The organism is Pseudarthrobacter sp. NPDC092419, assembly GCF_044755045.1.
Classification (GTDB): domain Bacteria; phylum Actinomycetota; class Actinomycetes; order Actinomycetales; family Micrococcaceae; genus Arthrobacter.
Window position 1 is genome coordinate 1 of sequence record NZ_JBIVQF010000006.1, and the last position, 57,671, is coordinate 57,671.

Annotated in this window: 48 protein-coding genes, 3 tRNA genes and 1 pseudogene (1 of these 52 running past the window's edge); 25 read left to right on the forward strand and 27 right to left on the reverse strand. The window is 64.0% G+C overall.

Features of this window, described 5'->3' with window-relative positions; all coding sequences use genetic code 11:
• Nucleotides 1-97: 97 nt before the first annotated feature.
• Nucleotides 98-180, reverse strand: a tRNA-Leu gene (locus ACIQC0_RS10745).
• A 320-nt stretch (nucleotides 181-500) separates the two neighbouring features.
• Between ACIQC0_RS10745 and ACIQC0_RS10750 the strand changes: the two genes are divergently transcribed.
• From ACIQC0_RS10750 to pknB, 7 genes are all read left to right on the forward strand, one after another.
• Nucleotides 501-1,238: an FhaA domain-containing protein gene (locus ACIQC0_RS10750; protein WP_377216398.1), complete on the forward strand. Its 738-nt coding sequence runs from the start codon at nucleotides 501-503 to the stop codon at nucleotides 1,236-1,238.
• Nucleotides 1,235-1,717 carry an FHA domain-containing protein gene (locus tag ACIQC0_RS10755; RefSeq protein WP_377216397.1) on the forward strand — a complete coding sequence of 161 codons (483 nt, stop codon included), beginning with the start codon at nucleotides 1,235-1,237 and terminating at the stop codon, nucleotides 1,715-1,717. The genes ACIQC0_RS10750 and ACIQC0_RS10755 overlap by 4 nt, the downstream gene beginning before the upstream one ends.
• Before the next feature lie 2 nt (nucleotides 1,718-1,719).
• Nucleotides 1,720-3,429, forward strand: a complete 1,710-nt coding sequence (locus ACIQC0_RS10760) for a protein phosphatase 2C domain-containing protein (RefSeq protein ID WP_377216396.1) — start codon at nucleotides 1,720-1,722, stop codon at nucleotides 3,427-3,429.
• Complete coding sequence (locus ACIQC0_RS10765; RefSeq protein ID WP_377216395.1) at nucleotides 3,426-4,823, forward strand: FtsW/RodA/SpoVE family cell cycle protein; 1,398 nt, start codon at nucleotides 3,426-3,428, stop codon at nucleotides 4,821-4,823. The genes ACIQC0_RS10760 and ACIQC0_RS10765 overlap by 4 nt, the downstream gene beginning before the upstream one ends.
• Nucleotides 4,820-6,277, forward strand: coding sequence for a peptidoglycan D,D-transpeptidase FtsI family protein (locus ACIQC0_RS10770; protein ID WP_377216394.1), 1,458 nt, complete (start codon nucleotides 4,820-4,822; stop codon nucleotides 6,275-6,277). The genes ACIQC0_RS10765 and ACIQC0_RS10770 overlap by 4 nt, the downstream gene beginning before the upstream one ends.
• Nucleotides 6,274-7,980 (forward strand): protein kinase, encoded by a 1,707-nt coding sequence (locus ACIQC0_RS10775; protein ID WP_400534849.1) that lies wholly within the window; start codon nucleotides 6,274-6,276, stop codon nucleotides 7,978-7,980. Before ACIQC0_RS10770 ends, ACIQC0_RS10775 begins: the two co-directional genes overlap by 4 nt.
• Nucleotides 7,981-8,057: 77 nt before the next feature.
• The gene (gene pknB / locus ACIQC0_RS10780) at nucleotides 8,058-9,950 is read left to right on the forward strand and encodes a Stk1 family PASTA domain-containing Ser/Thr kinase (protein WP_400535111.1); all 1,893 of its coding nucleotides are present in this window, start codon (nucleotides 8,058-8,060) and stop codon (nucleotides 9,948-9,950) included.
• A 37-nt stretch (nucleotides 9,951-9,987) separates the two neighbouring features.
• Here the strand turns inward: pknB and ACIQC0_RS10785 are convergent, their stop codons facing one another.
• From ACIQC0_RS10785 to ACIQC0_RS10795, 3 genes are read right to left on the reverse strand one after another with little or no spacing between them, the layout of a single operon-like run.
• Nucleotides 9,988-10,629, reverse strand: coding sequence for an anthranilate synthase component II (locus tag ACIQC0_RS10785; protein ID WP_377216392.1), 642 nt, complete (start codon nucleotides 10,627-10,629; stop codon nucleotides 9,988-9,990).
• Nucleotides 10,626-10,796 (reverse strand): hypothetical protein, encoded by a 171-nt coding sequence (locus ACIQC0_RS10790; RefSeq protein WP_377216391.1) that lies wholly within the window; start codon nucleotides 10,794-10,796, stop codon nucleotides 10,626-10,628. The genes ACIQC0_RS10785 and ACIQC0_RS10790 overlap by 4 nt, the downstream gene beginning before the upstream one ends.
• Nucleotides 10,797-10,798: 2 nt before the next feature.
• Nucleotides 10,799-11,593: a class E sortase gene (locus ACIQC0_RS10795; RefSeq protein ID WP_400534852.1), complete on the reverse strand. Its 795-nt coding sequence runs from the start codon at nucleotides 11,591-11,593 to the stop codon at nucleotides 10,799-10,801.
• 188 nt (nucleotides 11,594-11,781) lie between these two features.
• Between ACIQC0_RS10795 and ACIQC0_RS10800 the strand changes: the two genes are divergently transcribed.
• Nucleotides 11,782-12,036: a cell division protein CrgA gene (locus ACIQC0_RS10800; protein ID WP_377216389.1), complete on the forward strand. Its 255-nt coding sequence runs from the start codon at nucleotides 11,782-11,784 to the stop codon at nucleotides 12,034-12,036.
• Nucleotides 12,037-12,060: 24 nt separating this feature from the next.
• Complete coding sequence (locus ACIQC0_RS10805) at nucleotides 12,061-12,705, forward strand: DNA-3-methyladenine glycosylase I (protein ID WP_377216388.1); 645 nt, start codon at nucleotides 12,061-12,063, stop codon at nucleotides 12,703-12,705.
• Between the two features lie 184 nt (nucleotides 12,706-12,889).
• Here ACIQC0_RS10805 and ACIQC0_RS10810 read toward each other — a convergent pair whose 3' ends face one another.
• The 3 genes from ACIQC0_RS10810 to ACIQC0_RS10820 form a co-directional block, all read right to left on the reverse strand.
• Nucleotides 12,890-13,360, reverse strand: a complete 471-nt coding sequence (locus ACIQC0_RS10810; RefSeq protein ID WP_400534855.1) for a carboxymuconolactone decarboxylase family protein — start codon at nucleotides 13,358-13,360, stop codon at nucleotides 12,890-12,892.
• Between the two features lie 549 nt (nucleotides 13,361-13,909).
• Nucleotides 13,910-14,785 (reverse strand): rhomboid family intramembrane serine protease, encoded by an 876-nt coding sequence (locus ACIQC0_RS10815; protein WP_400534857.1) that lies wholly within the window; start codon nucleotides 14,783-14,785, stop codon nucleotides 13,910-13,912.
• A 9-nt stretch (nucleotides 14,786-14,794) separates the two neighbouring features.
• The gene (locus ACIQC0_RS10820) at nucleotides 14,795-15,340 is read right to left on the reverse strand and encodes a peptidylprolyl isomerase (protein ID WP_400534859.1); all 546 of its coding nucleotides are present in this window, start codon (nucleotides 15,338-15,340) and stop codon (nucleotides 14,795-14,797) included.
• 155 nt (nucleotides 15,341-15,495) lie between these two features.
• On the opposite strand from ACIQC0_RS10820, the gene ACIQC0_RS10825 reads away from it, so the two are divergent.
• Nucleotides 15,496-16,506 carry a hypothetical protein gene (locus tag ACIQC0_RS10825; RefSeq protein WP_400534861.1) on the forward strand — a complete coding sequence of 337 codons (1,011 nt, stop codon included), beginning with the start codon at nucleotides 15,496-15,498 and terminating at the stop codon, nucleotides 16,504-16,506.
• Nucleotides 16,507-16,633: 127 nt separating this feature from the next.
• Nucleotides 16,634-17,509, forward strand: coding sequence for a glycosyltransferase (locus ACIQC0_RS10830; RefSeq protein ID WP_400534863.1), 876 nt, complete (start codon nucleotides 16,634-16,636; stop codon nucleotides 17,507-17,509).
• On the opposite strand, the gene ACIQC0_RS10835 is transcribed toward ACIQC0_RS10830, so the two are convergent.
• The 13 genes from ACIQC0_RS10835 to dnaA all read right to left on the reverse strand — a co-directional run bounded on the left by ACIQC0_RS10835 (nucleotide 17,402) and on the right by dnaA (nucleotide 32,781).
• Nucleotides 17,402-18,403, reverse strand: coding sequence for a DMT family transporter (locus ACIQC0_RS10835; protein ID WP_400534865.1), 1,002 nt, complete (start codon nucleotides 18,401-18,403; stop codon nucleotides 17,402-17,404). The genes ACIQC0_RS10830 and ACIQC0_RS10835 overlap by 108 nt on opposite strands.
• A 63-nt stretch (nucleotides 18,404-18,466) precedes the next feature.
• The gene (locus ACIQC0_RS10840; RefSeq protein ID WP_400534867.1) at nucleotides 18,467-20,419 is read right to left on the reverse strand and encodes an FG-GAP-like repeat-containing protein; all 1,953 of its coding nucleotides are present in this window, start codon (nucleotides 20,417-20,419) and stop codon (nucleotides 18,467-18,469) included.
• Between the two features lie 233 nt (nucleotides 20,420-20,652).
• Nucleotides 20,653-20,728, reverse strand: a tRNA-Ala gene (locus tag ACIQC0_RS10845).
• A 71-nt stretch (nucleotides 20,729-20,799) separates the two neighbouring features.
• Entirely contained in the window at nucleotides 20,800-20,916 is a 117-nt protein-coding gene (locus ACIQC0_RS10850) for a DLW-39 family protein (protein ID WP_377216380.1), read from the reverse strand.
• A 69-nt stretch (nucleotides 20,917-20,985) separates the two neighbouring features.
• Nucleotides 20,986-21,059, reverse strand: a tRNA-Ile gene (locus tag ACIQC0_RS10855).
• 98 nt (nucleotides 21,060-21,157) lie between these two features.
• Entirely contained in the window at nucleotides 21,158-21,766 is a 609-nt protein-coding gene (locus ACIQC0_RS10860; RefSeq protein WP_400534869.1) for a DUF3566 domain-containing protein, read from the reverse strand.
• Entirely contained in the window at nucleotides 21,759-24,437 is a 2,679-nt protein-coding gene (gene gyrA / locus ACIQC0_RS10865) for a DNA gyrase subunit A (RefSeq protein WP_377216378.1), read from the reverse strand. Before gyrA ends, ACIQC0_RS10860 begins: the two co-directional genes overlap by 8 nt.
• Nucleotides 24,438-24,491: 54 nt before the next feature.
• Nucleotides 24,492-26,576, reverse strand: a complete 2,085-nt coding sequence (gyrB, locus tag ACIQC0_RS10870) for a DNA topoisomerase (ATP-hydrolyzing) subunit B (RefSeq protein ID WP_400534872.1) — start codon at nucleotides 26,574-26,576, stop codon at nucleotides 24,492-24,494.
• 392 nt (nucleotides 26,577-26,968) lie between these two features.
• Entirely contained in the window at nucleotides 26,969-27,529 is a 561-nt protein-coding gene (locus ACIQC0_RS10875) for a DUF721 domain-containing protein (protein WP_377216376.1), read from the reverse strand.
• Nucleotides 27,513-28,724, reverse strand: a complete 1,212-nt coding sequence (gene recF, locus ACIQC0_RS10880) for a DNA replication/repair protein RecF (RefSeq protein ID WP_377216375.1) — start codon at nucleotides 28,722-28,724, stop codon at nucleotides 27,513-27,515. The genes ACIQC0_RS10875 and recF overlap by 17 nt, the downstream gene beginning before the upstream one ends.
• Before the next feature lie 45 nt (nucleotides 28,725-28,769).
• Nucleotides 28,770-29,654: a phosphogluconate dehydrogenase (NAD(+)-dependent, decarboxylating) gene (gene gnd / locus ACIQC0_RS10885; protein WP_377216374.1), complete on the reverse strand. Its 885-nt coding sequence runs from the start codon at nucleotides 29,652-29,654 to the stop codon at nucleotides 28,770-28,772.
• A gap of 42 nt (nucleotides 29,655-29,696) precedes the next feature.
• Nucleotides 29,697-30,821 carry a DNA polymerase III subunit beta gene (gene dnaN, locus ACIQC0_RS10890; protein WP_377216373.1) on the reverse strand — a complete coding sequence of 375 codons (1,125 nt, stop codon included), beginning with the start codon at nucleotides 30,819-30,821 and terminating at the stop codon, nucleotides 29,697-29,699.
• 538 nt (nucleotides 30,822-31,359) lie between these two features.
• On the reverse strand, nucleotides 31,360-32,781 hold the full coding sequence (dnaA, locus tag ACIQC0_RS10895) for a chromosomal replication initiator protein DnaA (RefSeq protein ID WP_377216372.1): 1,422 nt from the start codon (nucleotides 32,779-32,781) through the stop codon (nucleotides 31,360-31,362).
• Nucleotides 32,782-33,250: 469 nt separating this feature from the next.
• Here dnaA and rpmH point away from each other — a divergent pair, with 469 nt between their 5' ends.
• From rpmH to ACIQC0_RS10940, 9 genes and pseudogenes are all read left to right on the forward strand, one after another.
• The gene (gene rpmH, locus ACIQC0_RS10900) at nucleotides 33,251-33,388 is read left to right on the forward strand and encodes a 50S ribosomal protein L34 (protein WP_003800212.1); all 138 of its coding nucleotides are present in this window, start codon (nucleotides 33,251-33,253) and stop codon (nucleotides 33,386-33,388) included.
• Nucleotides 33,389-33,428: 40 nt separating this feature from the next.
• Nucleotides 33,429-33,836, forward strand: a complete 408-nt coding sequence (rnpA, locus tag ACIQC0_RS10905; protein ID WP_377216371.1) for a ribonuclease P protein component — start codon at nucleotides 33,429-33,431, stop codon at nucleotides 33,834-33,836.
• Nucleotides 33,829-34,224: a membrane protein insertion efficiency factor YidD gene (gene yidD, locus ACIQC0_RS10910; RefSeq protein ID WP_400534876.1), complete on the forward strand. Its 396-nt coding sequence runs from the start codon at nucleotides 33,829-33,831 to the stop codon at nucleotides 34,222-34,224. The genes rnpA and yidD overlap by 8 nt, the downstream gene beginning before the upstream one ends.
• Nucleotides 34,225-34,239: 15 nt before the next feature.
• Nucleotides 34,240-35,211 carry a membrane protein insertase YidC gene (gene yidC / locus ACIQC0_RS10915; RefSeq protein ID WP_377216369.1) on the forward strand — a complete coding sequence of 324 codons (972 nt, stop codon included), beginning with the start codon at nucleotides 34,240-34,242 and terminating at the stop codon, nucleotides 35,209-35,211.
• Nucleotides 35,211-35,780 (forward strand): protein jag, encoded by a 570-nt coding sequence (locus ACIQC0_RS10920; protein ID WP_377216368.1) that lies wholly within the window; start codon nucleotides 35,211-35,213, stop codon nucleotides 35,778-35,780. The genes yidC and ACIQC0_RS10920 overlap by 1 nt, the downstream gene beginning before the upstream one ends.
• Before the next feature lie 21 nt (nucleotides 35,781-35,801).
• Nucleotides 35,802-36,452 carry a 16S rRNA (guanine(527)-N(7))-methyltransferase RsmG gene (gene rsmG, locus ACIQC0_RS10925; protein ID WP_377216367.1) on the forward strand — a complete coding sequence of 217 codons (651 nt, stop codon included), beginning with the start codon at nucleotides 35,802-35,804 and terminating at the stop codon, nucleotides 36,450-36,452.
• A gap of 90 nt (nucleotides 36,453-36,542) precedes the next feature.
• The gene (locus tag ACIQC0_RS10930; RefSeq protein WP_400534879.1) at nucleotides 36,543-37,610 is read left to right on the forward strand and encodes a ParA family protein; all 1,068 of its coding nucleotides are present in this window, start codon (nucleotides 36,543-36,545) and stop codon (nucleotides 37,608-37,610) included.
• Between the two features lie 65 nt (nucleotides 37,611-37,675).
• On the forward strand, nucleotides 37,676-38,974 hold the full coding sequence (locus ACIQC0_RS10935) for a ParB/RepB/Spo0J family partition protein (protein ID WP_377216365.1): 1,299 nt from the start codon (nucleotides 37,676-37,678) through the stop codon (nucleotides 38,972-38,974).
• 909 nt (nucleotides 38,975-39,883) lie between these two features.
• Nucleotides 39,884-40,519: pseudogene (locus ACIQC0_RS10940) on the forward strand (helix-turn-helix domain-containing protein); the annotation flags it as partial.
• 2,482 nt (nucleotides 40,520-43,001) lie between these two features.
• On the opposite strand, the gene trxA reads toward ACIQC0_RS10940, so the two are convergent.
• The 5 genes from trxA to ACIQC0_RS10965 form a co-directional block, all read right to left on the reverse strand.
• Nucleotides 43,002-43,328, reverse strand: a complete 327-nt coding sequence (gene trxA / locus ACIQC0_RS10945) for a thioredoxin (protein WP_377216364.1) — start codon at nucleotides 43,326-43,328, stop codon at nucleotides 43,002-43,004.
• A gap of 36 nt (nucleotides 43,329-43,364) precedes the next feature.
• Nucleotides 43,365-44,321, reverse strand: a complete 957-nt coding sequence (trxB, locus tag ACIQC0_RS10950) for a thioredoxin-disulfide reductase (protein WP_400534881.1) — start codon at nucleotides 44,319-44,321, stop codon at nucleotides 43,365-43,367.
• 154 nt (nucleotides 44,322-44,475) lie between these two features.
• Entirely contained in the window at nucleotides 44,476-46,011 is a 1,536-nt protein-coding gene (locus ACIQC0_RS10955) for an ABC transporter substrate-binding protein (protein ID WP_400534883.1), read from the reverse strand.
• Between the two features lie 155 nt (nucleotides 46,012-46,166).
• Nucleotides 46,167-48,338 (reverse strand): murein biosynthesis integral membrane protein MurJ, encoded by a 2,172-nt coding sequence (gene murJ, locus ACIQC0_RS10960; protein ID WP_400534885.1) that lies wholly within the window; start codon nucleotides 48,336-48,338, stop codon nucleotides 46,167-46,169.
• Between the two features lie 60 nt (nucleotides 48,339-48,398).
• Nucleotides 48,399-48,899, reverse strand: a complete 501-nt coding sequence (locus tag ACIQC0_RS10965) for an NUDIX hydrolase (protein WP_377216402.1) — start codon at nucleotides 48,897-48,899, stop codon at nucleotides 48,399-48,401.
• Between the two features lie 207 nt (nucleotides 48,900-49,106).
• Here ACIQC0_RS10965 and ACIQC0_RS10970 point away from each other — a divergent pair, with 207 nt between their 5' ends.
• Genes ACIQC0_RS10970 through ACIQC0_RS10990 form a run of 5 tightly spaced genes read left to right on the forward strand, consistent with a single transcriptional unit; the run spans nucleotide 49,107 to nucleotide 56,096 of the window.
• Entirely contained in the window at nucleotides 49,107-50,615 is a 1,509-nt protein-coding gene (locus tag ACIQC0_RS10970; RefSeq protein ID WP_400534887.1) for a CCA tRNA nucleotidyltransferase, read from the forward strand.
• Complete coding sequence (locus ACIQC0_RS10975) at nucleotides 50,612-51,196, forward strand: histidine phosphatase family protein (protein WP_377216359.1); 585 nt, start codon at nucleotides 50,612-50,614, stop codon at nucleotides 51,194-51,196. Before ACIQC0_RS10970 ends, ACIQC0_RS10975 begins: the two co-directional genes overlap by 4 nt.
• Before the next feature lie 34 nt (nucleotides 51,197-51,230).
• Entirely contained in the window at nucleotides 51,231-52,676 is a 1,446-nt protein-coding gene (locus ACIQC0_RS10980; RefSeq protein WP_400534889.1) for a glycosyltransferase family 87 protein, read from the forward strand.
• Nucleotides 52,669-54,114 (forward strand): phytoene desaturase family protein, encoded by a 1,446-nt coding sequence (locus ACIQC0_RS10985; RefSeq protein WP_400534891.1) that lies wholly within the window; start codon nucleotides 52,669-52,671, stop codon nucleotides 54,112-54,114. Before ACIQC0_RS10980 ends, ACIQC0_RS10985 begins: the two co-directional genes overlap by 8 nt.
• Before the next feature lie 41 nt (nucleotides 54,115-54,155).
• Nucleotides 54,156-56,096 (forward strand): penicillin-binding transpeptidase domain-containing protein, encoded by a 1,941-nt coding sequence (locus tag ACIQC0_RS10990; RefSeq protein ID WP_400534893.1) that lies wholly within the window; start codon nucleotides 54,156-54,158, stop codon nucleotides 56,094-56,096.
• Between the two features lie 36 nt (nucleotides 56,097-56,132).
• On the opposite strand, the gene ACIQC0_RS10995 is transcribed toward ACIQC0_RS10990, so the two are convergent.
• Together ACIQC0_RS10995 and ACIQC0_RS11000 are read right to left on the reverse strand one after the other, a co-directional pair.
• Nucleotides 56,133-57,503 carry an aspartate aminotransferase family protein gene (locus tag ACIQC0_RS10995; protein WP_400534895.1) on the reverse strand — a complete coding sequence of 457 codons (1,371 nt, stop codon included), beginning with the start codon at nucleotides 57,501-57,503 and terminating at the stop codon, nucleotides 56,133-56,135.
• Between the two features lie 26 nt (nucleotides 57,504-57,529).
• On the reverse strand, nucleotides 57,530-57,671 hold the 3' end of the coding sequence (locus ACIQC0_RS11000) for a CoA-acylating methylmalonate-semialdehyde dehydrogenase (protein WP_400534897.1). It continues 1,346 nt past the right edge of the window; only the last 142 of its 1,488 coding nucleotides appear in the window; the start codon falls outside the window, past its right edge; its stop codon occupies nucleotides 57,530-57,532.

The following is a 57,671-nucleotide window of genomic DNA, read 5'->3' on the forward strand; positions in this document are numbered from 1 at the left end:
AGAACATCCGGACAAAGAAAAACACCCCGGTCCGAAGACCGGGGTGTAACCGATGACCCGACTCATCCGTGAAGGATGTCTCGACTCATCACATGCGTGCGCGAGGGGGGATTTGAACCCCCACGCCCTTTCGGACACTGGCACCTGAAGCCAGCGCGTCTGCCGTTCCGCCACTCGCGCGCAACTTCTTTCACTTGTTGGCGGGCCGGTTTCCCGTTCCGCGTCCCTGTAAAAGCAGCGAGATCAAGCATAACGGACACCTGCGGCAAAACACCAATCGGGCTCCGGAGCGGCCTTGACCGGCAGGTCAGCAGGGTGGAGGCGTGAACCTTTTGGCGGCGCCCGGCCGTTGCGGATTAAGGTCATTCACAGGCCCGCCCAGTAGTATCGGGTGTAGGAGTGCCTGCCATCGTGCTGGCTCCCCGCAGAGTCACGGGCTGCACCACGTGTGGAGTTCCACCGCCAAGAATGCCCCGCTGCCGGGGGGAAAGGAGAAGACCATGGGTCTGCTGGACAAAGTTGAACGCGGCATCGAAAAGGCAGTCCGGGGCGTCTTCTCCACCGGATCCAAAGCGCAGGTCGAGCCGGTGGAAATCGCCAGCCGACTCCGGAGGGAAGTGGACAACAAAGCGCTGACTGTTGCGGCCGGCAGGACCCTCGCGCCCAACGTCTTTGACGTACAACTGAGCGGGGAGGACTTCGCTCGTGCACAGGAGTGGGGCACGCCCCTGGCCGAGGAACTCTGCGACGTCGTTATCAACCACGTCCGGAGCCAGGGATACACGCTTCAGGGACCCGTCCGGATTTCGTTTCGCCGCCAGGAGGAGCTGCGCGCCGGCGACTTTGAAATCGTCTCCCGCACCGAGAAGGCCACGGGTGCTCCTGCCCCCGCGCGGCCCATGGTTCCCGCGGCGCCCAGCCGCCAGCCGGTGCGGCTCCAGCCCGTGCTGGACATCGACGGCCAGCGTTATTCGCTGAACGCGCCGTCGATCGTCCTGGGCCGGTCCTCCGAGGCCGACATCCTGATCGAAGACACCGGGGTATCGCGCCGCCACTTGGAAATCCGCACCGAGAACGGCGTGACGCACGCGGTGGACATGGGTTCCACCAACGGCAGCTATGTCAATGGCCAGCGGGTTTCCGGAAGCACCGAACTCACTGACGGCTCCACCATCACGATGGGACGGACAAAAATCATCTTCCGCCTGCTTCCCGCCAGTCCCGGGGGCCGCGCATGAGCGACCTCACCATCACGGCACTGCGGTTCGGTTTCCTGCTGCTGCTCTGGGTCCTCGTTTTCAGCATCGTTTCGGCCATGCGCCGGGACCTGATGGTGGGCCGTAAGGCAGCGTCGGGGGCGCCGACCGCGCGGCAGGTCCGCAAGCATCCGGAGCTCGCCGAAGCACCTCCCCAGCCCGTGAAGCAGCAGGCCCACCAGCTTGTGGTGGTGGAGGGCCCACTCAAGGGCACCACGATTCCCCTGGCGGCCAGCCCCATCCTCCTCGGCCGCGCCCAGGAAGCCACGCTGGTCCTTGAGGACGACTACGCATCCGGCCGCCACGCCAGGCTTTTCCCCCAGGGCAGCCGCTGGTTCATCGAGGACCTGGGCTCCACGAACGGAACCTACCTGGCAGACCAGCAGCTCACCCGCGCCCTCCCTGTGGAGCCCGGCGTTCCCGTGAGGATCGGCAAGACGGTCATTGAATTGAGGCCATAGCCGTGGCTGTCCCCGAGACCCCTGCCACCGGGCCAGCACCCGCGGGGCGGCCCCTCATCATGCGTTATGCGGCCCGCTCGGACGTGGGCCGCATCCGGTCCAAGAACGACGATTCCGCCTATGTGGGCCGCCACCTTGCCGTCGTGGCGGACGGAATGGGCGGCCACGCCGGCGGCGACGTCGCATCGGCCGCAACCGTCCTGGACATGATCCACATCGACCGCGCCGACTATGCAGGGGAGGCTTCCACCACCCTGGCCGACGAGATCCAGACCGCGAACTCGCTGCTGTCCGAGCTGGTCCACGTCAATCCGAAGCTTGCTGGCATGGGCACCACCGTCACCGCGCTGCTGCTTGCCGAGGGAAAGCTGCACTTCGCCCACATCGGCGACTCCCGCGCCTACCGGCTGCGCAACGGCGAGTTCGAGCAGATCAGCGTTGACCACACATTCGTCCAGCGTCTCATCGATGAGGGGCGGCTGCGCCCCGAAGAAGCCGAGTCCCATCCGCACAAGAACGTCCTCATGCGCGTCCTCGGCGATGTGGATGCGAGCCCCGAGCTGGACCTGGACACCCTTGACGTCGAACCTGGAGAACGCTGGCTGCTCTGCTCCGATGGGCTAAATTACGTTGCAGCACACGCGGTGGAGCGCACGGTCCGCGAGACCAAGGACCTGCGCGAATGCGTTGAGACATTGGTGGACCTGACCCTCGAGGCCGGCTCACCGGACAACGTCACCGTGGTGATGGTGGAGATTGTGGAGGAAACGCACGACGACGTCCGCACTGCCGCCGTCGACGTCGTGCCTTCCCAGCCGGACAGTGCAGCCGCGGCGGCTGCGGTGGCACAGGCGGCCGCCGGTGAGGGCAAACCCGCAGATGCAAAAGGCAGCCCGGCAACTGCATCAAGGGACAGCGCGCCAGAGACCGCCGCCGGCAAGAACAGCGCAGCTGACAAGACCGCGAAGGGAAGCAGTCCCACCGCCACCTCGGGCGATGTCGGTGCCACCGACCCGAACCTGGGCGAACACCTCTCAGCCGAAGTGCTGCGCGAGGAACTCGCCTCCCGGCCGCATGAGCTGGTGGGGGCGGCTGCGGCCGCTGCCGAATCTGGATCCATCCCCAGCATTGCCGGACGCACCGTCGCCCGCCGCGCGGCCACGGTGCTCACCCACAAGGCCGAGCCCAACGGCGAAGCTGACGAAGTCCTTGTGCCCGCCAAGCCCCGCCGCTGGGTCACGTGGTCGGTCGCCGCTGCGCTCCTGTTTGCCCTGACCGCTGGCCTGTGGCTGGGCTACGCGTGGACCCAAACCCGCTACTACATCGGCGAGTTTGATTCCCGCGTCGCCATCTTCAACGGTGTCTCCCAGCGCCTCGGTCCGTTTCCGCTGTCCACGCTGGAGGCAGTGACGGACATCCGGGTCGACTCTTTGCCCCCGTTCTCCCAGCAGAGGGTCCGGCAGACGGTGCCTGCCAGCGACCTGTATGACGCGCAACGGATCGTGAAGAACCTCGAGCTCACCGGCACCACGTCTCCGGAAGAAGGCTGCCCCACCCCGGCGGCTTCCCCAAGCGCTTCGGCCACCCCGACGGCCATTCCGACGACGAGTGCCACGAAGCCTGCTCCCCCGGCCACCGCGAAGCCCACTGCGGGGGCCACCGCGCCCGTGCCCTCCCCCAGCCCTGCCGTGACCTGTGAGGTGGGCCAGTGAGCCAGATCAGTACCGCCATCAAACCGCGCCGCAATGTGGAACTGGCCCTGCTGCTGCTGGCGCTGGCCGTCGGCATCGGCGCAAACATGCTGGTGGGTGTGGACCAGAAGAAGGCTTTCGACTCCGACTTCTGGTTCCAGTCGAGCCTCCTTGCTGTGGCAGCGATCGTCTTCCATGTTGCCCTGCGCCTCCGCGCAAAGTATGCCGACCCGGTAATGCTTCCCTTGGTCGTGGCCTTGAACGGCCTCGGACTCGCAATGATCCACCGTCTCGATGAGCCCGGCGGGGACACCGGGAACAACCAGCTGCGCTGGACCCTCATCGCCATGGCCGTCTCCATTGCCGTGGTCTGGTTCCTTAAGGATCACCGCATCCTGCGCCGGTTTACCTTCATTTCGCTGGCCGCTAGTGCCCTGCTGCTGATCCTTCCGCTGATCCCCGGCATCAGCGCCGGCGAAATCCTGGGCGCCCGGGTTTGGATCCGGCTGGGGCCCATGACCTTCCAGCCCGGTGAAGTCGCAAAGATCACCCTCGCTATATTCTTTGCCGGGTATCTTTCGTCCAACCGGGACCTCATCCTCCTTGCCGGACGCAAGATCGGTCCGCTGCAGTTCCCGCGCTTCAAGGACATGGGGCCCATGATCACCGCCTGGCTGGTCAGCATCGGGGTGCTGATCTTCCAGCGCGACCTGGGATCATCGGTCCTGTTCTTCGGCCTGTTCATCGTCATGATCTATGTGGCCACCAGCCGGATCAGCTGGGTTGTCATCGGTGTGGCCCTCATTTTGGGCGGCGGTTTCGTGGCGTCCCGGGTGTTCTCCCACGTTGGTCTGCGGATCGATGGCTGGCTGAACGCCTTCACCGAAGAGGTCTACGGCCGTTCGCCGGGCGGCAGCCACCAGATCGTCCAAGGGCTCTTCGGCATGGCCAACGGCGGCCTCGTAGGCACCGGTCTGGGCCAGGGCCGCCCCAACCTTGTCCCGTTCGCGAACAGCGACATGATTATTGCCTCCCTGGGCGAGGAGCTCGGCCTGATCGGCCTCTTTGCCGTGGTCCTGATGTACCTGCTCCTCTTCACGCGGGGCTTCCGGGCTGCGCTGGGGACCCGCGACGCCTTCGGGAAACTCCTGGCCTGCGGCCTGTCCTTTGCGGTTGCCCTGCAATGCTTCGTAGTGATCGGCGGCGTCACGCGCCTGATCCCGCTTACCGGCCTCACCACACCATTCCTCGCCGCCGGCGGTTCTTCGCTGCTCGCCAACTGGATCATCGTGGGACTGCTGCTGATGATTTCCAATACGGCCCGGGGTCCCGTGGACACCACCCCCCTGCCGCCGGCCAAGGGCGGCGAACCCCTGGGCATCGATACCCCCACCGAGACGGTGAAGAGCGCATGAACCAGGCCATCCGGAATTCGTGGGTCGCAGCGGTGGCCATGTTTGCCCTGCTGTTCGGGGCCATCAGCTACGTCCAGGTTGTGGGGGCGGACGAGCTCCAGGCCAACCCCTGGAACCAGCGCGCCATCCTGCAGAACTACTGCAACGACCGGGGTGCCATCGTGGTAGACGGAACGCCGGTGGCGGAATCCGTGGAGGGCTCAGAGTCCTGCAAATTCCAGCGCACCTATCCGGAGCCTGAACTCTATGCCGGCATCACGGGGTACTTCTCGCAGAACTTCGGCGCCACCGGGCTGGAGCGCACCATGGGCGAGCAGCTCGCCGGGAGTTCGGATCAGCTCTTCCTGGACCGGGTGGGCCAACTCTTCCTGGGAAACCAGCCCAAGGGCGCCTCCGTGGAACTGACCATTGACTCCGAGATCCAGAAGCTGGCGTACAGCCTCATTCCGGACGGACAGCGGGGATCCATCGTGGTTACCGATCCCAAGACGGGAAACATCCTGGCCCTGGTGTCCAAGCCGTCCTACGACCCCAATCTGGTAGCCACCCAGGATCCGGCAGCGGAAGCGGCCAACATGGCAGAACTGGTCAAGGTCCCGGGGATCAACCTGAACCAGAACGTCAGCGGCCCCACCGGCGCCCTGCTGGCCCCGGGCTCGGTCTTCAAGCTCGTGGACACGGCGGCCGCGCTGGAGTCCGGCAAGTACGACGCGGACAGCGAATTGCCCAACCCGGCGGAAATGTCGTTCCCCGGCATCGATTACAAGCTCCCCAACTACGCCGGCGGCAACTGCTACACCCGGAACAAGGCCAGCTTCGCTTTCGCCCTGCAGCAGTCCTGCAACACGCCCTTCGCCAGCATCGCCCAGGACTTGGGCCGCGACGCCATCGCAGAACAGGCCGCCAAGTTCGGCTTCGGCCAGGACCTCGGGGGCCAGCTGAAGCTCGGATATGCCCGCGGCAACGGGTTCCCTGAAGATCTGGACGGGCCCGGCCTGGCCCAGTCCGCTATTGGCCAGAAGGACGTCCGGGCCACGCCGCTGCAAGTTGCCCTCATGACGGCAGCCATCGCCAACGATGGGGTGCAGATGCAGCCAAACCTCGTCAAGGCACTCCGCGCCCCGGACCTGCGCATCATCGAAGAGCCCAAGCCCGAACAGCTGCGCACCTCCACCACCCCGGCAATCGCCAACCAGATCACCGAGTGGATGGCCAGCGCCGTCTCTGAAGGAATCGCCCGGGGCGCAGCAGTACCAGGCGTCCAGGTGGCAGGCAAGACCGGCACCGCCGAACTCGGCAACGGAACCAACAACTCATGGTTCACGGGGTTCGCACCCGCCAATGACCCGCAGGTGGTGGTCACCATCGTCATGGAGGGCGTGGACATCACCACCGGCGCACAGCTAACCAGTCCCAACGCGAAGAAAATTTTTGAGGCGGTGTTGAATAAGTGAGGCCTACAACCGGAATCACCCTCGGCGGAAGGTTCCAGCTGACCACGCGGATCGCGATCGGCGGCATGGGTGAAGTCTGGAAAGCCAAAGACCTCGTCCTGGGCCGAATCGTTGCGATCAAGGTGCTGAAGGAGGAGTACACGGGTGATCCCGGCTTCCTTCAGCGGTTCCGCGCCGAGGCCCGGCACACCGCCCTGCTGAACCACGTGGGCATCGCCAACGTCTTCGATTACGGCGAAGAAGAAGGCTCGGCCTACCTGGTCATGGAACTTGTCCCGGGACAGCCGCTGAGCAGCATCATCGAACACGAACAAGTCCTCTCACCGGACCGCACGCTGTCCATGATCGCGCAGACCGCCCGCGCCCTCTCGGTAGCCCACGAACAGGGCCTGGTGCACCGCGACATCAAGCCCGGCAACCTCCTCATCACACCAGACGGCCGCGTCAAGGTCACCGACTTCGGCATCGCCCGGCTGGCGGACCAGGTGCCGCTCACCCAGACGGGCCAGGTGATGGGAACCGCCCAATACCTGGCGCCGGAACAGGCCACAGGACAGACCGCCACCGGGTCATCGGACATCTATTCGCTTGGCGTTATCGGCTACGAATGCCTCACCGGGCACCGGCCGTTCTCCGGGGAGTCCCAGATCGCGATCGCACTGGCCCAGGTCAACGATGCCCCGCCGCCGCTGCCGGACACCCTGCCCGCACCGGTGCGCGCGCTGCTGATGTCCATGCTTGCCAAGGATCCTAAGAACCGGCCCGCAAACGCCATCAAGCTGGCCGAGGCCGCCGAGGCAATCCGTAACGGCGACATCGGAGCCGCCCGCGCCGCCGTCCCGGGCATGCTTCTCATCGACGCGGACACCGGGCCCATCACCGCACCCGTGGATACAGCAACTGCGCCCACCGGCGTCATTGGCGCGCACCGCGACTCTTCCCCCACGCCGACGTCGGCCCTTCCCGTCCTGGGTGCCGGTGCCGCCGGCGCCGCAGCAGGAGCAGCCGCCGCCTCAGCCGCGGACGGGCAGGGACCGCAGGGGGCCTTGGCCCGCGCCAACGCCCTCGCCGCAGAACGCCAATGGGACCAGGAAGACGACACCTACGACGACGAACCCGCCGACGAGCCGGAACGCAAGGGCCGCAGCCCCTGGACATGGCCGCTGATTGCCCTGATCGTCCTGCTGCTGTTCGCCCTCGTCGGGTTCTTCCTCAACCAGGCCGGCGTCCTGTTCCCGGCGAACAGTCCCACAGGTGCCGTCACCAGCAGCCCGGCCAGCAAGAGTGCCACGCCCACTCCCACGTCGGAGTCCCCGACGCCCACACCCACCGAGGACTCGCCGACGCCCACCGAAGAGCCTGATGAGACGGTCAATGTGATCCCCGCGGCCTACCTGGGCAAGGATTACAGGCAGGTGCAGGCCGAGCTGGCTGCCCTCGGGCTGCAGGTTACGGTGGTCCCCCAGGAGACCTCCGCCGCAGCGCCGGGCGAAGTGCTGGAACTCAACCCCACCGGGGAACTGCCCAAGGGGACGCCCATCACCATCATCTACGCCGTGGCCCCGCCGGAACCCGAGCCAGCCCCTACGCCCACGCCCGAACCCACCACGTCCTCCGTAGCCGTACCCACCGCCGGCTCCGCACTCCCCGCATGCGGGACCGGTGAAGAACCCGGGACGCCGCCTACCTGCGCCGCCCCGTAACCGCCGGACATGCCGTGAACGAAGCACCCCGAAGCCACAGCCCGCGCACGCCGCTCCACCGGGAGGACAGCCTCCCGGTGGACAACCAGCGTGTCCTGAACGGACGGTACGAACTGGGCGCCTTGATCGGCCGCGGTGGCATGGCGGATGTCTACAAGGGAACCGACACCCGGCTGGGGCGGACGGTGGCCATCAAGCTGCTCCGCCCCGACCTGGCACGGGATCCCCAGTTCCAGGCGAGGTTCAAGCGTGAAGCCCAGTCCGTGGCTGCCCTGAACCACTCTTCCATCGTGGCTATCTTCGATACCGGCGAACATACAATCCACGACGGTTCGGAGGACACAGTTCGGGTTCCCTACATCGTCATGGAATTCGTGGACGGAAAGACCATCCGCGATCTCATAAGGGCCAAAGACGTCAGCATTGCCCAGGCCATCGACTACTGCCTGGGCGTCCTCTCGGCGCTCGAATACAGCCACAAGGCCGGCATCGTGCACCGCGACATCAAGCCCGCCAACGTGATGCACTGCCCGCGGGACAACTCCATCAAGGTCATGGACTTCGGCATTGCCCGGGCCATGGCCGACTCTTCCGCCACGATGACCCAGACCCAGGCAGTGGTGGGCACTGCGCAGTATCTTTCGCCTGAGCAGGCGCGCGGGGAAACGGTGGACGCCCGGAGCGACCTCTATTCCGCGGCGTGCCTTCTCTATGAAATGCTCACCTGCCGGCCTCCCTTCGTGGGCGACAGCCCCGTGTCCGTGGCCTACCAGCACGTCCGCGAAATCCCCGAGCCGCCCAGCAGCCTGAACCCGGAGGTTACCCCCGCCCTGGACACGGTGCTCGCCAAAGCCCTGCAGAAGAACCGGGCAGACAGGTTCCAGGACGCCGCCGCCTTCCGCCGCGCCCTCCGCGCCGCGCGCGCCGGTATCCCCGTGCCGCCTGTACCCGCCTCCGAGGCCCAGACCGACCCGAACGACCACGTACCTGCCCCGGAAACGCCGCCCACTGAGGCGTTCGCCATGTCCGGCCCCGCATTCCTGGACGGGCCGCCCACCGGCCGACTGGCAGCCTCCCGGGACTACGTGGACGACGCCGGAACGTCAGTTTCCGGGCCACCCCCGGTAAGGCACGAAGCAGCGGAGGCCATGCCCCTGGGGCTCCCTCCGGAACGTGCGCGGACCGCACGGCAGGACTCCCGCCGTCGTACCTGGATCGCCACACTGGTGGTGTTCACCCTGCTGGTCCTGGCCGGAGGCGGCCTGTGGGTCTACAACATCGTCAACCGCCCGGAACCCGTGGTAGCCATGGTCAAGATTCCCGCGGTGGCCGCCATGACGGAGTCCGAGGCGCTGCAGGAACTGTATAACGCCGAACTGCGGCCAAGAATCGCCCGGACCCAAAGCGACACGGTAAGGAAGGGTGTGGCGATCGGCACCGATCCGGCCTCCGGAACGTCCCTGGAGCCGGGATCGGAGGTGGTTCTGAACATCTCCGAGGGCCCCAGCGCCGTGAAGATTCCGGCGAACCTGCCCGGCATGACCGAGGCGGCGGCCCGTGACCTGCTGCGCGAAGTGGGCCTGTCCGGTGCGCCGTCCACCACGACTGCCAACAGCGCCACTGTGCCTGCCGGCATCGTCATCACCACCAACCCTGCGCCCGGCCAGAGCGTCGGTGTGGGAACCACTGTGGAAATCGTGGTGTCCACCGGGAAGGTGGCCCTGCCGGAGCTTCGGGGCCGGACCAAGGCCGAGGCGGAAGCCGCCCTAAAAGAGCTCGGCCTCGTAGCCAAAGTCGTCGAGGCAGCAAACGCCCAAGTGGAACCTGGCCGGGTCACGGACCAGAGCGCTCCGGTGAATACGCTCGTTGAGCAGGGGAGCACGGTGACGATCATCGTAGCCAAGGCGCCCCCGCCGCCGTCACCGGCGCCAACATCCAGCCCGAGCCCTACGGCCAGCAAGAAGGGCTAAAGTATTCCTTTACTGGAATATTGGCTTCGTCTTAGCCTCAGTGCTGGATGAGCGGGCTAAGGGTGGCCGCTTTGGCTGCCGCGCCCTTCATGCCCAGGGACTCAAGCCAGTTGCCGAGCATCTGGTAACCGCCTTCGGTGAGCACCGATTCCGGGTGGAACTGGACACCGCACAGCGGCGCCGTCCGGTGCTGGAGGCCCATGACCACTCCGGAGGCCGTCTGCGCGGTAACCTCCAGGACGTCGGGAATGGATTCCCGGACGGCAGCCAGCGAGTGGTAGCGGGTAGCGGTGACGGGGGAGGGGAGGCCGGCGAAAACGCTGGTCCCGATGTGTTCCACCAGGGACGTCTTGCCATGCATGAGCTCGGGCGCATGGGTGACTTTGCCGCCGAAGGCCTCCGCCAGCGCCTGGTGTCCCAGGCACACACCGAACATCGGCACGCTGTTCTCGCCGCACCATCTGATCAGGTCGATGCAGACGCCCGCCTCCGCAGGGTTGCCAGGGCCCGGGGAGACCAACACGCCGTCGCGCGCGCCGGCAAGTTCGATGGCTTCGGCAAGGGTGACGTCGTCGTTGCGGACCACTGTGGTCTCCGCGCCGAGTTCCTGGAGGTAGCCCACCAGGGTGTAGACAAAGCTGTCGTAGTTATCCACTACGAGGATCTTGGTTGTGGTCATGGCTGGCTTATGGAACCAATCGTTGAGTCGGTGAGGGACGTGTATTCGGACATCCAGGGGAACAGGAACTGGACCATCAGGACTACGGCGGCCGCGACCAGCACCACGGAGGTGACGATGCGGACCCACAGTGGACCGGGCAGGTGGCGGAAAATCCAGGCGTACATGCTCAGCCCTTCCCGGTTGCCGCAGCCACCTGGGCGGCGATCTCAGGCGGAGGCCCGGCAGAGGCGGGTCGCCAACTCTCCAGGAGGGAATAGGCGATGATGCGTTCTTCGGCCCCAAACCGCGGGTTGCAGCTGGTCATGGTGAGGTATCTTTCCGTCGGCTTGACGCCCGGGGCCGTGGGCACGGGCTCCAGCACGTCGGTACGGTCCGGCATCACAATCTGGTTGTTGCGGAACACATAGACGTAGAAGCCGTCCCTCGTCTGGACGTAAATCTTGTCTCCGGGCACCAGCGTGTGGATATTGTCCAGGACCGCGCCGTGGGTCTGCCGGTGACCGGCTACGGCAAAGTTGCCCACGGCCCCGGGCATGGCGGTTGAGGGATAGTGCCCCAGCCCGAGGGTGTCCAGCACGTCTCCGGTGGTCCCCTCCACGATGGGCCGGGTGTACGAGCTGCCGAAACGGGGAATGTAGATGATGCCGATGGTTCCCGCATGCTGCGGGACTGCACCCACTACGGGCTCGCCGAACGCTTTGGCCGCTTGGGTATCAGAAGGTTTAGCCGGGCTCGGTGACGGCTGGACGGGTCCACCCAGTTCCTGCGCGAACTCCTTGATGACCCTGCTCTGCTTGGCGTCGGACTCCACGTTGGTCCACCACAGCTGCCACGCCACGAAGAGCAGCAGGATAATTCCGGCGGTCATCAGCAACTCGCCGATGATCTGGACGGCGCCGCGCAGAATAACGACGCCGGCCGCCGGCGCAGTGCGCAGCCTCGCCTTCTCCTGCAACACCACGCGTTCTCCTCAAGGGCGGTTCCATTGGGCGGGGCCGGCCCATGAACTGCGGCTAGAATTGGCTGCTAGTAAGAATCGAATGTGACCAACAAAGATTTGCTCAAGCTCACTCAGCCCGCTGGCCATTTCCTTCCTGCAGGATATCAAGCCCGGGACGCCGAGCTTGCCGCCGCCCGCAAGGAGACCCCGTGCCCGAGTCCAAGCCCCGCAAGAAGAGCACTGACAGCAGCACCCGCCCCGCTGCAGCACAGGCCTACAAGCCCAACCCGGTGTGGTTCAAGCCCGTCATGTTCGGCCTGATGCTTATTGGCCTCTTTTGGATCATCACGTTCTACATCAGCGAAGGCCAACTGCCGGTCCAGGCGTGGGGATCATGGAACATTGTGGCGGGCTTTGGCATCGCCATCGTGGGCTTCCTGATGACTACCCGCTGGCGCTCCTAGCCAACCCCTCGAACAGACCCGCTCATGGAAGCTGCAGGCGCCGGCGTGGTGGTGGGTCCTGACGGGCTGGCCCGCCCCGCCTGGGCTGCCACCGACCCGCTGATGCGGGAGTACTACGACACCGAGTGGGGCCTGCCCGTCACGGACGAACAGGGCCTTTATGAACGGATCTGCCTGGAGGGCTTCCAGGCAGGACTGTCTTGGGCCACTATCCTGCGGAAGCGTCCCGCGTTCCGCGCCGCTTTCGCGGAGTTCAGCCCGGACGCCGTGGCCAGGTTCACCGAGGCGGATGAGGCGCGCCTGATGGCAGACGCCGGAATCGTCCGCAACCGGCTGAAGGTCCGCGCCGCCATCACTAACGCCCGTGCAACCCTCGCCCTGCGGGCCGAGGGCGGGCTGGTGGACTTCGTCTGGCAGTTTCGCCCGGACGCGACTCCCCGGCCGCTGACCTTCGCAGACGTGCCCACACAGTCGGAGGAGTCTGTGGCGCTCTCCAAGGCGCTGCGCAAGAAGGGCTTCGCCTTCGTCGGGCCCACCACCATGTTCGCGCTGATGGAGGCCATCGGCATGGTGGACACCCATCTTGTCGACAGCCACCGCCGCGGATCCTCCGGGGTTTGGGCAGACGAGGTTGGGTCCGCTTCCCCCACCTTGGGCTCCAGCCGCTGAACTGGCGGCGGCCGGAGTGCCGCCCGCACTTTTCCCCAGTTGTTGGGAAAGTTATCCACAATGGGGATAACTTTCTCGATGAGGGGATTTAACGCCCTGCAACTGGCTTCGAGGCCAATCTTGCGCACCGAATACGGTTATTAACAGTGTGGAAAAGCACTGTGGATAGGCCGCTGGGAAGAGCCTAACGCTCGGCGCGCACCGGGTGATGGCTGGTGATCGAAACTCGGTTAAAGGCGTTCATGGTGATGGCGAGCCAGCTCACCACGCTGTACTCCTCCACAGTGAGGTGATCCCGAGCGTACGCTTCCTCGTGCTCCATTGAACGATGGTCCGGCAGGTCCGTTATCGCTTCCGCCAGCGCGAGGGCCGCACGCTCCCTCGCTGTGAACAGTGCCGTTTCCCGCCAAGCCGGCAGCACGGCCAGGCGCTGCGGTGTTTCCCCTGCCTTGACGGCATCCCTCATGTGGAGATCCAGGCAGAAGGCGCAGCCGTTGATCTGGGAGATCCGAACGTGCAGGAGCTCGATCATGCGCTGGTCCAGGCCCGCCTCATCGGCCGCCTCGCGGACCTTGAGTCCCAGGCCGTTCAGGGCCCGCCACAGGACCGGATGTTCCTTGTCGAGAAAGATGTGCTTGGTATTCGCGGCGGTCAAAGGTCCTCCCGACATCGTTGGGCGCGCATGCGTCAGCTGCTTCTCGAAGCTTATCCACTCCCCACACTTATGCACTTACCAACAGCACGATACCCACAAGTTATCCACAGTTGTGGAAAGATGTCCTCGCCGGATGGCCCCGCGCCCGCTGAGACGGCCCCGCTGCACGAAAGCTGTCCTATGAATTACATGACTGTGAGTTATTAACAGTGTGCAAAACCCTGTTGATAGGCGGCTCACACCGCCCTCCCCACGGCCTTGTTCAGGCTGGTGGACGGAGTTTGTGCACATCCGAGGCTCATGAGGGGGAGTTGTCCACTTACGCACAGGAGTATCCCCAAGAGTTATCCACAGTTGTGGACGGGCAGCCTGGCCCCTCGCCGACGGACGCCTTGTAACACGGAAAATCCGGAAGAGGCACCCTGAACTACAGGTGTGTAAGTTACCAACAGTGTGGATAAGGGCTGTGGAAAACATCTTTAACGCAAGAGATCCCACCGTCCGCCTCGAGGAGGCTTGGACCATGGGATCCTTCCGAGCGCTGTCCTGCTACAGCGAGATGCGCACCCAGCTGACGGCGATGAGCAGCAGCAGCACAGCGGCGAGGCCGGCCGCCTGCACCAGGCGCTGGCGCGGGCCCCGCGGGGCATAGGCCAGCACGGCAGCACAGAGTGCGCCGGTTATCAGGCCGCCCAGGTGCGCCTGCCAGGCGATCTGCGGAACCATGAAACCTATGACGCCGTTGATGGCGATAAGGATCCACAGCTGCCGGGTATCGCCGCCGCGGTGGCGTTGGACCAGAAGCATCGCTCCGAACAGGCCAAAGATGGCCCCCGAGGCACCGACCACCCCGACGGGCCCACCAGGGGGAAGAATCGGGGTTAAGGCGAGGTAACCGACCGAGCCGCCGATCGCGGAGATCAGGTAAACGGCCAGGAACCTGATGCGCCCCAGGAGGGGCTCCAGCGCCTGGCCGAAGATCCACAGCATGTACATGTTAAGCACCACGTGCAGAATGAAGCCTTGGGAGTGGAGGAACGCCGCCGTGAGCATGCGCCACGGCTCAAAGGCCCCGTATTCCGGGGTGGCGTATACCGAGGCGAACGCAAAGTTTCGGAATACCGCGTCGCCTGGGATGATCCACTGGAGTACGTACACCAAGGCGCACGCCGCGATGATCCCGAACGTCACCTTGGGCGAGCCGGTCGCAACGGCACCGCCGTAGATCGTCCGCACCTCCGGCGTCGTACGTTTTGTTTCGTTGACGCAGTCAACGCATTGGAATCCGACGGCGGCCGCCCGCTGGCATTCGGGGCAGGCAGGACGCCCGCACCGCTGGCAGCGCACGTAGGATGGCCGGTCCGGGTGCCGGGGGCACACCGGGACCTGCGCGGACGGCTCTGCCGCCGGAATCCCGTAACTCATGGCGCGGTATTACAGCTGTTCGATGTCGATGCTGTTGATGGTGACGTCCTCAACGGGGCGGTCACCCATACCGGTGCGGACACCCTCGATGGCGTCGACAACCTTCTTGGATTCTTCGTCGGCAACCTCACCGAAGATGCTGTGCTTGCCCTGCAGCCAGTCGGTGGGGATGGTCGTGATGAAGAACTGGGAACCGTTGGTGCCCTTGCCCATCTGGATGCCGGCGTTGGCCATGGCCAGCTTGTAGGGCTGATTGAAGCTCAATTCCGGGTGGATTTCGTCGTCGAAGCGGTAGCCCGGACCACCGGTGCCGCGGCCCAGGGGATCGCCGGCCTGGATCATAAAGTCCTTGATGATCCGGTGGAAGATGGTGCCGTTGTACAGCGGCGTCCCGGTCTTCTCCTCGCCCGTCTCCGGGTGGGTCCAGGCCTGCTCGCCCGTGGCCAGGCCAATGAAGTTCTTGACCGTCTTGGGGGCGTGGTTGCCGTAGAGGTTGACGACGATGTCGCCCATGCTCGTGTGGATGGTTGCTTTTGCGGTTGCGATGGCAGTCATGGGGTCTATTCTTTCACGCCGCTTCGCGGGGCAGGCGGCCGGGCGGACAGTTCCGCGCTCGGTGAAATATGCCCAAAATCAGCGCTGGGAATAGCCGGTGGAAGGCAACACACGTAGGCTAACCACAGAACCGTCACATTAATCGGGAGGTAGTTGTGAAGAAGTCAGACCGTATTGCCCGTGACCTTGAGCTGTCGGTCACCCACGCTGTGGAAAACGCCCGCGACTGGGCGACGCCGCGTGTGGAAGCGGCTGTTGACTGGGCGGTCCCCCGCCTCCAGCAGGGCATCGATACTGCATCCCCCAAGATCCAGGAAGGCCTGAAGACCGCGGCGCACAACCTCGCTGACGGCGTCGCCACGGTTACCCCTCGGATCCAGGACGGGCTGGCGCACCTCGCCCCCAAGATCAACGACGCCGTTGAGGGCGCCTCGCCCCGCCTGCACGAGGCCCTGGACAAGGCCACCCCTGTCATACTGAATGCCCGGGACCGCGTTGTTGTCGAATATCTGCCGCGGCTCTCCGACCAGATCGGCCAGGCCTCCACCGTTGTGCACCGCACGCTGGAGAACACACCGGCACACGTCGATGCCGTGGCACAGAAACTGGGGGATGTTGGCCTGATCCACGCTCTCCAAGAGCAGGCACACGCAACCGGCGCCCAGCTCAAGGCAGCCGCCACGGAGGCGGGCCGCGCCGCAAACCTGCAGCTGGCCGAACCGGCGAAACCCAAGAAGCGCGGCTGGCTGGTCTTCGGGGTCATCGCCGCCGCGGTGGCAGCCGGCGTAGCAGCTTGGAAGGCATCGAAGCCCGTCGAGGATCCCTGGAAGACGCCGTCTCCCGTGAAGCCCACCCCGGCTCCTGTTCCTGCCGCCACGGTCAGCGAAGCCAAGGCCGAAACTCCGGCAGCCGCCGTCGGCACCGCCGCTGCCTCTCCTGCCACTCCCGCCGCGTCGGCGGCCGCGGGAGATAAGGCAGGCGCTGCAAAGGAGGGGGCTTCCACGGAAAGCACCGACAAGGATGCTGCCGAGAAGGACTCCAGCGAGAAGGCCAAGCACGTGGCCGGGGATGCCCCCGCCTCCGCGGCAGCGACCGATGCCAAGACCGCTACGAAGAACATTGCAGCGAACATTGAGGATAAGGGCAAGGGCAACGTCCAGGCCTGACCGCCGCCGATTGCCTCAGGGGCCCCGTTCATTCATGAACGGGGCCCCTTTTGTGCGCCACGCAAGGCTTCCGCGCAGGAGTCCCCGGCCCGGAAACTGAGCCGCCATCGGTGCTAGATTTGAAGTGATGTCAGCCGATCAATCCTCTGGGGATGCCTTGAACGACGCAGCCGTGCTGCCCCGCGTGTCCATCGTCATTCCGGCCTATAACGAGGAAAGCGTCATCCGGCAGTGCCTGATAGCGGCCATCTACCAGTCAGTACCCGCGCACGAGATCATCGTGGTGGATAACCTGTCTAAGGACCGTACCGCGGCCATTGTGGACCAGATGCAACGGGAATACCCCGAAACTCCCCTGCTGCTGCTCAGCCAGGACCGGGAACAGGGCCTCATCCCAACCCGCAACTTCGGCCTGGACCAGGCTACCGGGGACGTCCTGGGCCGGATCGATGCCGATTCCGTCGTGGAGCCGGACTGGGTGGAGCAGGTGCAGAAGGCATTCCTGGACCCGTCAGTGCAGGCGGCCACCGGACCCGTCGTGTATTACGACATGCCCATGCGCCGCTTCGGTCTCAAGGCGGACGACAAGATGCGCCAACTCATGCTCAAGCTGGCCAAGCACCAGTACCACTTCCTCTTTGGTTCGAACATGGCGCTGCGGGCGTCCGCCTGGGACACCATCCGTGCCGAAACCTGCCGGGACGAGAAGGACGAAATGCATGAGGACATCGACCTGTCCCTGCACCTGGCTGAACATGGCCTTAAGATCCAGTACTGCCCGCAGATGGTCTCCGGAATGTCCGCGCGGCGTCTGGAGGATTCGCCGCGGGACTACCGGTACTACGTCACCCGCTTCGACCGGACCTACAAGGCCCACAACGTGAAGAAGATGGCCCTAAAGGCTCCCATGGTGGTGTTCTTCTCCGTCTACTTCCCGGCCAAAATCCTCCGGGCGATCCACACGGTCAACACCGCCCAGCCCGTCCGGCGCGGGGGCCAGTAGGCGGGCACGCCGCCCCCGGATCGGCCGCCAGCCGGAAGCCTGACCCAGGACCACCACCGCCAGTCCCACCAGAATCATGCCCAGGCCCGCATAGGTTCCTGCGGGCAGCGTCTCGCCAAGAAACACTGCAGCCAGCAGCGCCGCGCCGGGAATCTCGAGCAGGATGATCATGGACACCACCAGCGGGCTCATAGTGGCCAGGAGGTGGTTGAAGGCCGTGTGGCCCACCAGCTGGGCGCAGACCGTGATGGCAAGGATGCCCAGCCAACCTGCCGCCTCAAAGCCTACGAGCGGCTGCCCCGCCACGAGCGCCAGGACGGCCACCAGTGCGGCGCACATGCCGTAGCACAGCGTGGTGTAGGCCCCGGTGGTCATAGTTTGCCGGGCCTTGCCGCCGGCCAGGGTGTACAGGCCCGCCAACGCACCGCCGGCCACGGCCAGCAGGTCCCCCACGAGGGCCTGCGGCGACGCTCCCATGTCGAACCCCGTAATGGCTACCACACCGCCAAAGGCGATCCCCAGCCCCGCCAGCACGCGCCACCCGTGGCGTGCGCCGCGCAGGAGCTGGAACACCGCGATCCACGCCGACTGCAGGCAGACCAGCGCCGTGGCTGCGGCGACCGACGTCAGCTGCAGCGACGTGATGAAGCAGGCAAAGTGCAGGGCAAGCGCGACGGCGGCCGTCAGGGACCAGCGGAACTCACGTCGGGTGATCCGTCCGAATTGGGCAGGCTCCCGTATCAGGGTGGGCCCGGCCATGACCACGGCACCAATGGCATTACGCCAAAACGCAATGGCAAGGGCGGTAACGGAGGTTGCCCCGAGGGTGGCAGCGATGAGTGGGCCGGAGGAAGCCACACCCAGGACACCCAGGGCCGCGAGAAAGAAGATCACTGCAGAACCCTTTCAACGCAGCGAGGCATGTGCCTCCATCCATCTGACATAGTTCGCTGCTGGTTAGAAAATGCTGGTGAAGTATTGCCAGCCTGAACCGATCTTTACCCGCGGTTTCCAGCCGCCGGTCCCGTTACCGGGATACAGGTAGAGCACTCCATACTTGTCCCGGGCCATGACGTCGGCGTTTCCGTCGCCGTTGAAATCACCCCCGGCGCTGATGCTGGTGAAGTATTGCCAGCCTGAACCGATCTTTACCCGTGCTTTCCAGCCGCCGGTCCCGTTACCGGGATACAGGTAGAGCACTCCATACTTGTCCCGGGCCATGACGTCGGCGTTACCGTCGCCATCGAAATCGCCGGGACCGAGGATGGTGGTGAAGTTCTGCCAGCCTGAGCCGACCTTCACCCTAGGCTTGAAGCCGCCTGTCCCGTTACCGGGGTACAGGTACAGGGCGCCATACTTGTCCCGGGCCATAACATCGGGTTCGATATCGCCGTTGAAGTCGTCCGGGGCGATGATGGTGTATCCGGTCCAGCCGCTTCCAATGAACCCGTGGGATGGGCCGTCGGACATCCACAACTTTCCCCAGGCGTCTTGGGCGAGATAGTCAGGGAGTCCGTCGCTGTTGAGGTCGCCCGGCCTGACGAGCCCAACGTAGCCCTCGTGTCCGTCCTGCAACCGGTAGCGGGGTTTCCATCCGCCGGTTCCGTTGCCCGGGTAAACCCAAACAATGCCGGCCTTGTCACGTGCCAGGACATCCGACTTATCGTCCCGAGTGAAGTCCATGAAAGCCCGGGCGTCGAAGCGCGGCGCAATGGGTTTAGATAAGGCTGTCGTGCTGTAGTAATAGTGGGTGCGGTGGTATCGGGCACGCACCGTGATCCTGTGACCTCGGTCCTCCCGCGTCACTGTGTACGTCGGGTCGGTGCTCCAGACGGCGAGCTTCTGCTCATCCCGGTACCACTCGTACATGACCGTCTCAGCAACAGGTGTGGGGATGCCGGGGACGGCGGTGAGAACCTGTCCAGGTAGCGCCGTTCCTTTGATGGTCGGGGCGGTGACTCCCGCGAAGCTACCCCAGATGTACGGTCGCAGGTTGGATGTGACGCCCCGTGTCCGACCCGTGTAATGAGCAGCGACTGGTGTCACGCCAACGTTAATAGTCTTGCCGATGTATTCCGGAGCAGCGATGTACTCCGGCCCCGTCGCCCCGGGAATCGCTTGGCTCCACCAGCCGTCCGAGGCATACCACTGGTACGCATAGCTCAGGTCAGCCGGCGCGGTCCCGGTGACCGGCGGCGCGGAGGCCCGCAGCACGGTTCCGGTGGGGACGTTGTTGGATTCGGCAGTCCTGTTCCAGGTGATCGTTGGATCGGATGCCAAGGTCAGGTAACCGCGGAAACCGGTACCATGCGATGCCGTGTGACGCCATGTCAGATATTCCGGCGCCGACAGGGTAACCGTGCTGTGGAGTTCTGCGCCCAGGTCCGCTTCAGTGACGGTGTAGGTCTCTGCATCCGCTCCCGGGATCGGAACCCCGTTTCGCGACCACACGTAGGAACGCTCCGGCGCGGTGGCTAGGGCCGGTCGTGCACCCACAGATGGAATGCCGGCCGATATGGCTTGGCCCAACACGGGTTCCCCGGCGGACCCCCTGGCAGCGTCGAAGTAACCACGGACCGGAGGTGTCTCCTCAGACACGTACACGACCGGATCAGCGCCGAATTCCTTCATGGTCATACGAACCGAGATACGGCGCCCGAACATCGACTCTTCGAGCGTCGTGTAAGTACCAGCCCGGGAGTAGACCTGGCCGTCAGCCAGCCATTCATAGTTGATCCACTCCCAGGACTTGCTCCGGTCAATGTCCGCGACGAAGTGCAGGGTCCGGAACACCACGGCCTCGCCCTCAAACCTCATCGACGGCGCTGTCGCGGTCTCGTTTACCGAGGACGGATCTGGAGTGGTGGCGCCAGCGGGAACCACCGGCGAGAAAAGGATTACCGTCGTCAAAACCGCGCACAAAGCAGCAAGTACCTGACGCGAGCGTCCGGGCAGGATAGAAGAATTGTTCACCGTGCGTGTCCCCCTGGTCAGCGTGGACCAATCACCAGTCGCACGTTTCTACTGGAGAAGATATAGCACCCAGGAACCCACCACCAAGACTGGCCCCGCACACGGCCAGGAAGGTGAGACGGGAACAAAGAAGCCAGGCGGGTAGCCGCCTGGCTTCTTCGTTTTCAATATGGTGGAGGCACGGGGACTCGAACCCCGAACCCCCTGCTTGCAAAGCAGGTGCGCTACCAATTGCGCCATGCCCCCATAAGAAGCAACCCGTCCATCATACCCTAAGAACCTGGGAGCCTTTGACCGGCTCCGGTCCGGGTTCCGGGCTAGTCCACCGTGTCGGTCGACTTGCTCCAGAGTTCTTTCCGGGCTTCGGATTCCTGTGCTTTCTTGTAGACCAGGACGCCTGCGATTGCCGCTGCCAGTACAAGCAACTTCTTCACGTGCTCCCCGTTCCGGCCTGTCCGCAGAGCCTGCGAACCAACCTTCAACTTGAACCTGCACAGGTTCCGTGGGCGTACCAGGACTTGAACCTGGGACCTCTTCGTTATCAGCGAAGCGCTCTAACCGCCTGAGCTATACGCCCCGATGCCTCATCGGGCCGAGACATGACTTTACAGCACATCCCGGCCCGATCTCAAATCGGGCCCTCCTGCCCGGTTTTACGGGGCGAAAGGAGGATTACTAATCGTCAGTGAGGGTCACGCCGATGCCGCCCACCAGGGTGGCAGAGATGTTGTAAAGAACCGCCGACAGCATGGAGAGTGCCGTCAGCAGGACCACATTCACCACCGCAATGATGGTGGCGAAGGACGCCACCTGGCCCAGTGAGGCAACCTTCTTGAGTTCGAAGCCACCGCCTTCGGACCCGGACAGCGTACCCAGCAGGCTGTCCACCTGGTCGAAGATACCTGTGAGGTCCAGGACCGTCCACAGCACGATGGCAGCCACCACCGTAACGATGCCCAGTGCCACGGACAGCAGGAACGCCATCTTCAGCACGGACCAGGGATCCACCTTGCTGACCAGCAGTCGGGCCCGGCGGACCTTTGCCTTCGGCGCAGGCTTGACCAGGCCGGGAGTACCCTGCTGGGCAGGACGCTGGCCGGGCGATGAGGGGCGTGGACCGGAGACGGGCCGCTGACCAGGAACTGCAGGCCGCTGGCCGGGGGCGCCGGCGCCGGCGGGACGCTGCTGGGGGCGGACGGGAGCGTTCACCCGCGGCGCCGCAGAGGCCCGCCCGGGGCCGGGGGCGGTGCTGTTCGGCTTGGGAAATGAGTCGGAATTACTCACTCGTTACCTCCGTGTTGTCTTCGTTCGGCTCAGCGTCGCCCGAGGCGTCCTCTGACTCAACGGCCGGTGATTCTTCTGCCACTGCTGGCTCGGTGGAGTCCACAGGGGCTCCGCCGTCTTCAGCCAACGTTACGTCATCCTCCGCGGATTCCTCGCCCTCAAGGCCGCGTTCGCTGTTGCGGGCCACCTCGATGATGCGGTCGTTCTTATCCGGCTTGGCGAAGATGACGCCCATGGTGTCACGGCCCTTTGCCGGCACGCCGGCCACCGATGACCGGACTACCTTGCCGCCTTCCATGACCACCAGGACCTCATCCTCTTCCTGAACGATGAGGGCACCCACCAGGTCACCGCGTTCCTCGGCCAGCTTGGCCACCTTGATGCCCAGGCCACCGCGGCCCTGGAGCCGGTATTCCTCGACAGCGGTGCGCTTGGCATAGCCGCCCTCGGTCACCACGAACACATAGGAACCGTCAGTGACCACATTCGCAGCAAGAAGTTCGTCGTCCTCGCGGAACTTCATCCCGGTCACGCCGGAGGTGGCGCGACCCATGGGGCGGAGCGCTTCTTCTGAAGCGGTGAAGCGGATGGACTGGCCCTTGCGGGATACGAGCAGCAGGTCGTCTGTTTCGGAGACCAACTGCGCGGACACCAGTTCGTCGCCGTCGCGCAGGTTGATCGCGATCACGCCGGCGGAGCGGTTGGTGTCGTAGTCCTCCAGCCTGGTCTTCTTCACCAGGCCACGCTTGGTGGCCAGGACGAGGTAGGGAGACTGCTGGTAATCCCTCAGGTCAAGGACCTGAGCGATGCGCTCATCCGGCTGGAACGCCATCAGGTTGGCCACGTGCTGGCCCTTAGCGTCACGGCCCGCTTCCATCAGCTCATAGGCTTTCGCCCGGTAGACGCGGCCGAGGTTGGTGAAGAACAGCAGCCAATGGTGCGTAGTGGTCACGAAGAAATGTTCCACGACGTCGTCACCGCGCAGCTGGGCGCCCTTGATTCCCTTGCCACCGCGCTGCTGCGACCGGTAGTTATCGCTGCGGGTCCGCTTAACGTAGCCGCCGCGGGTGATGGTGACCACCATTTCCTCTTCGGGAATGAGGTCTTCCATGGACATGTCGCCGTCGAATCCCATGAGGATCTTCGTGCGGCGGTCATCACCGTGCTTGTCCACGATCTCACCGAGTTCGGTGCTGATGATTTCGCGCTGGCGCTGCTCGGAGCCGAGGATGGCGTTGTACTCGGCAATCAGCGCCTCGAGCTCTGCGTGGCGGTCCTGGATCTTCTGTCGTTCCAGGGCGGCCAGCCGGCGCAGCTGCATGTCCAGGATGGCCCGCGCCTGCAACTCGTCGATGTCCAGCAGCTCCATCAGTCCGTCGCGCGCCGCCTCGGTGGTACTGGAGGCGCGGATCAGGGCGATGACCTCGTCCAGCATGTCCAGGGCCTTGAGGAGCGCACGGAGGATGTGGGCTTCTTCCTCTGCCTTGCGGAGGCGGTAACGCGTCCTGCGGGCGATGACGTCCATCTGGTGCGTGACCCAGTGGCGGATGAAGGCATCCAGGCTTAGTGTCCGGGGCACGCCGTCCACGATGGCCAGCATGTTGGCGGAGAAGTTGCTCTGCAGTTCGGTGTGCTTATAGAGGTTGTTCAACACCACCTTGGCCACGGCATCGCGCTTGAGGACGATGACGAGTCGCTGGCCGGTGCGGCCCGATGTTTCGTCCCGGAGATCCGCGATGCCCTGGATCTTGCCGTCCTTCACCAGTTCGGCAATCTTGATGGCCAGGTTGTCCGGGTTGGCCTGGTACGGCAGTTCGGTGACCACCAGGCAGGTCCGCCCCTGGAGCTCCTCCACGTTGACCACGGCCCGCATGGTGACGGATCCCCGGCCTGTACGGTAGGCGTCCTCAATGCCCTTATGGCCCAGGATGGTGGCCCCGGTGGGGAAATCCGGTCCCTTGATCCGGAGCAGGAGCTCTTCCAGCAGCTCCTCACGGCTGGCACCGGGGTTGGCCAGGTACCACTGCACGCCGTCCGCCACTTCCCGCAGGTTGTGCGGCGGAATGTTGGTGGCCATGCCCACTGCGATGCCCGATGAGCCGTTGACCAGCAGGTTGGGGAACCGCGCCGGCAGGATAGTGGGTTCTTGGTTCTTCCCGTCGTAGTTGTCCTGGAAGTCGACCGTTTCCTCGTCGATGTCCCGGACCATTTCCATGGCCAGCGGGGCCATCTTGGTCTCGGTGTACCGCGGTGCAGCGGCGCCGTCGTTGCCCGGGGAGCCGAAGTTGCCCTGGCCAAGGGCCAGCGGGTAGCGCATGGTCCAGTCTTGGATGAGACGCACCAGGGCGTCGTAGATGGCTGTGTCGCCGTGGGGGTGGTACTGGCCCATGACCTCGCCCACAACGCGGGCGCACTTGTTGAAGGAACGGTCAGGGCGGTAGCCGCCATCGAACATGGCGTACAGCACGCGGCGATGCACCGGCTTGAGTCCGTCCCGGACATCCGGCAGGGCACGGCCCACGATCACGGCCATCGCATAGTCAAGATAGGACCGCTGCATTTCGGTCTGCAGGTCCACCTGTTCGACGCGGTCGATCAACACATCGCCTTCAAGAACGGTGTCCGGGTTCCCGGCCTCGGGGGCGGGCGTCTCGGGAGTTTCGTCACTCATGTATATATTTTCCGTTTCAGGTATATGTCAGTCCGGGAATTCGTAGCGGGAGGCCTAGATATCCAGGAACCTGACATCCTTGGCGTTCTGCTGGATGAAGTTACGGCGGGATTCAACGTCTTCGCCCATCAGCACGGAGAAGATCTGGTCCGCGGCCAGGGCATCGTCCATGGTGACCTGCAGCAACGTCCGGTTGTCCGGGTCCATGGTGGTATCCCACAGTTCCGTGTAATCCATCTCGCCGAGTCCCTTGTACCGCTGGATGCCGTTTTCCTTGGGAATGCGGCGTCCAGCGGCTTGGCCGGCGACGAGTTTGGCGTCGCGTTCCCGGTCGCTGTAGACGTAGTCGTGCGCCGCGTTGGACCACTTGATGCGGTACAGCGGAGGCTGGGCCAGGTACACATAGCCGTGCTCAATAAGGGGGCGCATGTAGCGGAACAGCAGGGTCATCAGCAGGGTAGTGATGTGCTGGCCGTCCACGTCGGCATCAGCCATGAGGACAATCTTGTGGTACCGCAGCTTGGAAAGGTCGAAGTCCTCACCGATGCCGGTGCCAAAGGCGGTGATCATCGACTGGACTTCGGCGTTGCCCAGCGCCTTGTCCAGGCGGGCGCGCTCCACGTTGAGGATCTTGCCGCGCAAGGGCAGGATGGCCTGGGTCTCCGGGTTGCGGCCGCGCTTGGCAGATCCGCCGGCGGAGTCACCCTCCACGATGTAGACCTCGCACTTCTCCGGGTTCTTGGAGGAGCAGTCCGAAAGCTTTCCGGGCATGCCGAAGGATTCCAGCGGGCTCTTGCGGCGGGCGTTGTCGCGGGCCTTGCGGGCCGCCATGCGGGCCTGCGCCGCCGAGATGGCTTTGCGGATTACGTCGCGGGCCGGGCCCGGGTTGCGTTCCAGCCAGTCACCTAGCCCATCCGTCACCACGCGCTGCACGAAGCCCTTGACCTCGGAGTTGCCCAGCTTGGTCTTGGTCTGGCCTTCGAACTGCGGCTCGGAGAGCTTCACCGAAATAACGGCAGTGAGGCCTTCACGGATGTCATCACCGGTGAGGTTGTCCTCTTTTTCCTTGATGATGCCCTTCTCGCGGGCGTACCGGTTGATCAACGAGGTCATCGCCGCGCGGAAGCCCTCTTCGTGGGTGCCGCCCTCATGGGTGTTGATGGTGTTGGCGTACGTGTGAACGCTTTCAGAGTAGGCGTTGGTCCACTGCATGGCCATTTCCAGCGCGATCCGGCGCTCGGTGTCTTCGGTTTCGAAGGCAATGACGTCCTCGTGGACGACCTCCACCTTCTTCCCCGAGTTCAGGTGCTTGACGTAGTCCAGCAGACCCTCGTCGTACTGGTAGACCACGGTGCGGTATTCGGCGGCCACTTCACCTTCGATGGCAACGCCATCCAGATCCAGGTCTGCGTCGGCTTCGTTGGCCTCGGTCTCGCGTTCGTCGGTGAGGGTGATCCGCAGGCCCTTGTTCAGGAAGGCCATCTGCTGGAAGCGGGCGCGGAGCGTCTCGAAATCGAACTCAGTGGTCTCAAAGATGGCTGGGTCCGGATAGAACGTCTGGGAGGTTCCGGTACGGTCCGTTTCCTCGCCCTTGACCAGGCTGCCCTGCGGCTTGCCGCCGTCCGCGAAGGACATCCGCCAGACGTGGCCCTGACGGCGAACTTCGGTATCCACCCTGCTGGAGAGTGCGTTGACGACAGAGATGCCAACACCGTGCAGGCCACCGGAGACGGCGTATCCGCCGCCGCCGAACTTGCCGCCGGCATGCAGGATGGTCATGACTACTTCCACCGTGGGCTTGTGCTCGGTGGGATGCATGTCCACGGGGATGCCGCGGCCGTCGTCGACAACCTTCACGCCGCCGTCCGCCTGGAGCACAATCTCGATATGGGTGCAGTATCCGGCCAACGCCTCATCCACCGAGTTGTCCACCACTTCGTACACCAGGTGGTGCAGGCCGCGCGGGCCGGTGGAGCCGATGTACATGCCCGGACGCTTCCGGACAGCCTCAAGGCCTTCAAGGACCGTGATGTCGCTGGCACCGTATTCCCGAGGTGTCACAGCATCCGGGCTTTCTGGGGTGCGGCCGTCCCCGGCTGCGGATTCGGCTGCCGGAATGTCTGTATTGTCGTTAGCCACAGGCGCTGTCGACTCCTCTGTTCTCGATGATGGCCGGCTGATTCCCCCTTGGTTTCCACCAGGGAAGCACCCGCCAACAGGCACAAACTTATGGCGCCGATGAGGTACTGACGGAGGGGACCCATGCTCCGCGAAGAGGAATTCGCGGAGAACGGACCCGGTCAATGTGTCACCCGCGCCCAGTTATCTCCGTCGATTCTACCGCGACACGCCCTATTTCCCCGCATTCCGAGGCCGTGGGCGAAGCCCAATATGGCCGTGACTGGCCATTGACCGCGCCTAGGGCGGTCCAACAGCATGGCCTCCGGGGGCCTATACACCCATGGGGCTCTAGCGGGCTCTACATGGCGTTAGAGGGATTTTCAAGACCTGTGGCACTGCTTTCGGCGGAACTATCCATAGGTGTCCCGCGGACCCCGACCATTGACGGTCCGTCCGCCTTTGCGCCAGCTGGGGGCCGCCGGTCCCAGGACGTGGATGCTGGTCACCACGCCGTCGCCCAGTTCGGTCCGGAACTTCTCGAGCAGGCTGGCGCTGAGCAACCTCAGCTGGGTGGCCCAGGCGGTGGAATCGCAGCGGACATGGAGGGTGGTGTCAGTGAAGCTCTCGGGCGTGCAGTGCGCAGAAATTTCCGGCCCTACAAGGGCAGGCCACTCTGCCATCACCGAACCGACCGCCACCGGCGAGGTCCAGCCGCGTTCCGCCACCAGGCGGCCCACCACTTTTCCTAGGCCCAGCGGATCCCGGCCGGTTGCGTGGAACTGTCCGAAACCCCGGGTGTCCCGGATTCCCTTCTTGGCCTTGGCTGAGCCGGGACGGACCGCTTTCCTTCGGATTTCGCCCCGGGCCGCGGCCGCCTCCCGCATCCGGTTCAGTGCGGCCTGGGCGGCATCGATCGCGTCGGGATCCCGGCCGGGCTGCAGCCCGCCTGGACCTTCACTGTCCCTGCTCATCGATTCCTCCCGGGATGACCTTCACCCGCCGCCCGGCGAGTTCTTCCGGAATATCAGCGTCGACGGCGGCGGTCACCAGGACCTGTTCCGCGCCTGCGACTATGGCGGCCAGTTTACGCCTGCGCTGGACGTCCAGTTCGGCGAACACATCATCGAGGATCAGGATCGGAGCGGACCCGCCGGTCCGTGCGTCATCCAGCATGACGTAGTACGAAGCAAGCCGCAGCGAAAGACACATGGACCAAGTTTCGCCATGTGAGGCGTAGCCCTTGGCCGGTGCCTGGCCCAGTATCAGTTCCAGATCGTCCCGGTGCGGGCCGACTAGCGAAATGCCGCGTTCGAGCTCCTTCTTGCGCGCTTCGGCGAAGGCCCGTACATACCGTTCGGTGAGATCTTCAACCGAAAGCGCGCGCAAGTCCTCCCTTCCCCCTGCCGCACCCGGCACCCCGGCCGCGCCGGCCCCGGCGAGGGCAGCGCCGTCGTCGTCCATCTGGTCCTGGAGGGTGGAGCGGTAAGTGGCGTCCGCAGGCTTGGTCGCATCCGTCAGCCCCGCATAGGCGTGGGCCAGGTGCGGGCGCAGGAGTTCCACCAATGCCAACCGGGCATGGAGGAGCTCGGCGCCGGCCCTGGCCATGTGCTGGTCCCAGACATCCAGCGTGGCCTCGTGCCCCGCAGTGAACTTTCCGGCACGCGCGGACTTCAGGAGGGCGTTGCGCTGTTTCAGCACCCGGTCATAGTCGCTGCGGGTCGCTGCGTGGTGCGGCACCAGACTGGCCAGAAGCTCGTCCAGAAACCGGCGGCGGTGCGAGGGATCTCCCTTCACCAGCGCCAGATCCTCCGGCGCGAAGAGGACTGTCTGGCAAATGCCCAGCAGATCGCGGGCCCGCACAGGATTGCTCCGGTTGATCCGTCCCCGGTTGGCACGTCCCGCATTGATCTCCAGTTCCAGCACAGTGACCTGGCCGCCGCGGACCAGGCGGGCCCTCACCAACGCGCGTTCCGTCCCGAACCGGAGCAGCGGAGCGTCCGTACTGACGCGGTGGGAACCCATCGTGGCCAAGTAACCGATGGCCTCCATCAGGTTGGTCTTGCCAATTCCGTTGGAACCCACCAGGACCGTGACGCCCGGCTCCAGGGCAAGGTCCACCTGGGCGTAGCTGCGGAAATCGGTCAGGGAGAGGTGTTCCAGGTACACGCGGAAATCGGCAATTCTGGGACCCGTACGGGTTCCCGGTGGATGTTACTTGGCGGGGCGGGTGGCATGCCCGCCGAACTGGTGGCGGAGCGCGGAAACCATCTTCATGGCAGGCGAGCTGTCCTCGCGGGATTCGAAACGGGCGAACAGGGCTGCCGTGATGGCCGGAGCGGGGATGGCATTGGCGATGGCTTCTTCAACTGTCCACCGTCCCTCGCCCGAGTCCTCCACGTAGTCGTCGATGTTCTGCAGGCCCGGATCCTCGTCAAGGGCCTTGACCGCGAGGTCCAAGAGCCAGGACCGGACGACGGTACCTTTCTGCCATGCGCGGAAGGTCCCCGGCAGGTCCGTGATGATGTCCTTCGAAGCCAGCAGCTGGTAGCCCTCGGCGTAGGCCTGCATCAGGCCGTATTCAATGCCGTTGTGCACCATTTTGGCGTAGTGGCCTGCGCCGATGCCGCCCACGTGGACGAAGCTGTCCGCCCGATCGCCTTCGGGGCGCAGGGCGTCGAAGACGGGAAGTGCGTACTCGATGTCCGCGGCATCCCCGCCGGCCATGAGGCCGTAGCCGTTCTGCAGGCCCCACACTCCGCCGGATACACCGCAATCCACAAAGCGGATGCCCTTCGCCGCCAGTGCTTCTCCGTGCTTCTGGTCCTCCGTGAAACGGGAGTTCCCTCCGTCGATCACGAGGTCGCCCTCGGCGAGTTTGTCGCCAAGCTCAGTGATGACTGCATCCGTAATGCCACCTGCAGGGACCATCACCCAGACCAGTCGAGGGGCAGGAACGGCGGCAATCAGGGCATCCACGGACGCCACGTCAGTGATGTCGGGGTTGCGGTCGAATCCCGTCACCTCGATGCCTGCCGTGCGCAGGCGTTCGCGCATGTTGAAACCCATTTTTCCGAGGCCGATCAATCCAATGTGCACGTGGATCCTCTTTCCTGCGCTGGGGAAGGGTGGCGGTGTGGATTAGTTGGGCAGGCGGACGGGCATGACGAGGTAGCGGTAGTCGTCCTGGTCCTCGCCGTCCGCATCCGTTTGTGCCGTGATCATCGCGGGTTTCGGGGCGGTGGTGAAAGAGAACCGGACGAATTTGGTTTCGATAACGCTCAGGCCCTCCACCAGGTAGTGGGGGTTGAATGCGACGGTTATGTCCTCACCGGAAAGCTGGGCTTCGAGTTCTTCGGAGGCCTGCGCGTCCTCGCCGGTGCCGGCGTCCAGGTTCAGCTGCCCTTCGGTGAAGGCGAGGCGGACCGGGGTGTTCCGTTCAGCCACGAGCGACACACGGCGTACTGCTTCGACGAGTTCCTGGGTCTGGACCGTGGCATGGATAGGTGTGCTGTCCGGGAACAGCGAACGGATCTTGGGGTAATCGCCGTCCACCAGCAGAGAGGTGGTGGTGCGGCCGCCACTTTCGAAACCGATCAACCGGCTGTCGTCATCCGAAAGCGCCAGGTTGATATCACCGCTGTTGCCAAGGGTCTTGGCTACTTCGTTGAGCGTCTTCGCTTTGACCAGTGCGCTGGTGGAAATACCCGGAGTTGCCGGCTTCCAGGGGACTTCGCGCATGGCAAGCCGGTACCGGTCCGTTGCGAGGAGCGTAATGAGGTCGTCTTCGATCTCCATCCGCACGCCGGTGAGGATGGGCAGTGTGTCGTCTTTGCTGGCGGCAATGATCACCTGGGAGACCGCCTGGGCGAAGGCATCTCCGGGGACGGTGCCGCTGATGGCCGGTAGGGCAGGAAGCGGGGGGTACTCAGCCTCGGGCATGGTGGCCAGATGGAAACTGCTTCGCCGGCACGTCAGGGTGACCTTGTTGCCGTCGGTTTCGACATCGACGGGGGCAGAGGGCAGGCTGCGGCAGATATCTGCGAGCAGTCGGCCGGAAACCAGGATGGTGCCTTCGTCCCGGATATCCGCAGCGATCTCCAGTCGTGCGGAGGTTTCGTAGTCAAAGCTTGAGAGGCTGACAGTGCCGGCTTCGGCTTTGAGCAGGAGGCCCGACAGGACGGGAACCGGCGGCCGCGGAGACAAGGACCGGGCTGTCCAGGTAACGGCTTCTGCCAGGACGTCCCGATCGACTCTGAACTTCACGGAAGGGTGCCGCCTTTCATTGCTGCTATCTGAACTGCCATGTGATACCGGGATCCCTAGGAAGGAAGTCCCTGCCAAGGATGCAGCGCCCGCCCCGGACTTGCATGGTCCGCGCTGTGCGGAACCGGGCTGGAACCCAAGGATGGGAGCGCTGCTGACAGCTTAGCCGGAAGATCCGCGATTAACCCATCCCCGGGATTGCATCAGGGCGGCCCGTTGGCCGGCCGGCCCGTATGGAGCGTGAGTCGGATCGATCTTGTTGTTTGAGGGATTTCAATTTTTTGGGATTAGTAGTGTTAATAACTGCTGTGGAAACTGTGGATAACCCTGTTCCAGCCCGCGATCCGGCGGTTAAGGCCTGTTCATGGGCTGTGGGCAGACCTGGTTTTAAACAGGGTGTGGATGGGGACAAGATTTTTCGTGATTTTGCTGATCCACAGACGCCTTAAGGGTTTTAAGCCCATTAACCGCGGTTGTCCCCTTAAGTATCCACAGGCTTATCCACATGCACCTGTTAATAAGGTATGGAGCAGGCGGATCAGGAGTCGCGCTGCTGCTGCTTGATCCGGTTTGTCAGCTCCGTAACCTGGTTGTAGATCACACGCCGTTCCGCCATCAGTTCGCGGATCTTCCGGTCGGCGTGGATGACTGTGGTGTGGTCACGGCCGCCGAGCTCCTGGCCGATCTTGGGCAGGGACATGTCCGTCAGTTCACGGCAGAGGTACATGGCGATCTGCCGTGCGGTCACCAGGGTTCGGGTACGGGACTTGCTGCAAAGTTCGTCCATGCTGAGCTTGAAGTACTCTGCAGTCTGCTGCAGGATCTGGGCGGACGTGATTTCCTGTGCGCCGTCGTCCGTGATCAGGTCCTTCAGCACCATCTCGGCCAGGGCAACATCGACCGGCTGGCGGTTCAGGCTGGCGAACGCCGTGACACGGATCAGGGCGCCTTCGAGTTCGCGGATGTTGCTGGAGATCTTGGAAGCGATGTACTCCAGCGCGTCGTCGGGTGCGGACAGCCCCTCACTCAGTGCCTTCTTGCGGAGAATGGCGATTCGGGTTTCGAGCTCCGGGGGCTGGATGTCCGTCAGCAGGCCCCACTCGAAGCGGGACTTCATCCGGTCCTCGAATCCGGCGAGCAGCTTGGGCGGCTGGTCCGAGGTGATGACCACCTGCTTGTTGTTGTTATGCAGCGAGTTGAACGTGTGGAAGAACTCCTCCAGCGTCCGATCCTTGCCGGCCAGGAACTGGATGTCATCGATCAGCAGGACATCCACGTTGCGGTAGGTGGTTTTAAAGCTGGCGCCTTCGTCATCGCGGATCGAGTTGATGAAGTCGTTGGTGAACTCTTCGGAGTTGACGTACCGGACGCGGATCCCGCTGTACAGGCGCCGGGCGTAGTGGCCGATGGCGTGCAGCAGGTGGGTTTTTCCCAGGCCTGAGTCGCCATATATGAACAGCGGGTTGTAGGCCTTGGCTGGAGCTTCGGCAACGGCAACGGCGGCGGCGTGCGCAAAGCGGTTGGATGAACCGATCACGAAGGTGTCGAACACGTACTTGGGGTTCAGCCGGCCAAATTCATGGGAGGTGCTGGGCAGCATGGGCTGCGGCTTCTGCTCGATTGGCTGGTCACCCTGGAAGGAAGGTTCGACGACGGGTTCGGGCTCCGCGTGCACGGGCACCAAATCAGTGTCGACGTCGATGGCGCAGCGGATATCTTCGGAGAATACGCTGTGGAGGGCGTCGTCCAGGGCGTCCTTGACCTGCGTTTGGAGCACTTCGCGGGTCAACTCGTTGGGAACGGCCACCAGCAGGGTAGAACCAATCAGGCCCTGGGCCTGGGCCAGGATAACGAAGCCACGCTGCCGCGGCGTGACGCGGTGGTCCTCTTCCAGCAGGCTGATGACCCGCCGCCATGAACTTCCGACAGTATTGGCGTGGTTGGCTTCATCTACTGTCATCAACGGGTTCCCTCAAACTTGCTTATGCCTGCATTGCCTGCAGCCCCATGCCGGGAACCGGAGCGCCGGTCCCCCGGTAATCCACAGGTTATACACAGCCCGTGGATAATCGGCTACTGAGCCACTCTAGGGGATGGAATGGCCAGAAGATAGCTGGGAAGTTGGTTGTGGATAATTACACTGTTGTGGTTCTGAAAACGGCCCTGTGAGCCACTTCATCCACAGGTCGCCGGGGCAGGTTAGGCACAGCTGTGGACAGCTCTTCGGCACCTGCCCGGTTTGACTGGGGCGCCTGATTTGCCCTAACGTTGTGAAGTCCTTTGTGTCCGCTTTTTGACCCCATCTGATTCTCCCAGCCGCACCGCGTCTGGGCAGCCGGGGGAAGCGTGCATATACAAAACTTAGCGTCGGCCAGTTCTTCCCCATACTGATCGGGTGGACGCACCTTTGATCCACTGGAGTAACTAACGTGAGCAAGCGGACTTTTCAGCCGAATAACCGCCGTCGAGCCAAGAAGCACGGCTTCCGCCTTCGTATGCGTACCCGTGCCGGCCGCGCCATCCTGGCAGCCCGTCGTGGCAAGGGCCGTACCGAGCTTTCGGCATAAATAACTGACTTGTCGGCAGACATTTCTTTGCGAGTTTAAGGTGCTGGCCACCCGTAACCGACTGAGGACTGCAGCCGATTTTTCAACAACTGTACGTTCCGGTGTCCGCAATGGACGCCGGAACGTAGTGTTATATGCGGCAGCCATCGCTGCCGACGAGCCCAGCCGGATCGGGTTCATCGTTTCCAAGAGTGTTGGGAACGCTGTCGTCAGGAATCTCGTTAAACGAAGACTGCGCGAAGCCGGTGCCGCCTCGCTGAGCGAGTACGGTACAGGCCTTGCCATCGTTGTCCGGGCGCTTCCTGCGTCCGCCTCCGCCAGCTGGGCCCAGCTATTGGCAGACTATAACGCCGCACTGGATTCGACAGTGGCCCGGCTGGCAGCCCGTGCCCGGGCAGCCGATCCGGGCCCCGCCGGGACTACACAGGAAGGGACACCGCGTGCCTGACGCAAGCGCCGCCGTCGTCCGTTCCCTCCACAGTGCCGCTGTGGCGTTGGGACGCTTCCTCTGGAACGTACCCCGGAGCATCCTCATTCTTTTCCTGAAGGCATACCGCAAAGTGGTATCGCCACTGTACGGCCAGGTGTGCCGTTTCTTTCCCTCCTGCTCGGCGTACGCGCTTGAAGCCGTCACCGTCCATGGTGCCGTGAAGGGAAGCTGGCTGGCCGTGCGCCGACTGGGCCGCTGCCACCCTTGGAATGCCGGCGGTGTGGACCACGTCCCCGCCGGTTCGCGTGAATGGCCTGCCGGCCGCACCCCCATAATTGTTGTGCTGAACAACCCGGATAAGTACCTGGCTGCTCGGACTGATGAAGAAGGCCGCAGTGCGGCCTGACGAATAGGGATAAGTATGGACTTCTTTGAAACAATCATGTTTCCGTTCAAGTGGCTTGTGTCCATCATCATGGTGGGCTTCCACGAGGGACTGACGGCCATTGGGCTGCCGGAAGCATCGGGCTGGACGTGGACGCTGTCCATCATCGGTCTGGTGCTGGTGATCCGTGCCGCCCTGATCCCTGTGTTCGTCAAGCAGATCAAGGCGCAGCGCGGCATGCAGCTGCTGCAGCCGGACCTGAAGAAGCTCCAGGACAAATACAAGGGCAAGACCGACCAGCTGTCCCGCCAGGCCATGGCGCAGGAACAGATGGCCATGTACAAGAAGCACGGCACCAACCCGTTCTCCGCTTGCTTGCCCATGCTGATCCAGATGCCGTTCTTCTTTGCGCTGTTCACGGTGCTCTCCGGCATTTCCACAGCCCGGGACAAGGGCGAGGGCATCGGTGCGATGAGCCACCAGCAAGTGGAGCAGTTCGACGAATCGACCATTTTCGGTGCGCCGCTCTCCGCGACCCTGCTGCACGGCACGCCTCCGGGCGGCAACGTTGTGGCGGTGTGGGTCCTCTCGATCATCATGATCCTGGCCATGACGGCTTCGCAGTTCATCACGCAGAAGCAGATCATGGCCAAGAACATGTCTGAAGAGGCCATGGCCAGTCCTTTCATGCGGCAGCAGAAAATGATGCTCTACATCCTGCCGATCGTCTTCGGTGTGGGCGGCATCAATTTCCCCATCGGTGTCCTCATCTACTGGACCACCACCAACCTTTGGACTATGGGCCAGCAGTTCTTCGTCATCCGCCGCATGCCGACGCCGGGATCCCCCGCAGCGAAGGCCCTCGCCGAGCGCCGTGCCGCCAAGGGGCTTCCACCCCTCTCCGTCCTTACCGGTAAGAAGGACACCGCGGCCGACGTCGTGGAAACCCCCATTGAGCCCAAGGGCCAGCGTGTCCAGCCCCAGCGCAAGAACAGGAAGAAGAAGTAATGTCAGCCGAGAGCACCGAACAGGCACTTTCCCAGGAGACCCTCGAGGACGCCGAGACCCTCGAGGACGCTGCAGCCAACGAAGACAATAAGGGTTCTGCGTCCAGCCGCCTCGAAGAAGAGGGCGACGTCGCGGCCGACTACCTGGAAGAACTCCTGGATATTGCCGATATTGACGGCGACATCGATATCGAAGTGCGCAGTGGACGCACCTACATCTCGATTGTGGCCGAAGAAGAATCTGCAGCGTTGGACGGTTTGGTTGGGGAAGACGGCGAGGTGCTGGAAGCCCTGCAGGAACTAACTCGCCTGGCCGTACTCTCCGCAACGGATAACCGTTCGCGCCTGGTCCTGGACATCAACGGCTACCGCCAGGAGCGCACCGGCCACCTTCAGAAGATCGCCGAAGAAGCGGTTGAAACCGTCAAGAAGACCGGGGAAACCGTTGCCCTGGAGCCCATGAGCGCCTATGAGCGGAAGATCGTTCATGACGCCGTGGCGGACCTCGGCCTGGTCAGTGAGTCCGAGGGCGAGGGCGCTGGACGGCACATCGTTGTATCCGCAGACTAGGGAATTGTGGATCCGCTAATCATGGTTGACATCACGCCGGCTGAGTCGCTGGCCGCTGAAAAGGTTTTCGGGGACCGGTTGGACCTCGCCAAGCGCTATGTTGAACATCTCGCCACGTCCGGGACTGAGCGAGGGCTGATCGGCCCCCGGGAAATCCCCCGACTGTGGAGCCGCCACGTCCTGAACTGCGCGGTGATCGAAAGTGAGATCGCCCAGGGTAGCCACGTGGCCGACGTCGGAAGCGGCGCCGGCTTACCGGGCCTCTGTTTGGCGATTGCCCGTCCGGACTTGGAACTGACCCTGATTGAACCACTGGAACGCCGGGTGATCTGGCTGCAGGAAGTGGTTGACGACCTTGGCCTGGATAACGTGACGGTGATGCGCACCCGGGCCGAACTGGCCGTGGGACATGTAGACGCGGACGTTGTAACGGCACGCGCGGTTTCAGCCCTGAGTAACCTGGCCGGACTGACCATTCCCTTGCTTGGCGGGCACGGCGAAGTAGTTGCTATTAAGGGCCGGAGCGCCGCGGAGGAAATCGAGAAAGCGTCCAAGGTCATCCGAAAACTGGGTGGCGTTGAAACCTCCGTGGTGATCGTTGGCTCGGAACTCCTCGAGGAGCCCACCACTGTGGTCCGCATCGTCGTAAACAAGTCCCAAAAGAAGGCCTAGGCAGGGGCCGGTTGGCCATTGGCCACCGGGCCGAACCGTTAGGCTAGAGAACGGCATCATAATTGGCCGAACGAGAGTGAGTGTGCCCCAGTGACCAGTAGCGAAGCCTCCGCACAACGGATCCCGCCGTTTGTGTCCTTGGGGTCTGCACGTTCAGCTGCTGGTCCTTTCGGTATGTCTATTCGTGCCGGTATTCATCCGAACCCGGTTGAAGATGTAGCTTCTGCCTCTCTCGTTTCACGTGAAACAACCGCATCCGGTCGCTCCAACGTTATGGATTCCATGGATGACTCAAGCCCCATTGCCCGTGACCTTGCGCATGAAACGCGCCGCCGGGAGCGTCTGATGGGACGCAGGCTCCCGCGCCCTGAGAAGACCCGCGTCTTCACCGTCTCCAACCAGAAGGGCGGTGTAGGCAAGACCACCACCACGGTTAACATCGCTGCGGCCCTGGCTGCCGCCGGGCTGAATGTATTGGTCATTGATATCGACCCCCAAGGAAACGCCTCCACTGCGTTGGGCATCGAGCACCACGCCGATGTGGACAGCATTTATGACGTGCTGATCAATGACGTTCCTTTGGCTGATGTCGTCGCCCAGTGTCCAGATATCGCCAACCTGGTCTGCGCGCCCGCCACCATCCACTTGGCTGGGGCGGAGATTGAACTTGTGTCCTTGGTTGCCCGGGAACAGCGTCTGCGCCGGGCCATTGACGTCTACGCCAAAGAGCGGGAGAAAAACGGCGAAGAGCGGCTGGACTACATCTTCATCGACTGCCCGCCGAGCCTTGGCCTCCTGACAGTTAACGCCTTCTGTGCCGCGGGTGAAGTCCTCATTCCTATCCAGTGCGAGTACTACGCCCTGGAAGGTCTGAGCCAGCTCCTGAAGAACATTGAGATGATCCAGAAGCACCTTAACGCCGAACTGGAGGTCTCAACCATTTTGCTCACCATGTACGACGGACGGACAAATCTGGCTGCCCAGGTTGCTGCCGAAGTGCGCCAGCACTTCCCGGAGAAGGTCCTTTCCGCAGTGGTGCCGCGTTCGGTCCGTATTTCTGAGGCACCCAGCTACCAGCAGACCGTCATGACCTATGACCCGTCCTCCAGCGGCGCGCTGTCCTATCTGGAAGCCGCTGCCGAAATAGCGGAGCGCTAGAATCTTGGAAACTGCAACGACCGGAGCTTGGCATGTCCTAGCTCCGTCACTGAGGGGATTACTGCATGAGTGAGAAGAGACGGGGCCTGGGCCGCGGTCTTGGCGCACTGATTCCAAGTTCCGCTGCCGGTAACGGTGCTGCGGCTCCTGCCACCGCGTCGCGTCCCGTGGATCTCTTCTTCCCTGAAGGCCGGAAGAAGTCTGAACCGGCGGCAGCCGCCGAGGCACGGCCCGCACCTGAGCCGACGGAGTCCGGCTCCGATTCTTCAGCACCGCGTGCCAGCAAGGTTCCTTCTGACAAGGCTCCTGCCGCCAAAGTTGCTGCTCCTAAGTCCCGGACAGCTGCTAAGGCGAAGCCTGCGGCCGCCCGTGATGCAGGGTCGGCCGATTCCGGCGCCGGCTCCGCGCAGGACGCCGGGGCGCCGGACGCGAAAGCAAAGCCTGGGATGGAAGTCCAGCCGGCTTCAGCAGCGTCTGTCACCGGATCGACAGCAAAGGACAGTGACGACCTTAGCGGCGCGGACACCGGCGTTGATCTCGTAGAGGTACCCGGCGTGCACTTTGCGGAGATTCCAGTCACCGACATCCACCCGAACCGCAAGCAGCCCCGTTCCGTCTTTGATGAAGATGACATGGCTGAGCTGGTGCACTCTGTCCGCGAAATTGGCGTGCTCCAGCCAATCGTAGTCCGTAAATCAACGGAAACCGGTGGAGAACCCTTCGAACTGGTCATGGGTGAGCGTCGCTGGCGCGCAGTACAGGCGGCAGGTCTGGAAACGATTCCGGCCATCGTGCGGGAAACGACCGATGATGACCTCCTGCGGGACGCGCTGCTGGAGAATCTGCACCGAAGCCAGCTGAATCCGTTGGAAGAGGCGGCCGCTTACCAGCAGCTCCTCGAAGACTTCGGTACGACCCATGAGCAGTTGGCCGACAGGATCGGCCGATCGCGTCCACAGGTCTCTAACACGCTGCGTCTCCTGAAGCTCCCTCCGTTGGTGCAGCGGCGGGTGGCTGCAGGTGTCCTGTCCGCCGGCCACGCCCGTGCTCTGCTGTCCTTGCCCGACGCTGCGTCGATGGAAAAGCTGGCCCAGAAGATCGTGGCAGAAGGTATGTCGGTGCGTGCCACAGAGGAAGCCGTGACGCTGCACCAGGATCCCGCGAAGGCAACCAAGAACAACATTCCGCGGCCCGGGGCACGACACGAACGCTTGGACTATCTGGCATCTTCGTTGTCCGATCGACTGGACACGAACGTCAAGATTTCTTTGGGCGTGCGAAAAGGCAAGGTAAGCATCGAATTTGCCAGCGTTGAAGACTTGAACCGCATCATGGACGTCCTCGCTCCGGGGTCCAACAACTAGTTTCTCGGCCTGCTCGGTGCCCGCATGGAAGGCCCGGTCCCTAGGGACCGGGCTTTTTCGCGTTCGTGCCCATGCCCGATTGTCGCCCGACAGGGCTGCATGATCCGGAGCTTTGATGGTCTTTTGGATCTTCATCTCACGATAGCGCGCAAATCTCATAGCCCTCGGGCCCGCTGCGAGTTTCTCAGACGACAGTTTCACGTGAAACAACTCAGCGCTTTGTTTAGGCGCCTGCACAGTCTCCGGAAGTGAGCGCACTTCAAGAGCCAGGTGTCTCCGTTCCTTGGTTCACCTATGAAGCTCCGCAGTACTAGGTTCCTGCCCGTTCACTCGTTCGGGAAGTGCGCTGCGAACTCCTCTTACAGACGGCGTTTTGTCGGATGACATGATGATCCGGCGTGCTGTTTCACGTGAAACACGGCCGCCGGGGTGTGAAATTTGTGATTAGACAGGCGCCATACAGTGGCCGTCGCACTACATGCGATTGCTTTCACTGTGGTGGTTCTGTCCATGGGCTAGGCCTATCGTCGCTCCCCTTTTCGGTAGCGCTGGTGCCCTGAGTACGTCGAAATACACCTACGTGCAGGCTCCGAGAACCTGCTTTGCACGTTCGGCGGATGGTCAAAGACCAAGTGCCGTTCCGAATTCCACTGAACGCATTGGCGGGCGATGGACTCACGGGGAGGTCAGAAATTTCACCAGTCTGGCGCGGTTCCCCTTCCTGAAGTGGCCCCCTTGTTGGGCCCGCGAGCTTCCCCAAGGACGAATGACCGCGGGTGATGGGAGACGCCGCAGCTAGCTGTATTGACCACGGACGTTGATGACGCTCGGCGTGGTTTGGTGACATGAAGAAGACCTCCGGGTGGAGTGGGGCTTGTCTAGAGTCCAATTCCACGCACGGAGGTCTTCGTGTCCCATCCTAATGCTCTTCTGACCCCTCGTGGCCGTTTGCAGCTTGTGCAATGTGTCGTTGATCAGTGTTGGAGTCTGCGCCGGGCCGCGGAACGCTTCCAGGTCTCAGTCCCGACTGCTGCTCGTTGGGCGCGGCGCTACCGCGAGCACGGCCCGGCTGGGATGGAGGACCGTTCCAGCCGCCCGCATTCCTCGCCCCGACGGACAGCAGTGCGGACGGAGCGGCGGATCATCGCCCTGCGCGTGAACCGCCGGTGGGGCCCTGCCAGGACCGGTTACCTGCTGGGCGTCCACCCCTCCACGGTGCACCGGGTCCTGTCCCGATACCGGCTGGCGAAACTGGCTTGGCTTGACCGTGGCACGGGGCGGGTGATTCGCCGCTACGAACACGAGAAGCCCGGGGACCTGGTCCATGTCGACATCAAGAAACTCGGCCGGATCCCGGACGGGCGCGGACACCGTGTCCTGGGCAGGGCCAGCGGGCGCCGGAAGAAAGCAAGGACTCCATTCAACCACCGGCCCGGCTACCACTACCTCCATAACGCCGTCGATGACCACTCCCGCTTGGCCTACACCGAGATCCTCACTGACGCGACAAAGGAAACAGCAGCAGCCTTTTGGCAGCGCGCCAACCGGCCAGCCGCGTCACCAACCTCTCAGGGCAATACAGCTAGCCTGCTCCTCCCCTGCTGCACTCACAGTACTTTCCGGCCCGGTAGCTGTTTCACGTGAAACCCCGCTTCGTCACCGGGGTGGTTAGCGCGGGGAAAGGCGATCAAAAATGGACTGGATATCTTGCTGGGCAAAAACAAGGAAGGGCTGCGACACGTTGGGGACGAGTCCGCCGAATATTGTGTTGCTGCTAATACCGCCCTGAAATGCTTCCCTTGGATACCGTCGTCGAGCCTACCGAACGAACCGCTTTTTCGCGCATGACCGATAACATCTGATGGCATATGCGGGGTGTCTTGGGGTCTCTTGCTAGCATCGCGGAATCTCGGCTGGCTTGGCCAATTCTGGTGGCCGACATCATTGATGCACGGTCGTCGAGGCACGTTGCTACAGACGGATTGCACGGTGACAGATGAGCCTGACTTGGATGATCCTTTCAGCCTCGAGACGGGCGCGCGAATAGTTCCATAAGTTAGCTCCTCCCGTGCGTGTCACGCCACCACCCCTTCCATCCGGGGCTTGTGGATGCGCCTGTGGATAACTCTGTGCATAGCTGTCGGCCTCGCCGCCATTCAATGCGTCGTCTGTACCGGTAGCCAAGCACCTCCGAACCGCGGGCACCGCCCATAATCTCCGTCCTACTGTTTCACGTGAAACAAGTGCAGTCGGGGCCAATCACTCATACACGTCTCTGAGTGACTCATGAGGGGCAAATCAGCCGCTTCTGGTGAACTTTCCCCTGCCGTAGAGGCCCCTCCTCCACGCGGCACGCGGTGAAGCGCGACTGCGCATTCGCGAGGATCGGTGCGCAGACAGCTCCGCTGCCCCGGGACGACCACGTATGAGCACGATCGCGTCGTTCTATGCCTGTGGATAAACTTGTGCATAAAACGGCTCGCGTGGTGTGGATAAGTTGTGGATATCAGCAGGCTTGCGTCCAAGAGTTCCGGACTTCTGCATCGGCCGCACGCCTAGCGCCATGCCCAGGCGGGACGCGCCTCTCCGGCCACTGGAGGTATGAGTTATGGTCGTATGCGCCAACCTGCGGCAGACCATGAGTTGCTGTTCGCGCTTCCCTATTTGATAACGCTGCAAGGTCTCACGGATTGGGCTGCCGGAAATTCAGGGCGGTCATAGCCAGGGCGGCGTGGGTAGGGGTGATGACCAAGGGACTGCTCGGCTGCTACCACGTCCATCGGCGGTACTGGAAGGTACGTTGCCGGAATCCGCAGGCAGGGCGGGGACGCCCGTGTGGATCGTTTCCTGCTGTGCGGCCAGTCAGGCTTGCCGTCTTGCTGAGAACAGTACGGTGTATCTTGTCGAGAACAGTACGGTGTATCGAGCCGTTGCGCGGAGGTCGGTTGATCGTCGGTGCTGCGGCTGATGACGCGACCCGAAGGGCGAACTTGCCTTTCCCAATACCCACCCTGTTGTTGGCCGAGTGCGGGTTTGGTAGGTGGTCGCCCCCGAGCCTCAAAGACGTTGTTGCCGTGATAGCCCGGGGGCCCTGCTCGTGTTCGGTTGTGCCTTGTCGCTGCTCGACCCAAAGGTCGCATCGATGACATCTGGTTATGCACGGTCAGGTGCAACTTGGAGGACCGCAGGATAGCCGGTCGTTATTTACGTGAGTCGTCTGCGGGCCCGATCAGCGCGCTCACGTAGGCACCAGACCGGACGTCCAGGTCCCCGCCGGCGCTACCCGATGTAGGTATGTTTCACGTGAAACGAACGGGTGGTCGGCTCTGTCCATGGAATCGCGAGGCGCGGTAGTTCACGCGGTTCTACCCACGGGACGCCGCTGCAGCATCCATGCAGGGCCGATGCCATCCGAGCTCTCGTAGTGGTTTCTTGAAACTACCACTGCCTTGGCGCGTGCTTGAGACTTTCCCTTCATCCGAAGTCGAAAGGGCTCCCGTACTATGGTGTGGCGCTCGAGCACCCTACGACGGCAGGAACTGCGATGTTGCTGCCCATCGTCGAGGCATCATCCTGCAGGCGCCTACCCCGGCCCGCGTTTGATGCGCTGGGAGCAAAACAAATCTTGAATTGAGAAAAAACGGTTTCTGAACTGGCGTGGTTTCACGTTCATTAAGGTCAGCGTCATTCGAGCTGAGGCACAACTCTCGTCAACACGATGTAGGCGTCGACAGGAAATGAGAAACCGTCTTCAGACAGATTGCCCGGGTTTGCCAGGGACGCTGGCCATGGAATACGTACCGCTGCCACCCATTTCACGCTAACGTCGCTTCAGTTCAGCCGGTGTAACAGGGTTCGCTATGTTTCACGTGAAACGCCGAGGAGGCTGCCGGTGAGAGACTGATGCCTACGTGTTCCACGTGAAACGAAGACATTCTCTGGACCTTACAGAATCAGTACGGCCTTTAAATGTAGGAGGTCACCACCCGCTTGGTTGGTGACCTCCTAAAAACTGAACACTGGGCCGTTAGGACAGAACGTCCGCGAACTCCTTCTCGAAGAACTGCTTAGGCTTGGCGCCAATGACCGTGTTCTTCACTTCTCCGCCTTCGAAAAGGTAAACGGCGGGAATGGAGGTGATTCCATACTGCGCAGCGATCGAGGGGTTGTCGTCAACATTGACCTTGACGACATCCACCTTCTCGGAGTATTCCACCGAAATCTCGTCCAGGATGGGTCCCAGCTTGCGGCAGGGGCCACACCATTCGGCCCAGAAGTCCACGATGACCGGCTTGTCCGCCGACAGGACATCAGTACCAAAACTTGCGTCAGTTACGTCTTTCGCGTTGCTCATATCCTTTGTCTTTCTCTTCAGGGTGTCTTGGAGGACTTAGGCAGGAAGGTCTGCCAAGTAGTGTTCGACGTCGATGGCCGCGGCGCAACCAGACCCGGCTGCGGTAATGGCCTGACGATAGGTGGGGTCCACCACGTCGCCGGCTGCGAAGACCCCGGGAATGCTCGTTCTGGAGCTCCTCCCCTGGACAGCGATGGTTCCCTCTGCCGTGATGTCCAGTACGTCCTTCACCAGGTCGGTCCGGGGATCGTTGCCGATAGCGACAAATACACCGGTGACGTCCAGGATCATGGTGGTGCCGTCCACCAGATTTTTCAGCGTCAAACCGGTAACCTTGTCCTCGCCGAGGACGTCCGCAACGGTGCTGTTCCAGATAAAGTTGATCTTCTCGTGGGCTAGCGCGCGGTCGGCCATAATCTTGGAGGCCTTGAGGGTGTCGCGGCGATGCACCACCGTGACAGATTTTGCGAACTTCGTGAGGAAGAGTGCTTCTTCCATGGCGGAGTCTCCGCCGCCAATAACCGCAATGTCTTGATCCTTAAAGAAGAAACCATCGCAGGTTGCGCACCAGCTCACACCGTGGCCAGAGAGGCGCTTCTCGTTGGGCAGCCCCAGCTCGCGGTATGCGGAGCCGGTGGAGAGGATGACGGCCTTCGCCTGGAAGGTCTCCCCCGAAGCGATGGTCACTGTCTTCACGGGTCCGGCGAGGTCCACCTCAGTGACGTCCTCGAACTGGATTTCCGTCCCAAAGCGCACGGCCTGTTTCTCGAAGTTCTCCATCAGGTCCGGACCCATGATGCCTTCGGGGAAACCGGGGTAGTTCTCCACATCAGTGGTGTTCATGAGTTCACCACCTGCAGTGACCGATCCTGCCAGCAGCAGCGGCTTCATGTTGGCGCGGGCCGTATAGACGGCTGCCGTGTAACCTGCCGGGCCTGAGCCGACGATGATGACATCACGTACTTCAGACGCGGTGTTTTCTGCAGTGGTCACTGACGTGAACCTCTTCCTTATTCGACGCGCCTCCCTTTAGAGGCCGGCCACATGGCACAACTATTACCCCACCCCGATTATTCCGGGGTGCATTCGCGGGCAGCCGTCCAGCCCTGGCGGGTTGGACGGCTGCTCAGTCAGTATTATCCGAAAACTACTGGACCTTCACCTCGGCGAGTCGCAGTCCGTAACCATACCGGGTCTTAGGCGCCGCGAGCTTGGGCAGGGAATTGATAGACACGATGACATACTGTGCTTCCACCGGTTCGGCGAGGGGCATGTTCAGATCGGTGGACGTGAAGCTATTGGTCCCAACGGCCTTGGCACCGTCCAGGGAGGGCCGGTCGTTGGTGTACACGGTGATGTTTCCACCCGATCCGCCGAGTTGGGTCAGCGTGATGGACGATACCGTCGCAGGACTCTTGAGCTTGACCACCAGCGGCACACCGTCGGGGGCCAGGCCGCCCCAGGAGTCAGTAGCGAACTCCATGTCGGACCAGTAGCTGGCGCCGTTGCCGTCGAAGGCCTTCACGAGGTCGCCGTCGAAGTTGGCTGCGAACTCGAAGTCGCCCTGACGGCTGATGGAATCGATGGCAGGAGGTACGGCGGGCGCCGCAGTGGTGGGTTCCTCGGTTGCGGTTGCCGAAGCCGAGCCCTCCCCCGTTGTGGCCCCTGAAGTGGTGGCGGGTGCGACAGCACGAGGTTCCGGAGTGAACAACCCGCCCAGGTTGGTCAGGGCGAAAATGAGACCGGCGATCAGTACAACAGCGAGCAGTCCCCCGACCAGCCAACGCATCGAACGCGGTTCACGCTGCGGCTCGTCATCCTCGTAATCGTCCTGGCTCGCAAAGGCTGCTCGCGCCGCAGCGGCCGGAGCAGCAGCCCGGGCAAGGATTCCGGGCCGTTTCCGGTCCTGCGGCTCGTCATCCACGTCCTCGTACCGTGCGTCGGACTGGTCGTAGTCCTCATCGGACCACAGTGAAACCTTGGGTTTCCCGGCGTCACCGTCCCGGGGCCCGGCCGCGGGAACGTCCGCGCGCTCTACGGGACGGGTGTGTGCATCGGGCCGGCCACCGGCAGAGGCGGAAGCTGCGGCAGCTCCTGCTCCCGCGGCCCCGGCCGCACCGGCGACGCCACCGGCGACGCCACCGGCGGCGGGTGCCGCCGTCGGACGTACCGGAGGTTTGGGCGGGACGGCCGGCGACATGCGCGGCTGCGGAACCCGCGGAGGATTCACCTGCCGCGGCTGTCCAGTGGAGTAGTCGATGTAACCGGCGTCGACGTCTTCGTCGTCATCATACGGTTCCGGTTCGTTGGAGCGTGCCTGGCCAAAGATCTCGCTGCCGAGGGTGTCGGTGAAGAACGGTTCAACGTACGGCGGATTGGCGGCAACCACCAGGTCCAGCAGGTCGGCCGCGGAGGTGTGGTTGGTGATCAGGTAGGTGGCATCCTCGGTCACGCCAAGGTCAAGCACCTGGACTGATCCCGGACGCTCACCGGTGGCCACCTCCCGGGCGCTCTGGGCGACCTGCTCGGTGTTTTCCGGGCCGGCAACGAGGATGCTGACAGGCCGGTTCAGAACCTGGTCCACACCGTCCAGCACCAGATCGTGGTCGTGCGAGGTCAATACGGTGGCCGTGACCTTGTAGCGGCCGCCCAGTACTGATCCGACATCGATCGGGTTGGACACGTGTTCCTCCTCATGCTGTCCGGGATTGCCGGCATTTGATTCGCGGACTGGCCAGCGGCCGGCTTTGCGACTGCAACTACCCCCTGTACCTTTCCGATCCTAGCCGATCGAGCCTGCCCCGCCTTGAAGAAGCGGGGCGCGAAGGTGCGCCTGCGTCACTTTTTACGCGGCCGCCGATTCTTGAAATACGGGTTTTCTCCGGCTTTGCCCTGGAAGGTACGCCGGCCAGGCAGCGGGATCTGCTCGCGCAGCAGCCCGCCGCGGGCGGTGCCCGGCTGGTCCTCAGCCGGCAGGTAGGGGCCCTTGGACGGCACGTTCGTGCCGCCGTCGTCAGCGTTCCTACGGGCCGAACGACGCGACGGATCCGGCCCGGCACGGAACGAAACGGCGTCGAATTCTCCGGAAATCCGCGGAATGAGACCGGTGTCGACGGACGTGGTGGCGCGCTCCGGGGTGTACTTGGGGGCGCCCGACGACGGCGTCCCAGCCCCGCCGCGCCCATCCTCCGCGGAGTCCGGGGTATTGCCGCCGTGGTCACCGGGGTAGCCATCCCGCGGCTGGGGCTGCGGGGGCTGTCCGTCCTCATCGTCAGACCCGCCACCGCGGCCCAGCCGGCCCAGGAGCGGACGGAGAAGATCCCGGAGCTCGGAAACCCGGAACAGCCTGAGGAGCAGGAGGTAGGCCACCAGCATGACGGGGCCCACCACAATCACTGTGACCAGCGCCGTGATGCGGTCGCGCCAGGCGAACCCGTCCGGGCTGTAGCTGCCCAGGAGCCAGAGTGCGCCGGCCCCGGCGACGGCCGATCCCAGTGCCGCGTAGCCCATGCGGATATACGAGTTGGCAATCCGCGGACCATCGAGGTGCCCCAGGAGCCGCCGCAGGAAGATGGCGCTGATGATCACGGAAAGGACATTGCCCACCATGTACAGGACGGCGATGGCGTAGATGATCTGGTCCACCGGCAGGAACTGGATGGCAAACGCGCCCGCAACGTACACCAGCGCCAGCAGCAGCTGGATGTAGAACGGGGTGCGGGCGTCCTCATTGGCGTAGAACACGCGGGACATCATGAAATTGGCGCTCATGAACGGCGTGCTTAGGGCCAGGATGGTGAGCGTCTGGGCCAGCATGACGCCGTCCTGCCGCAGGCCTCCGGAGAAGAACATGCCCAGCGGTCCGGCTAGTGCAAAGAGCGCCAGCGCTCCGAAAACGGTGGCCACCGCCATGGTGCGCAGGCCGTGTGACAGGGCGTCCCGGAGCTCATCCCGGTCTCCGTCCTGGGAAGCGCGGGTCATCCGGTTGAACAGGACGGTGGCCAGCGAGAGCGCAATGATGGAGTGCGGCAGCAGGTACAGCTGGCTGGCGACTTCGAGGACGGCGTTGCCGGGCAGCATGGCCGCGGCCGGGTCCCCCGCCTTTTGCAGCCGAAGCCGCTCCGCACCGGGGATGGTGGCAATGCGCATGACGTAAAGGAACGCCAGCTGTCCGACGGCGGCAGTCAGCAGCGTCCAGACGCTCAGCTTCGCTGCCTGGCCCAGTCCCACTCCGCGCCAGCCGAAGCGCGGCCGGAGTCCAAGCCGTAGCCGGAAGACGGGGATCAGGAGGATGGCGGTCTGCGATACAACGCCGATGGTGGAGAATCCGGCCACGAACAGGGTCTGGGTGGGACCCCAGTTGTCCAGCGTGTGGGGCGACAGTTCGTTGGTGCCAAAGATCCAGATGAACATGCCCAGCCCGGCGATGGCCACCAGGTTGTTCAGGATGGGTGCCCACATGGCGGGACCGAAGGCGCCGTTGGCGTTCAGGACCTGGGTGAGGAGTGCGTACAGGCCATAGAAGAAGATCTGTGGCAGGCACCAGAAGGCGAACGTTACCGCCAGGGCCTTCTGCTGGCCTGAATAACCCTGCGTGGTCAGTTCGATCACCCAGGGCGCCGCGAGGGTCACCAGGGCCGTGAGTCCAAGCAGAAGCAGCACGGCGAGAGTCAGCAGGCGGCTGATGTAGTCCGCTCCCCTGTCCGGGGCCTTGCTTGCTTTGATGATCTGGGGTACCAGGACCGCGTTGAACACGCCGCCGGCTACCAGGAGAAAGATCAGGTTGGGCAAGTTGTTGGCGTTGATGAACGTGTCATTGACCGTTGAACCGAGGCCAAGAGCGGTGCCAAGCATCCACGTCTTGCCAAAGCCCAGGAAACGGGACACCAGCGTACCTGCAGCCATGATGGCACTGGAACGGGTTTCGCTGGCTGTGCCGGGCTGGGGCGCAGGCTGAGGAGCCGGGCCGGGGTTTCCTGAGGTGCCCGGGGAGGAGTTGGTAGCTGACATCGACTTCATCGTCTCACCCGGCGGCGATTAACACCGCAACGGGCACGGAGGCCGGCGGGCCTAGAGGTGGCCGGGGAGGACTTCCCTGGCCAGATCCGCGATGCGCCGCTCGTTGGGGAAGGACAGTTTCCGTGCGAGTTCCTGGATGGGCACCCAGGCCACATCCACGGCTTCCTGGTCGGGATCGTTCTCGATGGTGAGTTCGCCGCCGGTGGCGCGCAGCAGGTAGTGGTGCACGGTCTTGTGGACGCGGTGGCCGCTGACCGTGAACCAGTAATCGATACTGCCCAGCGGCGCCAGGATGTCGCCCTCAATGCCGGTTTCCTCGGCAATTTCGCGGACCGCAGCCTGCTCGTTCGTCTCCTTGCCCTCCGGATGGCCCTTCGGCAGGCACCATTCGAGCCGCCCACCGCGGTTGAAGCGGGCAATAATCGCAACGCGCAGTTCGGCGTCGGACGCGTCAACCACGACGCCGCCGGCCGAAACTTCCTCCACCGTCGGCAGCGACGCCGGCGCCGAGTGCGGAGCAGGGGCGACATGCGCCCCGATTGCCGACGGCAACGGTGCGTTTGTCCTCCTGCCTGGAGCGCTCGGTACTGGATGGGCCATGCAGTCCACTCTAACGACTGTTGCCCGTTCGTGATGACCGGAACATGACACCAACATGGACGGCATATGACGCCAGCCGCCGGGGCCGGGCGGATAAGAGAGGATCTTCCGCGCATTTTGGCCTGACGGGCGCGCGGTTTCTGACAAGCTTAAGTAACTATGGCGCACGCACATCACAAGATTGAATCCCACACCGTCGATTTCCAGGTGGACCCGGTGGTCCTGGAGCTCGGCCAGCGTTTCGTGGATGCTGGGCACGAGCTGTCCCTGGTGGGCGGGCCTGTGCGTGACCTTTTCCTGGGCCGCACCTCCCCGGACCTGGACTTCACTACGGACGCGACGCCGGACCAGACCGTCGCGCTGATCAAGAAGTGGGCTGACAACTTCTGGGAGATCGGCCGCGCCTTCGGGACCATCGGCATGCGCAAGGCCGGCTTCCAGATCGAGATCACCACCTACCGCGCCGAGGCCTACGACCCCGACTCCCGCAAACCGGTGGTGGCCTTTGGATCCTCGCTCACCGATGACCTGCTCCGCCGGGATTTCACCATCAACGCGATGGCGCTGAAGCTGCCGTCTCTGGAACTGGTGGACCCCTTCGGCGGGGTCCGCGACCTGCACGCTTCGGTCCTGTCCACGCCCGGCGCCCCGGAAGCATCATTCTCCGATGATCCGCTGCGCATGATGCGCGCCGCCCGGTTTGCCGCGCAGCTGGGCGTTTCGGTGCACCCGGACGTCCGTTCCGCCATGGAACAGATGGCCGAACGGATCAACATCATCTCCGCCGAACGTGTCCGGGAAGAACTGGTTAAACTGATCTGCGGGGCCCACCCCCGCGTCGGCGTGGACCTCCTGGTGGACACCGGCCTGGCGGATCACGTGCTGCCGGAGGTGTCCGCCCTGCGGCTGGAATCGGACGAACACCACCGGCACAAGGACGTCTACCAGCACTCACTGCAGGTCCTGGAACAGGCCGCCGAACTCGAAACCGACGCGGATGGCCCCGTCCCGGGTCCGGATTTCGTCTTGCGTTTTGCTGCATTAATGCACGACGTCGGCAAGCCGGCCACGCGGCGCTTCGAACCGGGCGGCGCGGTGAGCTTCCGCCACCACGACATGGTGGGCGCGAAACTTACCTCGAAGCGCATGAAAGCCCTGAGGTTCGACAAGGACACTACCAAGGCGGTGGCCAGGCTGGTGGAACTGCATATGCGCTTCTACGGATATGGCGACGCCGGCTGGAGCGACTCCGCCGTGCGCCGCTACGTCACGGACGCCGGACCGCTCCTGGAGAGGCTGCACCGGCTTACCCGCTCCGACGTCACCACCCGAAACCAGCGGAAGGCCGAACGGCTGGCGTTCGCGTACGACGACCTCGAGGCCCGGATAGCCGCCATCCGCGAACAGGAATCCCTGGACGCGGTCCGCCCCGACCTGGACGGGGCCCGCATCATGGCCCTCCTGGACATCAAGCCCGGCCCGGTGGTGGGGCGCGCCTACAAGTTCCTCCTGAATGAGCGGATGGAACACGGCCCGTTGCCCGCCGCGGAAGCCGAGGCGAAGCTCTTGCGCTGGTGGGCGGAACAACCTGAATCCGCACCTGCCGAAACCAGGGCGGAAACGCCGCCGGCCGCCGTCGACCGTTCCCCGTCAGAGGAGTCCCCATGACCAGTCCCGCCCTTGCCCCCCGCCCCCAGCTGTGGATCCTGCGCCACGGCGAAACCGAATGGTCCAAAAGCGGCCAGTACACGGGCCTGACCGACCTGCCGCTGACCGTTGAGGGCGAGCAGCAGGCCGTCGAAGCGCGCAAACTGTTGGACACGGTGGACTTTGACCTGGTGCTCACCTCGCCGCTGCGCCGGGCACGCCGTACGGCTGAGCTGGCAGGGTTCCCCGATGCCCGGCACGAGCCGCTCGCCGTGGAATGGAACTACGGTGAATATGAGGGCATCAGCTCGGACCTTATCCGCAAGGACAACCCCGATTATTTGATCTGGACCGACGGGGTGCCCAACGGTGAAACCCTGGACGAGGTTGCCGCGCGGGCGGACAAGATCATCGCGCGGGTGCTGGAGTCCGGGATGGACAACGTGCTGATCGTGGCCCACGGGCACTTCTCCAGGATCCTGACCGCGCGCTGGCTCGAACTGCCCGCGGTGGAAGGCCGCCACTTCATCCTGGGGACGGCAAAGATCTGCACGCTGGGCTGGGACAAGCGGACACCCGCCATCGTCCGGTGGGGACTGTAACCGTCCGGTAACCTCCCCGGGTAAGGTCGAAGCCATGCAGGAGACGCAGCCGCAGAAGCACCCGCCGCACGCCCGGTTGGTGGTGCCCAGCCGCAGCGACCACCTGCTGCGGAACTTCACGGAAGTGGTCGGCGGGCCGTTGGGAACCCGTGCCGAGCCGGGGGTGGTCTCCCCCGGCGTTTTCAGCGTGGAACGCGTGCTGATCCTGATGACCGTCCTGGCCGCTTTCGCAGGACTCCTGCTCAAGGGCTACTGCCGGGCCAACGGCTGGGACACGCCCTCGCAGTTCTATTCCACCTGCTATTCGGACCTCCCGGACCTATTCCGCAGCCGGGGGCTGGCGGACGGGGTGTTCCCGGTTGCCGCCGGCCAGTTCGAGTACCCGGCATTGACCGCGCTCATCGCCGGGATCACCGCCTTGCTGGTACCGGGCTCCGGTGCGACGGACCCCCGGATACTGGCCTACTTCGACCTCAACGCCGTGCTCCTGGCCGGCGCAGCCATGGTGGCTGTCCTTGCGACGGCCCGGCTGGCGGGGCGCCGCCCGTGGGACGCAGCCTTCGTGGCCCTCTCGCCGGGCATTATCCTGGCGGGAACCATCAACTGGGACCTGTGGACCGTGGCCCTGCTGGCTGTGGGGATGTACTTCTTCGCCACGGGGCGGTTGGTGGCGTCCGGACTGCTGGTGGGACTCGCTGTGGCCACCAACCTGTATCCGCTGTTGTTCCTCGTGGCCGTTGCGCTGCTGGCCGTGCGCACCGGACGTTACCGGCCGCTTGGCGTGACCGCAGTGGCGGCGGCTGCAGGGTGGCTGGCCGTGAACCTTCCGCTCATGGTGGCCAACCGGGCCGGCTGGGGGCACTACTTCGACTTCCTGGCGGACCGGGAGGCCAGCTACGGCTCGCTCTGGTTTGCCTATAACCTGCTGGCGGAACGGCTCAACCGGCCTACCCTGAGCCCCGAATCCGTCGACGTGTTGTCCTCCGGGCTGTTCTTCCTGGCCTGCGCCGCGATTGCACTGGTGGCGCTCTCAGCGCCACGCCGACCCCGGCTGGCACAACTGCTCTTCCTGCTGGTGGCGGCGTTCATTCTTACCGGCAAGACCTATTCGCCGCAGTACGTCGTGTGGCTGGTTCCGCTGTTCGCCCTGGCCCTGCCACGGTGGCGCGAATTTCTGGCGTGGCAGGGAATCGAGGGCCTCCACTGGGCGGCCGTCTGGATGTACCTTGGTCAGGTGACCAGTGCAGGCTCAACCCAGCACAACCTGGACATGCCCTACTACGTCCTCGCCGTCGTCGTACGTATGCTCGCGGTGGCATATCTGATGGTTCGCGTGGCGGGGGATATCTATGATCCTCGGCGGGATCCGGTCCGGCGGCAGCATGCGGATGATCCACCCGGCGGACCGTTCAACGGGGCGTCCGACGCATTCCGGCTGGGCCGGCCACGCAAGCGCACGGAGGCGGGTGCCGATGCCTGACGTCGCCGTTGTTGGAGCAGGTCCCAACGGTCTTGCCGCAGCTGCCGTCATGGCGCGGGCCGGGCTGTCCGTCGAAGTTTTCGAGGCATCGGGGGCCATTGGGGGCGGGACACGGACCACGGAGCTGATGCGCCCGGGGTATTTCCATGACGTCTGCTCGGCAGTGCATCCCATGGCGGTGGCGTCTCCGTTCTTCCGTGCCTTCGAGCTGAACCGCAGGCTGGAGCTGATTACGCCGGACGTGTCTTATGGCTCGCCCCTCGATGGTGGCCGGGCCGCGCTGTCCTACACGTCATTGGAGCGGACCGCTGCCGAACTGGGCAGGGACGGGGCCGCCTACCGGCGGCTGATGGCCCCGCTGGTACGCCACGTTGGCGGCATCATGGATTTCACGCAGAACCAGCTGTTGCGGGTACCCAGGACTCCCATCGCGGCTGGCATCTTCGGGCTGAGGACGCTGGAGCAGGGAACCGGGCTGTGGAACATCCGGTTCCGTGAAGAAGCGGCGCCGGCCATGCTCAGCGGGGTAGCCGCGCATGCTGTCTCGCACCTGCCCTCGCTGGCTTCATCCGCAGCAGGGCTGATGCTCGGCGCCCTGGGACATGCGAAGGGCTGGCCGATCCCTCTCGGCGGCTCTGCCTCGATTGCCGGTGCCCTGGCCCGGGACATCATCGACCACGGCGGCTTGATCCACACGGGCACACCCATCGACCGGCTGGAGCAATTACCGCGCGCCCGCGCGACCCTGCTGGATGTGGCTCCCCGGGGGCTGTTGACCATGGCCGGAGACGCCCTGCCGCCCCGCTACCGCCGCGCCCTCCAGCGGTTCCGGTACGGAAGCGGGTCCTGCAAAGTGGACTTCATCCTGGCGGGGCCCGTTCCGTGGCAGGCCAGGGAGCTGGCGGATGCCGGGACGGTCCACGTAGGAGGCAACCGCGCTGAACTTGCCCGCGCCGAGAATGAGGTAAGCGCCGGGCGGCATCCGGAGAGGCCCTACGTTCTGGTGGCACAGCCGTCCCGCTTCGATCCTTCCCGGGCCCCCGCCGGCAAGCACACGCTGTGGACCTACTGTCACGTTCCCGCCGGTTCGACCAGGGACATGACCGGGGCCGTCACTGCCCAGCTGGAGCGCTTCGCTCCGGGCTTTCGCGATCTGGTGCTGGAATCGCACGTCGTCACCGCGGCGGGCCTGGCTGAGTACAACCGAAACTACGTGGGCGGCGACTTTTCCGCGGGCGCCATGGACCTCAGAGGGCTCGTCCAGCGTCCTGTCGTATCTCCGGTTCCGTGGCGGACCCCCGTCAAGGGCCTGTATCTGTGCTCGTCCTCCACGCCGCCTGGGCCCGGGGTTACGGGAATGCCCGGACTTCATGCCGCAAGATATGCCCTGAAAGACATATTTGGCCTGGAGGTCCCACACCTCGGGCTTAAGGCGTAAAGCTGGCGTAAAGCTCCGGATGGACAGGCGATAATGGCGCCATGGGGATAAAACAAAAGCTTTCCGCCGGGGCCGCTGCCGTCATTCTTGGAACGTCGCTGGTTTCCTGCGATGACGGCCGCGGCGACGCCGAAGCCGCGGCACAGAACTTTGCCTCTGCTCTGGCCACGCTTGACGTCAGCTCCGTGGCGTTCGACGGCAAGGATGCTGGCGCCGCCAACGAACAGCTCCAAGCCGTCTTCGCCGCCCTGGAGCCGCAAAGGCCGGCTGTGGAGGCCGGGGAGCTGGCCCTGGACGGAGACAAGGCGTCCGCGCCGATGAGCGTCACCTGGGAATTCGGAGACGCAGAGTGGAAATATTCCTCAACGGTGAACTTCAAGAAGTCCGACGGCGAGTGGCTGGCTGTCTGGGATCCGGGCACCCTTGCTCCCGGACTGGCAGACAGCGAGATCCTCACCAAGGGCACCAGGACACCGCCCCGGGCAGACATCCTCGGCGCCGGTGACGCGCCCCTGGTCACCTACCGACCGGTCGTCAACATCGGCATCGACAAACCGCGCCTTGGCACGGCGGATCCGGCGGCGTCAGCCGCCAAACTGGCCGCGCTCGTGGGTGTGGACCCCGGCGACTACGCGAAGCAGGTGGAGGCTGCCGGCCCCGAGGCATTTGTCCGGGCCATCACGTTGCGCCAGGACGGCCGCACCATCACGGACCAGGAGATCACGGCGGTCCCCGGAGCACGAGCCATTCCCGACTCGATTCCGCTGGCACCGACCCGGACCTTCGCCCGCGCTGTGCTCGGCACGGTGGGCGAGGTGTCCGCAGAAGAGATCGAGGCATCCGAAGGCGCCCTGACAGCCGGGGACGTCATCGGCAAAGGGGGCCTCCAGCAAAGGTATGACGAACAGCTGAGGGGAGCTGACGCCGTCGTCATCCGGGCTCAGCGGGCAGACCTGACGCGGGAGGAAATCGAGTCCTCCGGCAACGACCCGCGGCGGGTCCTGTTCGAGGTGGAACCGACTCCCGGCGAGCCCCTGAAGACCACGTTGGATCCCACCTTGCAGACGCTCGCCGAGACAACCCTGGAAAAGGTGGGCCCGGCCTCCGCTATCGTTGCGCTGCGGCCCTCCACCGGAGCCGTCCTTGCTGCTGCCTCAGGCCCCGGCAGCAATGGATACAACACGGCGATGCTGGGGCAATACGCCCCGGGCTCGATCTTCAAAATCGTGGACTCGCTGGCCATGTTCCGCAATGGATTCACGCCGGATTCCAAGGTCCAGTGCACCCCGACGCTGACCGTGGACGGCCGCCGTTTCAAGAATTCAGAAGGCTATCCGGAAGGTTCGCTGGGATCCGTCACCCTCCGGGACGCGTTCGCGCATTCCTGCAATACGGCGTTCATCGCCGCGCGCGATTCCGTGTCCCAGGACCAGCTGGAGGCCGCGGCGACGGCGCTGGGCATTGCGGTGGACGCGCCCTCGCTCGGTGCGGACGCCTTCCTGGGTTCGGTGCCTGGCGAGGCCGCAGGAACGGAACATGCGGCGTCCATGATCGGGCAGGGCAAGGTTCTCTTGTCGCCACTGGCCGCGGCCGTGATGGCGGGCTCGGTGGCCAAGGGCGCCCCGGTTTCCCCGCAGCTGGTCATCGCGAACGCACCCGATGCCACGGCGTCGGCTGCGCCGTCGCTCTCACCCGCTGCCGCGGGTGAGCCGGTGACAGCCAAGGAAGCTGCGCTGCTAGCCGACATGATGCGGGCCGTTGTCACTTCGGGCCATGCCGGCTTCCTGGCTGAGGTTTCCGGGAAGCCGGTGGGCGCCAAGACGGGAACCGCGGAATTCGGTGACGAAAACCCGCCCAAGACGCATGCCTGGATCGTGGCGGTGCAGGGAGACCTCGCCGTCGCCGTGTTCGTGGAAGACGGCGGCCTGGGCGCCACGACCTCCGGCCCGCTGTTGAAGCAGTTCCTCACAGCCGCCGGCTAAGCCCCTCCCCGGGAGGCCTGCCGGCGGCCACCGGGGTCAGTCCGCGAAACCGTCGGCGATGTCCAGAACCTCGTCCAGGATGGCCAGACCGGCTTTGGTGTCTGCCACGCTGGTGTTGCAGGGCGGCACGACGTGGATGCGGTTGAAGTTGGCGAACGGCAGGAGCCCCCGGGTCTTGCAGGCGGCGACCAGCTGGTTCATTTCCGGACTGGAACCCCCGTACGGGGCCAACGGTTCGCGCGTTTCGCGGTTTCTGACCAGCTCGATGGCCCAGAACACGCCGACGCCCCGAACTTCACCGATGGACCTGTGCCGCTTCGCAAAGCCTTCGAGCGCAGGGCCGATGACCGTTTCTCCCAGTGCCGCTGCGTGCTCCACCATCCGCTCATCTTCCATGGCGTTGATGGTGGCCACAGCAGCGGCGGCGGCCAGCGGATGACCGGAGTACGTCAGGCCGCCCGGATAAGCCCGCTGCCCGAAGGTGGCCGCGATTTCGGGACTGATCGCGACCCCGCCCAGCGGGACGTAGCCGGAATTGACGCCCTTGGCGAAGGTCAGCAGGTCCGGAACCACATTGAAATGCTCCACGGCGAACCATTTGCCGGTCCGTCCGAAGCCCGCCATCACTTCATCCGCGATCAGGACGATGCCGAATCGGGTACAGAGCTCCCGGACCCCCTCGAAATACCCCGCCGGCGCCATATAGATACCCGCAGTTCCCGGTATGGATTCCAGGATGAGTGCTGCAATTGTGGACGGGCCCTCCAGGCTGATCAGCTGCTCCAGGTGGGCCAGTGCACGCTCGCTTTCCTCTTCCGGGGTGCTCGCATGGAACGCCGAGCGGTACAGGTAGGGCGGGAAAAAGTGAACGGTCCCGGTACTGCCGCTGTCGCTTGGCCAGCGCCGTGGATCCCCAGTCAGATTGACTGCCAGATGGGTTCCGCCGTGGTAGGAGCGGTAGGCGGAGAGGACCTTGTGCCGGCCGGTGTGCAGCCGGGCCATGCGGACTGCGTGTTCATTGGCATCGGCGCCGCCGTTGGTGAAGAAGATTCTGTCCAGTTCTCCAGGGGTCCGCTCAGCGATCAGGCGCGCCGCTTCCGAGCGGGCGTCATTGGCGTAGCTTGGCGCGATCGTGCACAGCTTAGTGGCCTGCGCCGCAATGGCGGAGACCACCGCCGGGTGCTGGTGGCCGATGTTGGTGTTCACCAGTTGGGAGGTGAAGTCCAGGTACTTGTTTCCGTCCCCGTCCCAGACGTAGGAACCCTCGGCGGCGGAGATGACCATTGGATCAAGCAGATCCTGGGCGGACCAGGAGTGGAAGACGTGCTTACGGTCCAGCTCATAGGCCCGACGGGCGCTCTCGGAGTCAATGTCGGGAACCGGTCCGGACTCAACGGTGGAGGTCATGGCAGTTTCCTTTCGAGGTTCCGGTCTTAGGCGTTCTGCGGGAAGCCGAGGTTGATGCCCCCGTGGCTGGGGTCCAGCCAGCGGGAGGTGACGGCTTTGCCCCGGGTGAAGAAGCCGACGCCTTCCGTACCGTGTGCGTGGGTGTCGCCAAAGAGCGAGTTCTTCCAG

Coding starts and splice junctions, on each gene's coding strand:
- ACIQC0_RS10750 (WP_377216398.1), top strand. CDS start 501: ATGGGTCTGCTGGACAAAGTTGAACGCGGCATCGAAAAGGCAGTCCGG.
- ACIQC0_RS10755 (WP_377216397.1), top strand. CDS start 1,235: ATGAGCGACCTCACCATCACGGCACTGCGGTTCGGTTTCCTGCTGCTG.
- ACIQC0_RS10770 (WP_377216394.1), top strand. CDS start 4,820: ATGAACCAGGCCATCCGGAATTCGTGGGTCGCAGCGGTGGCCATGTTT.
- ACIQC0_RS10785 (WP_377216392.1), bottom strand. CDS start 10,629: ATGACCACAACCAAGATCCTCGTAGTGGATAACTACGACAGCTTTGTC.
- ACIQC0_RS10790 (WP_377216391.1), bottom strand. CDS start 10,796: ATGTACGCCTGGATTTTCCGCCACCTGCCCGGTCCACTGTGGGTCCGC.
- ACIQC0_RS10805 (WP_377216388.1), top strand. CDS start 12,061: ATGGAAGCTGCAGGCGCCGGCGTGGTGGTGGGTCCTGACGGGCTGGCC.
- ACIQC0_RS10815 (WP_400534857.1), bottom strand. CDS start 14,785: ATGAGTTACGGGATTCCGGCGGCAGAGCCGTCCGCGCAGGTCCCGGTG.
- ACIQC0_RS10820 (WP_400534859.1), bottom strand. CDS start 15,340: ATGACTGCCATCGCAACCGCAAAAGCAACCATCCACACGAGCATGGGC.
- ACIQC0_RS10830 (WP_400534863.1), top strand. CDS start 16,634: ATGTCAGCCGATCAATCCTCTGGGGATGCCTTGAACGACGCAGCCGTG.
- gyrA (WP_377216378.1), bottom strand. CDS start 24,437: ATGAGTGACGAAACTCCCGAGACGCCCGCCCCCGAGGCCGGGAACCCG.
- ACIQC0_RS10875 (WP_377216376.1), bottom strand. CDS start 27,529: ATGAGCAGGGACAGTGAAGGTCCAGGCGGGCTGCAGCCCGGCCGGGAT.
- dnaA (WP_377216372.1), bottom strand. CDS start 32,781: ATGACAGTAGATGAAGCCAACCACGCCAATACTGTCGGAAGTTCATGG.
- yidC (WP_377216369.1), top strand. CDS start 34,240: ATGGACTTCTTTGAAACAATCATGTTTCCGTTCAAGTGGCTTGTGTCC.
- ACIQC0_RS10920 (WP_377216368.1), top strand. CDS start 35,211: ATGTCAGCCGAGAGCACCGAACAGGCACTTTCCCAGGAGACCCTCGAG.
- rsmG (WP_377216367.1), top strand. CDS start 35,802: ATGGTTGACATCACGCCGGCTGAGTCGCTGGCCGCTGAAAAGGTTTTC.
- ACIQC0_RS10935 (WP_377216365.1), top strand. CDS start 37,676: ATGAGTGAGAAGAGACGGGGCCTGGGCCGCGGTCTTGGCGCACTGATT.
- trxA (WP_377216364.1), bottom strand. CDS start 43,328: ATGAGCAACGCGAAAGACGTAACTGACGCAAGTTTTGGTACTGATGTC.
- murJ (WP_400534885.1), bottom strand. CDS start 48,338: ATGTCAGCTACCAACTCCTCCCCGGGCACCTCAGGAAACCCCGGCCCG.
- ACIQC0_RS10970 (WP_400534887.1), top strand. CDS start 49,107: ATGGCGCACGCACATCACAAGATTGAATCCCACACCGTCGATTTCCAG.
- ACIQC0_RS10975 (WP_377216359.1), top strand. CDS start 50,612: ATGACCAGTCCCGCCCTTGCCCCCCGCCCCCAGCTGTGGATCCTGCGC.
- ACIQC0_RS10980 (WP_400534889.1), top strand. CDS start 51,231: ATGCAGGAGACGCAGCCGCAGAAGCACCCGCCGCACGCCCGGTTGGTG.
- ACIQC0_RS10985 (WP_400534891.1), top strand. CDS start 52,669: ATGCCTGACGTCGCCGTTGTTGGAGCAGGTCCCAACGGTCTTGCCGCA.
- ACIQC0_RS10990 (WP_400534893.1), top strand. CDS start 54,156: ATGGGGATAAAACAAAAGCTTTCCGCCGGGGCCGCTGCCGTCATTCTT.
- ACIQC0_RS10995 (WP_400534895.1), bottom strand. CDS start 57,503: ATGACCTCCACCGTTGAGTCCGGACCGGTTCCCGACATTGACTCCGAG.